The organism is Sphingomonas sp. BK069, from assembly GCF_014193405.1.
GTDB lineage: Bacteria > Pseudomonadota > Alphaproteobacteria > Sphingomonadales > Sphingomonadaceae > Sphingomonas.
Genome location: NZ_JACHZH010000003.1, coordinates 449,734 through 493,647 on the forward strand (window position 1 = coordinate 449,734; position 43,914 = coordinate 493,647).

General features: G+C 71.1%; 40 protein-coding genes (1 of these 40 only partly in view). 27 read left to right on the forward strand and 13 right to left on the reverse strand.

The genetic code is table 11. The features are described from left to right. Positions 1-69: the 5' portion of a hypothetical protein gene (locus FHY02_RS13405; protein ID WP_183922840.1), read on the reverse strand. 912 nt of this gene lie to the left of the window's left edge; the window shows 69 of its 981 coding nt (coding positions 1-69); it begins with the start codon at positions 67-69; its stop codon lies beyond the left edge, outside the window. Next, entirely contained in the window at positions 66-875 is an 810-nt protein-coding gene (locus FHY02_RS13410; RefSeq protein ID WP_183922842.1) for a glycosyltransferase family A protein, read from the reverse strand. The genes FHY02_RS13405 and FHY02_RS13410 overlap by 4 nt, the downstream gene beginning before the upstream one ends. A 56-nt stretch (positions 876-931) precedes the next feature. Here FHY02_RS13410 and FHY02_RS13415 point away from each other — a divergent pair, with 56 nt between their 5' ends. Both FHY02_RS13415 and FHY02_RS13420 read left to right on the forward strand, forming a co-directional pair. Continuing rightward, a complete protein-coding gene (locus FHY02_RS13415; RefSeq protein WP_183922844.1) occupies positions 932-1,990 on the forward strand; it encodes a glycosyltransferase family 4 protein in 1,059 nt (352 codons plus the stop codon). Then, a complete protein-coding gene (locus FHY02_RS13420; protein ID WP_183922847.1) occupies positions 1,990-2,766 on the forward strand; it encodes a glycosyltransferase family 2 protein in 777 nt (258 codons plus the stop codon). Before FHY02_RS13415 ends, FHY02_RS13420 begins: the two co-directional genes overlap by 1 nt. A gap of 172 nt (positions 2,767-2,938) precedes the next feature. On the opposite strand, the gene clpB is transcribed toward FHY02_RS13420, so the two are convergent. Next, positions 2,939-5,518 (reverse strand): ATP-dependent chaperone ClpB, encoded by a 2,580-nt coding sequence (gene clpB, locus FHY02_RS13425; protein ID WP_183922849.1) that lies wholly within the window; start codon positions 5,516-5,518, stop codon positions 2,939-2,941. A gap of 155 nt (positions 5,519-5,673) precedes the next feature. On the opposite strand from clpB, the gene FHY02_RS13430 reads away from it, so the two are divergent. Next, positions 5,674-6,747: an NAD-dependent epimerase/dehydratase family protein gene (locus FHY02_RS13430; protein WP_221198619.1), complete on the forward strand. Its 1,074-nt coding sequence runs from the start codon at positions 5,674-5,676 to the stop codon at positions 6,745-6,747. A gap of 255 nt (positions 6,748-7,002) precedes the next feature. On the opposite strand, the gene FHY02_RS13435 is transcribed toward FHY02_RS13430, so the two are convergent. Then, positions 7,003-8,517: a DHA2 family efflux MFS transporter permease subunit gene (locus FHY02_RS13435; RefSeq protein ID WP_183922851.1), complete on the reverse strand. Its 1,515-nt coding sequence runs from the start codon at positions 8,515-8,517 to the stop codon at positions 7,003-7,005. 130 nt (positions 8,518-8,647) lie between these two features. Here FHY02_RS13435 and FHY02_RS13440 point away from each other — a divergent pair, with 130 nt between their 5' ends. From FHY02_RS13440 to FHY02_RS13485, 10 genes are all read left to right on the forward strand, one after another. Beyond that, positions 8,648-9,379, forward strand: a complete 732-nt coding sequence (locus FHY02_RS13440) for a phasin family protein (RefSeq protein WP_183922853.1) — start codon at positions 8,648-8,650, stop codon at positions 9,377-9,379. Positions 9,380-9,549: 170 nt separating this feature from the next. Beyond that, the gene (gene clpS, locus FHY02_RS13445; protein WP_183922855.1) at positions 9,550-9,897 is read left to right on the forward strand and encodes an ATP-dependent Clp protease adapter ClpS; all 348 of its coding nucleotides are present in this window, start codon (positions 9,550-9,552) and stop codon (positions 9,895-9,897) included. A 152-nt stretch (positions 9,898-10,049) separates the two neighbouring features. Continuing rightward, positions 10,050-10,913: a flagellar motor stator protein MotA gene (motA, locus tag FHY02_RS13450; RefSeq protein WP_183922857.1), complete on the forward strand. Its 864-nt coding sequence runs from the start codon at positions 10,050-10,052 to the stop codon at positions 10,911-10,913. Positions 10,914-10,932: 19 nt separating this feature from the next. Next, entirely contained in the window at positions 10,933-11,838 is a 906-nt protein-coding gene (locus FHY02_RS13455; protein WP_183922859.1) for a flagellar motor protein MotB, read from the forward strand. 123 nt (positions 11,839-11,961) lie between these two features. Continuing rightward, entirely contained in the window at positions 11,962-12,972 is a 1,011-nt protein-coding gene (gene dgcN, locus FHY02_RS13460) for an N-acetyltransferase DgcN (protein WP_183922861.1), read from the forward strand. After that, a complete protein-coding gene (dgcA, locus tag FHY02_RS13465) occupies positions 12,957-13,946 on the forward strand; it encodes an N-acetyl-D-Glu racemase DgcA (protein ID WP_183922863.1) in 990 nt (329 codons plus the stop codon). Before dgcN ends, dgcA begins: the two co-directional genes overlap by 16 nt. A 69-nt stretch (positions 13,947-14,015) precedes the next feature. Further along, on the forward strand, positions 14,016-15,251 hold the full coding sequence (locus FHY02_RS13470; RefSeq protein WP_183922865.1) for a dicarboxylate/amino acid:cation symporter: 1,236 nt from the start codon (positions 14,016-14,018) through the stop codon (positions 15,249-15,251). 11 nt (positions 15,252-15,262) lie between these two features. Further along, entirely contained in the window at positions 15,263-16,147 is an 885-nt protein-coding gene (locus tag FHY02_RS13475; RefSeq protein WP_132908869.1) for a LysR family transcriptional regulator, read from the forward strand. Continuing rightward, the gene (dacB, locus tag FHY02_RS13480; protein ID WP_183922867.1) at positions 16,144-17,523 is read left to right on the forward strand and encodes a D-alanyl-D-alanine carboxypeptidase/D-alanyl-D-alanine-endopeptidase; all 1,380 of its coding nucleotides are present in this window, start codon (positions 16,144-16,146) and stop codon (positions 17,521-17,523) included. The genes FHY02_RS13475 and dacB overlap by 4 nt, the downstream gene beginning before the upstream one ends. A gap of 129 nt (positions 17,524-17,652) precedes the next feature. Then, positions 17,653-17,976, forward strand: coding sequence for a hypothetical protein (locus FHY02_RS13485; RefSeq protein ID WP_183922869.1), 324 nt, complete (start codon positions 17,653-17,655; stop codon positions 17,974-17,976). Positions 17,977-18,212: 236 nt separating this feature from the next. Here the strand turns inward: FHY02_RS13485 and FHY02_RS13490 are convergent, their stop codons facing one another. From FHY02_RS13490 to FHY02_RS13500, 3 genes are all read right to left on the reverse strand, one after another. Beyond that, the gene (locus FHY02_RS13490; RefSeq protein WP_183922871.1) at positions 18,213-18,818 is read right to left on the reverse strand and encodes a glutathione S-transferase family protein; all 606 of its coding nucleotides are present in this window, start codon (positions 18,816-18,818) and stop codon (positions 18,213-18,215) included. Between the two features lie 3 nt (positions 18,819-18,821). Further along, entirely contained in the window at positions 18,822-19,712 is an 891-nt protein-coding gene (locus FHY02_RS13495; RefSeq protein ID WP_183922873.1) for a dienelactone hydrolase family protein, read from the reverse strand. A gap of 87 nt (positions 19,713-19,799) precedes the next feature. Continuing rightward, positions 19,800-22,769: a TonB-dependent siderophore receptor gene (locus tag FHY02_RS13500; protein WP_183922875.1), complete on the reverse strand. Its 2,970-nt coding sequence runs from the start codon at positions 22,767-22,769 to the stop codon at positions 19,800-19,802. A 498-nt stretch (positions 22,770-23,267) separates the two neighbouring features. On the opposite strand from FHY02_RS13500, the gene FHY02_RS13505 reads away from it, so the two are divergent. Continuing rightward, complete coding sequence (locus tag FHY02_RS13505) at positions 23,268-25,622, forward strand: penicillin acylase family protein (protein WP_183922877.1); 2,355 nt, start codon at positions 23,268-23,270, stop codon at positions 25,620-25,622. Further along, positions 25,619-27,199 (forward strand): amidohydrolase family protein, encoded by a 1,581-nt coding sequence (locus tag FHY02_RS13510; RefSeq protein ID WP_183922879.1) that lies wholly within the window; start codon positions 25,619-25,621, stop codon positions 27,197-27,199. The genes FHY02_RS13505 and FHY02_RS13510 overlap by 4 nt, the downstream gene beginning before the upstream one ends. Positions 27,200-27,205: 6 nt before the next feature. Here FHY02_RS13510 and FHY02_RS13515 read toward each other — a convergent pair whose 3' ends face one another. Beyond that, the gene (locus FHY02_RS13515; protein ID WP_183922881.1) at positions 27,206-28,372 is read right to left on the reverse strand and encodes an acyltransferase; all 1,167 of its coding nucleotides are present in this window, start codon (positions 28,370-28,372) and stop codon (positions 27,206-27,208) included. A gap of 134 nt (positions 28,373-28,506) precedes the next feature. Between FHY02_RS13515 and ispG the strand changes: the two genes are divergently transcribed. Genes ispG through FHY02_RS13550 form a run of 7 tightly spaced genes read left to right on the forward strand, consistent with a single transcriptional unit; the run spans position 28,507 to position 32,309 of the window. Then, a complete protein-coding gene (gene ispG, locus FHY02_RS13520; protein WP_183922883.1) occupies positions 28,507-29,631 on the forward strand; it encodes a flavodoxin-dependent (E)-4-hydroxy-3-methylbut-2-enyl-diphosphate synthase in 1,125 nt (374 codons plus the stop codon). 36 nt (positions 29,632-29,667) lie between these two features. Beyond that, complete coding sequence (locus tag FHY02_RS13525; protein WP_183922885.1) at positions 29,668-29,898, forward strand: AbrB/MazE/SpoVT family DNA-binding domain-containing protein; 231 nt, start codon at positions 29,668-29,670, stop codon at positions 29,896-29,898. Continuing rightward, positions 29,870-30,274 (forward strand): type II toxin-antitoxin system VapC family toxin, encoded by a 405-nt coding sequence (locus FHY02_RS13530; RefSeq protein ID WP_183922887.1) that lies wholly within the window; start codon positions 29,870-29,872, stop codon positions 30,272-30,274. Before FHY02_RS13525 ends, FHY02_RS13530 begins: the two co-directional genes overlap by 29 nt. Beyond that, on the forward strand, positions 30,271-31,173 hold the full coding sequence (locus tag FHY02_RS13535; protein WP_183922889.1) for a DMT family transporter: 903 nt from the start codon (positions 30,271-30,273) through the stop codon (positions 31,171-31,173). Before FHY02_RS13530 ends, FHY02_RS13535 begins: the two co-directional genes overlap by 4 nt. Further along, the gene (locus tag FHY02_RS13540) at positions 31,170-31,652 is read left to right on the forward strand and encodes a GNAT family N-acetyltransferase (RefSeq protein ID WP_183922891.1); all 483 of its coding nucleotides are present in this window, start codon (positions 31,170-31,172) and stop codon (positions 31,650-31,652) included. The genes FHY02_RS13535 and FHY02_RS13540 overlap by 4 nt, the downstream gene beginning before the upstream one ends. A gap of 1 nt (position 31,653) precedes the next feature. Beyond that, complete coding sequence (locus FHY02_RS13545) at positions 31,654-31,977, forward strand: multidrug efflux SMR transporter (RefSeq protein ID WP_183922893.1); 324 nt, start codon at positions 31,654-31,656, stop codon at positions 31,975-31,977. Beyond that, a complete protein-coding gene (locus FHY02_RS13550) occupies positions 31,974-32,309 on the forward strand; it encodes a TfoX/Sxy family protein (RefSeq protein ID WP_183922895.1) in 336 nt (111 codons plus the stop codon). Before FHY02_RS13545 ends, FHY02_RS13550 begins: the two co-directional genes overlap by 4 nt. 260 nt (positions 32,310-32,569) lie before the next feature. Here FHY02_RS13550 and ppa read toward each other — a convergent pair whose 3' ends face one another. The 5 genes from ppa to FHY02_RS13575 all read right to left on the reverse strand — a co-directional run bounded on the left by ppa (position 32,570) and on the right by FHY02_RS13575 (position 38,369). Further along, a complete protein-coding gene (ppa, locus tag FHY02_RS13555; RefSeq protein ID WP_132908226.1) occupies positions 32,570-33,148 on the reverse strand; it encodes an inorganic diphosphatase in 579 nt (192 codons plus the stop codon). A 34-nt stretch (positions 33,149-33,182) separates the two neighbouring features. Further along, positions 33,183-35,111 carry a M61 family metallopeptidase gene (locus FHY02_RS13560; protein WP_183922896.1) on the reverse strand — a complete coding sequence of 643 codons (1,929 nt, stop codon included), beginning with the start codon at positions 35,109-35,111 and terminating at the stop codon, positions 33,183-33,185. A 136-nt stretch (positions 35,112-35,247) separates the two neighbouring features. Continuing rightward, positions 35,248-36,924 carry a GMC oxidoreductase gene (locus FHY02_RS13565; RefSeq protein ID WP_183922898.1) on the reverse strand — a complete coding sequence of 559 codons (1,677 nt, stop codon included), beginning with the start codon at positions 36,922-36,924 and terminating at the stop codon, positions 35,248-35,250. 62 nt (positions 36,925-36,986) lie between these two features. Continuing rightward, positions 36,987-37,544 (reverse strand): gluconate 2-dehydrogenase subunit 3 family protein, encoded by a 558-nt coding sequence (locus FHY02_RS13570; protein WP_183922900.1) that lies wholly within the window; start codon positions 37,542-37,544, stop codon positions 36,987-36,989. Between the two features lie 141 nt (positions 37,545-37,685). After that, a complete protein-coding gene (locus FHY02_RS13575; RefSeq protein ID WP_183922902.1) occupies positions 37,686-38,369 on the reverse strand; it encodes a DUF1345 domain-containing protein in 684 nt (227 codons plus the stop codon). 53 nt (positions 38,370-38,422) lie between these two features. On the opposite strand from FHY02_RS13575, the gene hisS reads away from it, so the two are divergent. The 5 genes from hisS (at position 38,423) to FHY02_RS13600 (ending at position 43,536) form a co-directional block, all read left to right on the forward strand. After that, positions 38,423-39,646: a histidine--tRNA ligase gene (gene hisS, locus FHY02_RS13580; RefSeq protein ID WP_183922904.1), complete on the forward strand. Its 1,224-nt coding sequence runs from the start codon at positions 38,423-38,425 to the stop codon at positions 39,644-39,646. Between the two features lie 226 nt (positions 39,647-39,872). Beyond that, a complete protein-coding gene (prfA, locus tag FHY02_RS13585; protein WP_183922906.1) occupies positions 39,873-40,952 on the forward strand; it encodes a peptide chain release factor 1 in 1,080 nt (359 codons plus the stop codon). Between the two features lie 39 nt (positions 40,953-40,991). Continuing rightward, positions 40,992-41,807 carry a peptide chain release factor N(5)-glutamine methyltransferase gene (gene prmC, locus FHY02_RS13590; protein ID WP_183922908.1) on the forward strand — a complete coding sequence of 272 codons (816 nt, stop codon included), beginning with the start codon at positions 40,992-40,994 and terminating at the stop codon, positions 41,805-41,807. Positions 41,808-42,056: 249 nt separating this feature from the next. After that, a complete protein-coding gene (locus FHY02_RS13595; RefSeq protein WP_183922910.1) occupies positions 42,057-42,899 on the forward strand; it encodes a DUF4167 domain-containing protein in 843 nt (280 codons plus the stop codon). Between the two features lie 208 nt (positions 42,900-43,107). After that, positions 43,108-43,536 (forward strand): CBS domain-containing protein, encoded by a 429-nt coding sequence (locus FHY02_RS13600; RefSeq protein WP_183922912.1) that lies wholly within the window; start codon positions 43,108-43,110, stop codon positions 43,534-43,536. Positions 43,537-43,914: the final 378 nt, after the last annotated feature.

The following is a 43,914-nucleotide window of genomic DNA, read 5'->3' on the forward strand; positions in this document are numbered from 1 at the left end:
GCGGCGCACCCACGGTCGCTCGCCCCACACCCGCCACCCGCTGGCGGGCGGCGCGTCCGTCTCGCTCAAAACAGCCCCAACGCGCGCGACTGCGCGACATAGGTGTCGAACGCGGCGCGCTGCTCGGCCGTCAGCCGGAAGGCGGAATAGCCCGCGGTGGTGCCGGTCCACTGGCGCAGCTTCCACTCGACGATCTGCGCCGGGCGCAGCGCCAGCCGCCGCTCGAAGTGGCCGCGGTCCCAGGTGTTGCTGCCGTGGAAGCAGCGGATCAGCAGATGCGCCTCGGCGCGCGGGATCAGCGCGGTGCCGAGCCGAAGCCAGGCGTCGCGGAAGGTGCTGTCCTCGCCCTTGCGCTCCTTGGGGTAGCGGATGTCGTCGCGGCGGCGGTGGACGATCGTGCTCGGCGCGCCGCCCTTGAACCAGCTGAGATAGGGTCGATCGAGCCAGGCGGGATCGTCGAGATGCATCAGCGTCGCCTCGGCCCATACCGCGGCCTTGTCGCCGAGCGTCTCGACCGAGCGCGCCAGCCGCTGCGGCGCGAACCAATCGTCGTCGTCCCAATGCGCCATCAGCGCGCCGCGCGCGAGATCGAGCGAGAGGTTGCGCAGCTCGCCCAGCGTCGTCGCCGGGTTCTTGGGGAGGCGGTGGTGGATCAGCCGGTCGGCCGGCACGCGCGCGAGGATCGGGGCATAGTCCTCGCTGCCATCGTCGACGATCACCAGCTCGCGGTTGGGATAGGTCTGCGCCAGGAAACAGTCGACCGAGCGTTCGGTGAGGCGGCGACGGTCGGCGGTGACCATCAGGCAGGAGACGCGCGGGCCAGTGTCGTCGAAGGGCCGGTCGGCGGGGCGGGCGGCAAAAGGAAAATCGTTCACGGGCCTCAACCTAGGCAGCGCGCGTCGGCGCTGGTACGGGCGTGCGACCCGGGCCCATGACACGCATCATCTTCGTCCTCACCTATCCGACCTACCACGGCGTCGCCGATCCGGCGGAGTGGCTGCGATGGGACAATCGCGACCGTCGGATGCCCGCGCTGTTAGCCGCGATGGGGGTGGATGTCGAGTTGTGGGGCGTGGCCGAGGCGACCGCCGAGCATCGCCCGGCCGCGCCGATCGGGCTGCCCTATACGATCCGGCTCTTCGCGCGCAGCGGCGGCGGGGCGAAGTCGCGCGATCATTACAGCGACGCGATGGTGGCGGCGGCGCGCGCGGATCCGGCGGATCTGTTCGTTCTGATCGGCACCAACGGCGGCGCGGGCTATCGCCTCTACGATCGCGCGCTTCGCCCCGACCGGCGGCGCTTCGCGTTGATCGTCGGCGGCGATTATTGGAGCCGGCTGGTGCCGCACGCCAGCCTGCTGCTGACCGAGAGCGCGGTGCAGGAGGAGGCGCTGGCCGCGGGCGGCTGGCTGCGCCGCGCGATCCCGCGCGAGCGGATGGAGCGGCTGCCCAAGACGATCGACACCGAGCTGTTCCGGCCCCAGGCGGCCGAGCGCGCCTGGGACCTGTTCTCGGTCAGCCGGGTGACGCGGTGGAAGAGCTTCGCCGAGGTGGGGGCGCTGTCGCGCCAGCATCGCGTCGCGGTCGCGGGCGGGGGGCCGCAGGAGACGGTGATGAAGCGGCGCTACCCTGCGATCGACTGGCTCGGCCACGTGCCGCACGCGCGCATCCCCGACCTGCTGGCGCAGACCGGATTGTTCTTCCACGCCGGGCGGCGCGACTATTTCCCGCGCGCCATCCCGGAGGCGATGGCGTGCGCGCGGCCGGTGGTGGCCTTCGCCGACCGGATCGGCGCCGACGTGCTGCCCGACGACTGCGGGCTGCGGGTGACCGAGCGCGACTATCGCCCGCTGGTGGCGGCGCTGCTGCGCGACGAACGGCGCATGGCGGAGATGGGGAGGGCGGCGCGCGCGCACGTGCTGGCGATGCACGGGCCGCGCTCGAGCGCCCCGGTGTGCCGCACGCTGCTGCGGCTGGCGGAGGCGCGCTGATGCGCTGGACCTTCGTGATCGCCTATTACAACGAGGAAGCGTATCTCGCCGACACGCTCGCCAGTCTGGCGGCGCAGACGCTCCGGCCGTTCCGGCTGGTGCTGGTGGACAACGGCTCGACCGACGCCTCGGCGGCGATCGCGCGCGCCTTCGCGAGTGACGGCATCGAGCTCGTCCATCTCAGCGAGCCGCGGCCGGGCAAGATCGTGGCGCTGGAGCGCGCGATGACGGCGATCACCACCGAGTTCGTCGCGTTCGGCGACGCCGACACCTTCTACCCGCCGCACTATCTCGCGACGGCGGAGGCCGCGCTGCACGCCGATCCGCGCGTGGTCGCCGCGATGGCGACCGACGTGCCGCTCGAGCCGGCGAAGGCGCGCCGCAAGCGGCGGCACAACCAGATCGTGAGCCGGCTGTGGCCCAAGCAGACCCACACCGGCGGCTTCGGCCAGACCTTCCGCACCGCCGCGTTGCTCACGGCCGGCGGCTATGCCGAGCGCCACTGGCCCTATGTGCTGATGGACCACGAGATCATGCAGCGCGTGGTGCAGCAGGGACGCGTGGTCTATCCGTACGACCTGTGGTGCATACCCTCGGATCGCCGCGGCGACCGCCGCCGCGTGCGCTGGACGCTGGCGGAGCGGCTGCTCTACCATCTCACCCCGGCGGCGGCGAAGGACTGGTATTTCTACCGCTTCTTAGGTCCGCGCCTGGCGCGACGGAAGCTGAGCCACCTCAACCTGCGCGAGAAGACGTGGGAGGATGGCACACCCTGATCCTCCCCGCTCGCGGGGAGGTGGCAGCGCGTAGCGCTGACGGAGGGGGCTCCTCGCGAACGAGCCGGTTCGTGAGCGGAGAGCCCTCTCCACCACCGCGCTGACGCGCGGCGGTCCCCCTCCCCGCGAGCGGGGAGGATCTGCGCCTTCTCTCAAGGACCGGCTCAGCCTCTCACGCCACCTCGAGCACCAGCCTGCCGTCGCCTTCGTCGACCCCCACCGTCGCGCCGTCCTTGACCTCGCCGCGCAGGATCAGCTCGGCGAGCGGATCCTGGAGGTGGCGCTGCACCGCGCGCTTGAGCGGGCGCGCGCCGTACACCGGGTCGTAGCCGACCCGCCCGAGCCACGCCCGCGCCGCGTCGGTGAGCTCGAGCGCCACCTTGCGCTCCGCCAGCAGCTTGCCGACGCGGGCCACCTGGATGTCGACGATCGGCCCCATGTGCGCCTGGCCCAGCCGGTGGAACAGGATCACCTCGTCGAGCCGGTTGAGGAACTCGGGCCGGAAGTGCGCGCGCACCACCTCCATCACCTGCGGCTCGACCGCCTCGACCGCCTGGCCCTCGTCGAGGTTCGCCAGATACTGGCTGCCGAGGTTCGAGGTGAGGATGATCAGCGTGTTCGAGAAGTCGACCGTGCGGCCCTGCCCGTCGGTCAGCCGCCCGTCGTCGAGCACCTGGAGCAGCACGTTGAACACGTCGCCGTGCGCCTTCTCCACCTCGTCGAACAGCACGACCTGATAGGGCCGGCGCCGCACCGCCTCGGTGAGCACGCCACCCTCCTCATAGCCGACATAGCCCGGCGGCGCGCCGATCAGCCGCGCCACCGCGTGCTTCTCCATGAACTCGCTCATGTCGATCCGCACCATCGCGCTGGGATCGTCGAACAGGAACTCGGCGAGCGCCTTGGTCAGCTCGGTCTTGCCGACGCCGGTCGGCCCGAGGAACAGGAACGAGCCGAGCGGCCGGTTCGGGTCCTGCAGGCCGGCGCGCGCGCGCCGGACCGCGGTCGAGACCGCGCGAACCGCCTCGGCCTGGCCGATCACGCGCTTCCCGAGCACCTCCTCCATGCGCAGCAGCTTCTCGCGCTCGCCCTCGAGCATGCGATCGACCGGCACGCCGGTCCAGCGGCTGACCACGCCGGCGATGTCGTCGGCGGTGACCTCCTCGCGCAGCATCGCGCCCTGCGTGGCCCCGGCCGCCTCGGCGAGCTGCTTCTCGAGCGCGGGGATGCGCCCGTAGGAGAGCTCGCCCGCCTTGGCGAGATCGCCCTGGCGCTGCGCCTGCTCCAGCTCGAGCCGCGCGGCGTCGAGCTGTTCCTTGAGCTTGGCCTCGCCCGCGATCTTGTCCTTCTCGGCCTGCCAGCGCGCGGTCAGCTCGGCCGACTGCTGCTCGAGGTTGGCGAGCTCGTCCTCCAGCGTCTCGAGCCGGTCGAGGCTGGCGGCGTCGGTCTCGCGCTTGAGCCCCTCGCGCTCGATCTTGAGCCGCAGGATGCGGCGATCGAGCGACTCGATCTCCTCGGGCTTGCTCTCCACCTCCATGCGGATGCGGCTGGCGGCCTCGTCCATCAGGTCGATCGCCTTGTCGGGCAGGAAGCGATCGGTGATGTAGCGGTTCGACAGGGTCGCCGCCGAGACCAGCGCGCCGTCGGTGATGCGGACGCCGTGGTGCAGCTCGTATTTCTCCTTGAGCCCGCGCAGGATCGAGATCGTGTCCTCGACCGTGGGCTCGCCGACGAAGACGGGCTGGAAGCGTCGCTGGAGCGCCGGGTCCTTCTCGACGTGCTTGCGATATTCGTCGAGCGTGGTGGCACCGACGCAGTGGAGCTCGCCGCGCGCGAGCGCGGGCTTGAGCAGGTTGCCCGCGTCCATCGCGCCCTCGGACTTGCCCGCGCCGATCAGCGTGTGCATCTCGTCGATGAAGAGGATGATCGCGCCCTCGGCCGCCTTGACCTCGTCGATCACGCCCTTGAGACGCTCCTCGAACTCGCCGCGATATTTCGCGCCCGCGATCAGCGACCCCATGTCGAGCGCCATCAGCGTCTTGTCCTTGAGCCCGTCGGGCACGTCGCCGTTGGCGATGCGCAGTGCGAGCCCCTCCACGATCGCGGTCTTGCCGACACCGGGCTCGCCGATCAGCACCGGGTTGTTCTTGGTGCGGCGCGCGAGCACCTGGATGGTGCGGCGGATCTCCTCGTCGCGCCCGATCACGGGGTCGAGCTTGCCCGCGCGCGCCGCGTCGGTGAGGTCGCGCGCGAACTTCTTGAGCGCGTCGTAGCGGTCCTCGGCGCCGGCGGTGTCGGCGGTGCGGCCGCCGCGCAAGCCGTTGATCGCCTGGTTGAGCGCTTCGGGCTTCGCGCCCGCGGCCTGGAGCGCCTTGCCCGCGGCGGTGTTGAGGCTCAGCGCCAGCGCGACGAGCAGCCGCTCGACGGTGACATAGCTGTCGCCCGCCTTCTGCGCGATCTGCTCGGCCTGGTCGAGCACGCGCACCGCGTCGTTGGAGAGGCCGGGCGAGGACTGCGCCCCCGGGCCGGAGACCGACGGCAGCTTGGACAGCGCGAGGTCGGTCTCGGCAACCGCGCGGCGCGCGTCGCCGCCGGCAGCCTTGATCAGGCCGGCGGCCATGCCCTGCTCGTCCTCGAGCAAGGCCTTGAGGAGATGTTCGGGCGCGATCTGCTGGTGGCTCATGCGGATCGCGACGGTCTGCGCCGACTGGAGGAAGCCCTTGGCGCGGTCAGTGAATTTCTCGAGGTTCATCGTGACGCCCTGTTGTTCTTTCCCGAGAGATGGTGTGGCTTTCAGGCAACACAAGGGGGTGGGTTGCGGGAGCTGGGCCGGGGTGGCACGTCCGCGCCACATCGCTGCCATCCCGGTAACGGCCGGGGTGGTGAACGGCAGCTCGGGAGACCATCGTGGCGCGTATCCTCATCACCGGCGGCTGCGGCTTCGTCGGCCGGCACCTGGTCGCGCGGCTCGCGCGCGAGGGCGGGCATGAGCTGTGGATCATCGACGATCTCTCCACCGGCAAGCCGCCGGCCGAGTGGGAGGTGCCGCGGCTGCGCGCGCTCGGCGAGGAGGGCGGGGTGCAGCGCCACGAGCTGGTCGGGCTCGACCAGCAGGTGCGGCTGATCCGCGCCGATTTCGTCGCGGTGGCGCAGGCCGAGCTGGGGATGACGCCGTCGCTCGGGCTCGCGCCGCTGCCGCGCTTCGACGAGATCTACCATCTCGCCTCGGTGGTCGGCGGGCGCAACGTGATCGACAACGACCCGCTCGCGGTCGGCATCGACCTGGCGGTCGACAGCAGCTTCTTCCTCTGGGCGGCCAAGGAAGCGCGCCCCGAGCGGATCCTCTACGCCTCGTCGAGCGCGGCCTATCCGATCGACCTGCAAGAGGCCGGCGAGAGCCGCGCGCTGCGCGAGGACGACATCTCCTTCGACAAGCGGCTCGGCCTGCCCGATTACACCTATGGCTGGAGCAAGCTGACCGGCGAATATCTCGGCCGCATCGCGCACGAGAAATACGGGCTGAGCGTCGGCGTGGTCCGTCCGTTCTCGGGCTATGGCGAGGACCAGGACGTGGTCTATCCCTTCCCCGCGATCGCGCTGCGGGTGGCGGCGCGGCGCGACCCAGTCCGCGTCTGGGGCTCGGGCGAGCAGACGCGCGACTTCGTCCATATCGACGACGCCTGCGACGCCTGCGTGCTGGTGTGCCGCGGCGTGAGCGACGCGCGCGCGTTCAACATCGGCACCGGCACGCCGACGCGCTTCCTCGACCTCGCCGCGCGGATGGTGGCGATCGAAGGCTATGACGCGCCGGTGATCGGCACGACCGGCAAGCCGGTCGGCGTGGCGGAGCGCTACAGCGACTCGTCGCGCATCCGCGACGAGCTGGGCTGGCGGCCGACGATCGCGCTCGACGACGGCATCAGGCGGGGCTTGGGTTACGCGCGCGGGCGGCTGGAGCGGGGCATCGAGCCGGACATGTGAGGAGGTCGCCGCTTCTCTTCTGTTCCCCGGCGAAGGCCGGGGCCCAGGTGGAATAAGGGCGGTGGGACTGACGGGCATGCCTTGAGGCTGGTGAGCCGTCGCCGGAAGCGAGGCGAGGTGCTGATGCTTACCCAGGCACCGCCCCAGCGGGCGCCGTGGTCCCGGTGGGGGAGGTTGGTGGATCTCACGACCGCTATCCCAGCTAGACCCCGGCGTTCGCCGGGGTGGTTCGGGATGGTCGTCGCACCGCTCCCATCACCCCCGCCCGCTGATCTCCGCCCCCGCTTTCGGATCGAAGCGCAGGTTCACGAACAGCGCGCCGAACGAGATCGCGGTCACCGTCCAGAAGGCCGCGGTGAAATCGGGGAAGTCGGGCCGCGTCCGCCCGGCCGCCGCCATCGAGACGTGCAGCGCGGTCGCTCCCGCGCAGATGCCGAGCGACAGCATCAGCTGCTGAAAGGTCGAGTAGAAGCTGGTCGCCGCGCTCATCCGCTCCTTCGCGATCTCGTCATAGGCGATCGTGTTGTAGGCGGTGAACTGGAACGACATCAGGAAGCCCGATACCAGCATCACCGCGAAGAGCGCGGGCAGGGGCCAGTCCGGGCGGAACAGCCCGCACAGGGCGTAGCTGGCGGTGGCGAGCAGCCCCAGGCAGACGAGGCTGGTGCGAAAGCCGAAGCGGCGCAGCAGCCGCGGCGCCACGCCCTTCATCCCGAACGAGCCGATCGCGGTGGCGAGCGTCATCGAGCCGCTCTGTGCCGCGCTGAGCCCGAAGGCGAGCTGCAGCAGCAGCGGCAGCAGGAACGGCTGCGCGCCCTGGGTGATCCGTGTCAGCGAGCCGCCCAGTACCGACAGGCGGAAGGTCGGCACGCGCATCAGCGAGAGGTCGAGGATCGGATGGTCCGTCCGCCGCGCGTGGCGCCAGTAGAGCCACGCCGCGCCCGCGCCGACCGCGATCAGCGTCGCGGCGAGCGAACCCTCGCCCTGACGGCTGGCCAGCTCGAAGCCGAACAACAGGCAGCCGAGCGCCACCGCGGAGAGCACGAACCCCGGCCAGTCGAAACGATGCACCGCGGGCTCGCGCACGTCGACGATGAAGCGCCCGACCAGCAGGATGCCGATGACGCCGATCGGCAGGTTGAGCCAGAAGATCCAGCGCCAGTCGAGATAATCGACGATGAAGCCGCCCACCGGCGGGCCGATGATGGGGCCGATCAGCGCGGGCATGATCAGCCACGACATCGCCGACACCATGTCGCGCTTCGCCACCGAGCGTAGCAGCACCAACCGCCCGACCGGCATCATCATCGCGCCGCCGATCCCCTGCGCGAAGCGCGCCAGCGCCATCGTCGTCAGCGTCGGCGCGAGCCCGCAGGCGAGCGAGCCGAGCACGAACACGGCGATCGCGGCGCGGAACACGTTCTTGGCGCCGAACCGGTCCGCCACCATGCCCGAGGCGGGGATGAACATCGCCAGCGCGACGAGGTAGGAGGTGAGCGCGACGCTCATCTCGGGCGCGCGCACCGCGAAGTCGCGCGCCATCGTCGGCAGCGCGGTGGCGAGCACGGTGGCGTCGAGATTCTCCATGAACATCGCGCAGGCGATGATCAGCGCGACGGTGCGGTAGCGCGGGTTGTGCGGCTCGCCGCCGTCATGGTCGGCGGTGGTCGCCACCGAGTTGCCGGCCGGGACGATGCCGTCGCGCACCTCCGAGTTGACCGAGGCGATGCCGCGGCGGCGTGGGCGGAGCAGCGGTGGCAGGAGGTTCATCGCGGACGCTAGTGCGCCTCGCTGCCGCCGCGATCAACCGCATCGACGCCGACACTGCCGCATCGCACAAAATCCTTGATTGTCGTGACGATCGACACTATTGTGCAGCGCAACAAGAGGAGCGATCCTGATGGTGGATGAGACCCCATCCGCGACGGAGACTGCCGTGGCGGAGACATCGTCGGCCCGGCGCGTGCGCGCGCCCAAGCGCTCCCAGCCTGCCGCCGCGGCGGCTTCCTCGACGGCTGCACCGGCGCTCGCCGGGGCGGCGTCTTCCGCGCCGGCGCTGGTCGACGCGGCCACCCTGCCGGCGGACGACACCGCCGGTCAGCCCCAGCCGCCGGTGGAGCAGATCGCCGGCCCGATGCCGCCGGCAGAAGCCGCGGCCCCGATCGCAGCGAAGGAACGCGAGATGACCGACACGATGACGTCGTTCGCCGACAAGGCACAGGAAGAGACCCGCTCGGCGTTCGCCAAGACGGGCGAGCAGGCCCGCTCGACCTTTGAGAAGGGCCGCAAGGTAGCCGAGGACATGGCCGATTTCGGCAAGGGCAACGTCGAGGCGATGCTTGAGTCGGGCCGGATCGTGGCGCAGGGCCTCGAGGCGATGGGTCATGAGGCCGCGGCGTTCGTGCGCGAGCGCTTCGACAGCACCGCCACCACGGTCCAGTCCTTCGCCTCGGTGAAGTCGCCGACCGAGCTGATGCAGCTCCAGGCCGATTACTGGCGCGGCGCGTTCGACGCGATGGTCAAGGAGGCCTCGCGCTCGACCGAGGCGACGCTGAAGCTGGCGGGCGACGTCGCCAAGCCGCTGCAGAACCGCTTCGCGCTCGCGGCCGAGAAGATCAAATCGGTCGCCTGACACGGCACGATCCCGCGTTCAGCGGTACGGACGGGCGGTCGCGGCGACGCGGCCGCCCGGTCGCGTTCGGCTCTCACCTCCGCGGCGGCGATTCCCTGCGCCGCGGGCTTGCCCTCGCCCGAGTCGATGCCATATCCCGCCGCGTGGCGATGCAGCAGCATGATTCTTCGATGACGGTCGACCCGCGCATGGTGGGTGAGGACAATGACCCGGAGAACGGCGGGACCGGTCTCGGCGTCGCGACTCGCACGCGCGCGCGCACCAAGAAGCCCACGCCTTATCGCGTGCTGATGCTCAACGACGATTACACGCCGATGGAGTTCGTCGTTCTCTGCCTGCAACGCTTCTTCCGCATGTCGACCGAGCAGGCCACCCAGGTGATGCTCCACGTCCACCAGAAGGGCGTCGGCGTCTGCGGCGTGTTCAGCTACGAGGTCGCCGAGACCAAGGTCAGCCAGGTGATCGATTTCGCCCGGCAGAACCAGCACCCGCTGCAGTGCACGCTCGAGAAGGCCTGAGCGATTAGCCTCGCTTCTCCGGTCGCATCATCCCGTGTCTCCGCGGCCACGCTGACCCTCGCTCTGCCGCGAAGCGCTGGCATGGTAACCACTTCTCCACCGCTGCACGGTTAACCAGCGACCTCAGACATTAGCTGTCTTCGGGGAATCGCATGTTCGCGGGTATCGGCCTGGTTATCCTTCTCGGCATGGTGTTCGGCGGTTTCGCCATCACCGGCGGTGCGCTCGGCCCCGTGTTCGAGGCGATCCCGCACGAGATGCTGATCATCGGCGGTGCCGCCGCCGGCGCGCTGATCATCGGCAACTCGGGCAAGGAGCTCAAGGCCATGGGCGGCGGGATCGCCAAGGTCTTCAAGGGTCCCAAGTACAAGAAGCAGGACTATCTCGACGTCATCTTCCTCGTCTCCAAGCTGATGAAGATGCTGCGCATGGAAGGCCCGATCGCGCTCGAGCCGCACGTCGAGGACCCGAAGTCGTCGGCGGTGTTCGCGGAATATCCCAAGCTGCTCAAGGACCACACGCTGGTCAATCTGATCGCCGACACGCTGCGCCTGGTCGTGGTGTCGTCGGGCACGCTCGACGTCCACGCGGTCGAGGACGTGATGGACAACGCCATCAAGACCCATCACCACGAGGTCGAGGGCCCGCACCATACGCTGCAGAGCCTCGCCGACGCGCTGCCGGCGCTCGGCATCGTCGCCGCGGTGCTCGGCATTGTGAAGACGATGGGCTCGATCGACAAGCCGCCGTCGGTGCTCGGCGGGATGATCGGCTCGGCGCTGGTCGGCACCTTCATGGGCGTGCTGCTGGCCTATGGCATCGTCAACCCGCTCGCCAGCCGGCTCCAGCAGGTGATCGCGGCGGACGGCGCGATCTACCATGTCGTCAAGCAGATCATCATCGCCTCGCTGCACGGCCACCCGCAGCCGCTGGTGATCGAGGCGGCGCGCTCGGGGATCGACCACAAGAACCAGCCCGGCTTCGCCGAGGTGTTCGACGGCCTGCGCGGCAAGTAAGGCGGGGAGCGACTGAGCCATGGCTAAGGCCCCGCACGGCGCGAACGTCCCGCCGAAGATCATCTACAAGAAGATCTACATCGAGGGCGGCGGTGGCCACCACGGCGGCGCGTGGAAGGTCGCCTACGCCGATTTCGTCACCGCGATGATGGCCTTCTTCCTGCTGCTGTGGCTGCTCGGCGCCACCACCGAGAAGCAGCGCAAGGGCATCGCCGACTATTTCGCGCCGACGCTGATCGACAAGAAGCGCGTCGGCATCGGCGGCAACGGGCTGTTCGGCGGCGAGTCGCTCACCTCCAAGATGAAGATGGGCCCCAAGGCGGGCATGTCGGACATCCGCGCGGTGGCGATCGTCACCTCGACGCCGCAGAACGCCGAGGTGAAGGGCTTCGGCCCGAAGGGTTCGCTGCGCAGCGCCGCACAGGCGACCAAGGAGGATGCCAAGAACTTCGCCAAGCTGCGCGACGAGGTGATGAAGCGCATCGCGGAGACCAAGGAGCTGGCGCGGCTGGCCAAGCACATCCGCTTCACGATGACGCCGCAGGGGCTGCGCATCGATCTGGTCGACGACGCCGATTACTCGATGTTCGCGCTCGGCACGACCACGCTCGAGCCCGAGGCGGCCGAGCTGATCGGGCTGGTGGCGCGCGGCATCAAGGACATGCCCAACCCGATCATGATCCGCGGTCATACCGACAGCCTCGCCTGGGGCGATCCGCGCGCGATGAACAACTGGATGCTGTCATCGGGTCGCGCCGAGGCGACGCGTCGCCGGCTCGCGCTGGCGGGGCTGCCTGAGGCACGTTTCAACCGGATCGAGGGCGTGGCCGATCGCGAGCCGATGGTGGCGGACAACCCGCAGGACCCGCGCAACCGGCGTGTCGCGATCACCTTGCTGTATCGGGCCGGCACCTTCGGCGACTGAGGCGCGCGAGGGCGTATCCGATTCGCCGCATAGCCGCGCGTTATGGGCCGCGCCGCGCACGACACTGGCGGCGCGGCACGGCGCCGCTAGGCTCGCTGCTCCCTTCCCGCGAGCAGGTGCGCGATGATCCCCGCCCCCTATCTGCTGTACCTCGGCCATTCCGACGACGCCGTCGGGATCAAGACCTCGCGCGGGCTCGCCGCCTTTCGCCGCGACGATTGCGTCGGCGAGTGGCGCCACGACGACTGCCCGCTGACGCTCGGCCTGCCGCGGCTCGACCCGGCAGCGGCCCGTGCGGCGGGCGCGCGCACGCTGGTGCTGGGCATCGCAAATGCCGGCGGCACGCTCGCGCCCGAGCTGATCGAGGACGCGCTCGCCGCGATCGCGGCGGGGCTGCACGTCGCCGCGGGGCTCCACCAGCGGCTGCGGGATCACCCGCGGCTGGTCGCGGCGGCGGCGGCGGCGGGGGTCGAGCTGCACGACGTGCGCGATCCGCCGCGCGACCTGCGCGTCGGCGACGGCAAGCGCCGCGCCGGCAAGCGGCTGCTCACCGTCGGCACCGACTGCTCGGTCGGCAAGATGTACGCCACGCTCTGCCTGCGCGACGAGCTGCGCGCGCGCGGTATCACGGCCGACTTCCGCGCCACCGGCCAGACCGGCATCCTGATCGCGGGTGAGGGCGTGCCGGTCGACGCGGTGGTGGCGGACTTCATCAGCGGCGCGATCGAGGCGCTGGCGCCCGCGCGCACGGACGACGGCTGGGACCTGATCGAGGGGCAGGGCTCGCTGTTCCACCCGTCGTTCGCCGGCGTGTCGACCGGGCTGCTCCACGGCGCGCAGCCCGCCGCGCTGCTGCTGTGTCACGATCCGTCGCGCGCGCACATGCGCGGCCTGCCGCATTATGCGCTGCCGGCGCTCGAGGAGTGTCTCGCCGCCAATCTCGCGGTGGCGCGGCTGACCAGCCCTGACGTGCGCGCGGTCGGGGTCGCACTCAACACTGCGGCGCTCGACGAGGCGGCGGCGCAGCGGCTCTGCGAAGACATTGCCGCGCGGCTGGCCTTGCCGTGCACCGACCCCTATCGTCTCGGCGCTTCGCCGATCGCCGACGAGATGCTCGCATGTTTCGCACCCTGACCGCCCGCCACGACTCCTACCGGCTGCGCGCGCCGTTCCGCATCGCGCGCGGCAGCAAGAACGCGGCCGAGGTGGTGACGGTGACGGTGACGCAGGGCGCGCACGTGGGCCGCGGTGAGGGCGTTCCCTACGCGCGCTACGGCGAGACGATCGCGGACTCGCTCGCCGCGCTGGCCCGGGCGGCGCCGCTGGTAGAAGGCGGTGCGGGCCGCGACGAACTGACTCGTACGCTGCCGCCCGGCGCGGCGCGCAACGCGCTCGACGCCGCTCTGTGGGACCTGGAGGCGCGCGTCGCGGGCAGCAGCGTGGCGGCACTCGCCGGGGTCGCGACGGCGGCGCCGGTCGCCTCGGCGATCACGATCGCGATCGACGAACCCGCGGCGATGGCGGCGGTGGCGGCGCGGCACGCGCGCGCGCCGCTGCTCAAGGTCAAGGTCGACCGCGCCGCGCCCGAGGCGCAGATCGCCGCGGTGCGCGCCGCCGCGCCCGACGCGCGGCTGATCGTCGACCCCAACGAGAGCTGGGGCGCCGCCGACCTCGCCGGGCTCGACGCCTTCCTGGTGGCCCAGCGCGTCGACCTGCTCGAGCAGCCGCTCCCCGCGGGGGAGGACGAGGCATTGTCCGCGCGGCGGCCGAGCGTGCCGGTGTGCGCCGACGAGTCGCTGCACACGATCGACGATCTCGATCGGCTCGCCGGCCGCTACACCCACGTCAACGTCAAGCTCGACAAGGCGGGGGGGCTCACCGCCGCGCTGGCGCTGGCGCGTGCGGCCGAGGCGCGCGGCTTCGGGCTGATGGTGGGCTGCATGGTATGCTCGTCGCTTGGGATCGCGCCCGCGCTGCTGCTCGCCGGCGACGCGGCCTTCGTCGACCTGGACGGACCCTTGTGGCTGGCGAAGGACTATCCCGACGGGGTGAGCGACTCCGACGGCCTCCTGTCGCCGCCAGCGGCGGGGTTCTGGGGTGGCGCGTGAGGAGCGGCGGCCGGGATCGAGAGCGCCCGCGCGCGTGAGCGTCGCACGCGCTTCCGACCAGCCTCGCCCATGACCGCGCGCTGGTTCGCCGTCCCGCTGTGGCAGCGCGTCCTAGGCGGCCTGGCGCTCGGCGTGCTGCTCGGCGCGCTCTGGCCCGAGGGCGCCGCCGCGATCCGGCTGGTCGGCGAGCTGTTCGTGCGGCTCATCCGCATGCTCGTGGTGCCCGTCGTGCTCGTCACCATCGCCGCGGGGATCGCCGCGCTCGGCGACCCGCGTCGGCTCGGGCCGATCGGCGGTCGTGCCGTCGGCTGGTTCGCCGTCACGACGCTGGTGGCGGTCGCGCTCGGCATGGCCTGCGGGCTGCTGCTGCGGCCCGGCGCGGGTGTGCGTTTCGCCGGTGTGGCGCCGCACGCGCTCGGCATGCCGCCGACGCCGGCCGAGCAGCTGCTCGCGATCGTGCCGACCAACATCGTCGAGGCGCTGGCGCGCGGCGACATGCTCGCGATCATCCTCGTCGCGGTGCTGCTCGGCACCGGCAGCGTCGTCGCGGGCGACGCGGGGCGGCCGGTGACCGCCTTGCTCCAGGGGCTCGCCGCGGTGCTGCTCCAGGTCGTGCGCGGGGTGATGGAGCTGACCCCCTTCGGTGTCGCCGCGCTGGTCGCCAATGCGGTGGCGAGCGGCGGGGCGGCGGTGTTCGTCCATGTCGGCTGGCTCGCGCTCGCGGTGGTGCTCGGCTCGCTGGTGCAGATCGCCGTCCACGCCGCGCTGCTCCGCCTCGTCGCCCGGCGCGGCGTGGCGCGCTTCTTCCGCGGCAGCGCCGACGCGCTGGTCGTCGCTTTCTCCACCGCCTCCTCCTCCGCCACACTGCCGGTGGCGCTGCGTGTGGCCACCGACCGGCTCGGGATCGAGCGCGCGATCGCGGGCACGGTGCTGCCGCTCGGCGCGAGCGTCGGCAAGGACGGCACCGCGCTCTACGTCGGGCTGCTCGGCCAGTTCGCGCTCCAGTCGCTCGGCGTGGTGCCCGACACGACGATGCTGGTGGTGATGTGGCTGACCGGCGCGCTCGCCGCCTTCGGCACCGCGCCGGTGCCGTCGGCGTCATTGTTCATGCTCGCCGCGATGCTCTCCGCGGTAGGGGTGAGCGCGGAGCAGACCGCGCTGGTGGTCGGGCTGGTGCTGCCGTTCGACCGGCTGCTCGACATGACGCGCACGGTGCCCTCCGCCTCGGCCAATCTCACCGTCACCGCCTTGGTCGCGCGCGCCGAGGAACGCGCCGCGCTGGCCGCGCCGCCCCCCGCGGGCTAGACGGCATGTCGATGAATCTGCGGCATATCGAGATCTTCCACGCGGTCTATGTCAACGGCTCGGTCAGTGCGGCGGCGCGCGCGCTGGCGGTGTCGCAGCCGTCGGTGTCGAAGACGCTGCGCCACGCCGAGTCGCTGCTCGGCTTTGAGCTGTTCCAGCGGGTCAGCGGCCGGCTGGTGCCGACCGAGGACGCGCACGCGTTGTTCGGTGACGTGGCGGAGATCCAGGACCGCGTCCGCGCGTTGCGCGAGGCGGGGCGCAACCTGCGCGCCGGCGCGGGGACGACGCTGCGGATCTCGGCGCTGCCGAGCCTGGCGCTGGGCGTGCTGCCGATCGCGGTGGCGCGCTTCCTGCGCCGCCACCCGCGCGCGCGCTTCGACCTCCAGACCGTCCACCACGACGACCTGCTGCGCAAGCTCTACGAGCGCGAGTGCGATATCGCGATCGCCAACGAGGTGCCGCGCGGCGCGCCGCTGGGTCAGAGCTGGCTCGGCGAGGGCGAACTGGTGGTGCTGTACCGCGAGCACGACCTGCCCGCCGCGCCGCCGCGGATCGAGCTGGCGCGGATCGCGGGCCATCCCTTCATCACGCTGGCGGCGAGCGGGCCGATCGGTCGGCTGTTCACCGACGAGCTCGAGCGGCTCGGGCTTGAGCTCGACGACATCGCCTCCGCGCGCACCTTCTACATCGCCGCCGCGCTGGTGCGCGCGGGCGTGGGGCTGACCGTGGTGGACAATTTCACCGCCGACGCCGCCATGCAACCGGGGCTGGCGACGCGCTCGCTCAAGCCGCCGCTGACCTTCGACGTCCATGCCATCCACCTGCTCGACCGACCGCCCAGCGCACTGGCGGGCGAGTTCCTCGCGCTGTTGTCCGACGTGATCGAGGGGCGATGAGGCGCGCTTTGCTCGCGCTGGCGCTGCTCGCCGCCGCACCCGGCGAGCTGCCGCCGGGGACGCGGCTGGGGCTGCTGGTGGTCGACGCCGACGGGCGCGAGTTGGTCGCCGAGCGCGCCGACGAGCGCTTCGTCCCCGCCTCCAACGCCAAGCTCTTCACCGCCGCCGCGGCCTTCACCACGCTCGACACCGCTGCGCCCGACGTGGCGGGCGGCGCGACGGTCCGGCTCGAGGGGCACGACGTCGTGCTGGCGGGGCACGGCGACGCGCGGCTGTCGAGCGCACCCGACTGCCGCGTCGACTGCCTCGCCGACTTGGCGCGGGCGGTCGCGGCGCGCACCCGCGTCGTGCATGACGTGATCGGCGACGACACTGCCTTCCCGGACGAGCGCTGGCCCGCGGGAATGAGCTGGAACAACATGGCGGGGCGCTACGGCACCGCGATCTCGGCGCTGACGGTGGACGACGATGTCGTCGCGGTGACGGTGACGCCGGGCGCGCGCGACGGCGCCGCCGCGACGGTGAGCGGCGACGGTTACTATCGAGTCGAGTCGCGCGTCGTCACGGGCGGTGCGCGGGCGTCGTTCGGCGCGACCCGCCTGCCGGGCAGCGACCTGCTCCGCGTCGTCGGCACCGTTCCCGCGGGTGCGCCGACGACGCTGTCGGTCGCGGTCGACGATCCCGCGCACCGCGCGGCGTGGCGGCTCGCGGCGCTCCTGCGTGCGGCAGGGGTGCGCGTCACCGGGCGCGTGGTGGTGCGGCATCGTCCGCTCTCCGACGCCGACGATCCGGCACGACGCGGCGGCGCGCCCGTCGCGCGAGTGTCCGAACCCACCGTGCTCGCGCGGCTGACACCGCCGCCGCTCGCCGAGGACCTGCGCGCGACGATGAAGGCGAGCCAGAACCTCCACGCCGAGCTGCTGCTGCGCCGCGTCGGCGCGGTGCGCGGCAGCGGCTCGGTGGCGGACGGGCATGCCGCGGTGCGCGCCTTGCTCGACCGCGCCGGCGTGGCGCGCGCCGCGGCCGAGTTCGCCGACGGCTCGGGCATGTCCAATTACGACCGGATCACCCCGCGCGCGGCGGTGGCGCTGCTGCGCTGGACGCAGGCGCAGCCCTGGGGCGCGGCGTTCCGCGACACGCTGCCGGTCGGCGCGGTCGACGGCACGCTGGCGCGGCGTTTCGCGGGCACGCCGCTGGCAGGTAAGGTGTTCGCCAAGACGGGATCGCTCAACGCGGCCAATGCGCTCTCCGGCTTCATCGTCGCGGCGAGCGGGCGGACGCTGATCTTCTCCGCGCTCGCCAACGACATGGCCGACGACGCCTCGGCGACGCGCGCGATCGATCGCGCGCTGGTGGAGATCGCGGCGCGAAACTGAACGGAGCGCGTGCCGGCGCGACAGTCGGTTACACTTTCACGCGGGCGCTGGCACACTTTCGCGAAGGAGACGGCCTATCTCTCTCATCACCTGGCCGCGACGCCGCGGCCGAGTGAAAAGGAGCGTGACATGAACCGTCTCAAGACCGTGATCGCCGGGCTCGGGCTCGCCGCCGTGGTGGTGCCGGGGATCGCCAGCGCGGTGCCGTGGCAGTCGATCAACCAGCGCCAGGCGCGGCTCGACCAGCGCATCGACCAGGGCATCCGCTCGGGCGCGCTCAACCGCAACGAGGCGCGCCGGCTGCGGCAGGAGTCGCGCCAGCTCGCCGCGCTCGAGGGCCGCTATCGCCGCGACGGGTTGTCGGCGTCGGAGCGCCGCGACCTCGACCGCCGCTTTGACGCGCTGAGCGCGCGGGTGCGCTACGACAAGCACGACCGGCGCCACTATCGCTGAGCATGAGAGGCCCGCTTCCCGATGACGGGGAGGGCCTCTCACACTCTCCGCCACTCCTCGTCATCCCGGCCTTGAGCCGGAATCCATCTCTCCGCGTTCGCCCCAGCCGGTGGGTATGCGGCGGCATGGATCCCGGCGCGAGGCCGGGGGTTGGGGGCTGCTGTCGACTCCTACGAGCGTCTTCCCACCTGCACCCCGGTCTTCGCTGGGGATCACCCAGGAAGCAACGCGCCGCTCTACTTTCCCTTCAGCAGCGCGTCGTCGATGTCGTTGGCGCGCTGCCACGCCGGGCGCGCGCGGACGCGGTCGAGATAGGCCATGAAGGTCTCGCGCGGCTCGAGCAGGCCGAAGCCGGTGAAGAACCCTACCGCGCTCCCCACGAACACGTCCGCCGCGGTGAAGCGGTCGCCCGCGACATAGTCGCGCCCTTCCAGCGCGCGCTCGAACGCGTCGACCGCGCGCGCGAAGCTGGCATAGCCCACCATCCCCTCACGATCGGGCGGCACCTGCACGCCCAGCGCCTTGTCGACCATCGCCGCCTCGAACGGCCCCGAGGTGAAGAACAGCCAGCGATAATAGGCCGCGCGCTCGTCGCCGCGCGGCGCCAGTTCGGCCTCGGGGAAAGCCTCCGCGAGATAGGCGCAGATCGCCGCGGCCTCGCTCACCACCTGATCGTCATGGACGATCACCGGCACCTTGCCGAGCGGGTTGGCCTCGAGCAGCGCCGCGGGCTTCTTGTCGAAATTGATCACCACTGAGTCGTAGGGAGCGCCGATCTCCTCGAGCATCCAGCGCGCGCTGCGGCTGCGCGACCGCGGGTGGGTGAAGAAGGTGAGCGTCATCGGTCAGGTGTCCAGATGCTGGTGGAGGAAGGCGGTGGTGCGCTGCCAGGCGAGATCGGCTGCGGCCTTGTCGTAGCGCTCCGCCGAGGTGTCGTTGTTGAAGGCATGGTCGACCCCAGGGTAGGTGAAGGCCTCGAACGGCTTGCCGGCGGCGCGCAGCGCGGCGACCCAGGGCTCGGCGGTCTGCGCCACGCGTGTGTCCTTGCCGGCGTAATGGAGCAGCAGCGGCACCTGGAGCTTGGCCGCCTCGGCGGGGTCCGGGGCAGGACCGTAGTAGCTCACCCCCGCCGCCAGCGCCGGCCCGGCGGCGAGCGCGACCCGGTCGACCAGCGCGCCGCCCCAGCAGAAGCCGACGGTGCCGACCTTGCCGTTGCCGCTGGCGCGCTGGCCGAGCCGCTTCACCACCGCCACCGCGGTGGTGATCGTCGCGTCATAGTCGAGCCGGCCGATCAGCTCGCGCGCCTTGTCCTCGTCCGCCGGCGTGCCGCCCGCGCTGGACAGGAAATCGGGCGCGAGCGCGAAGAAGCCGGCGAGCGCGATGCGGCGCGCGACGTCCTCGATGTGCGGCTGGAGCCCGCGGTTCTCGTGGATCACCATCACCGCGCCAAGCTTGCCCGCGGCCTTGCGCGGCGCGGCGAAGTAACCGGTGACGCTGCTGCCGTCGGCGAGCTTGAAACCGCCCTTGCGCGTGATCAGCCGCTTGTCCGCGGGATCGACCTGCGCGGCCGCGGCCGGGCTGGCGGCGATGCCAAGGATCAGCGCCTCCGCCGCCGCGGCCGAGCCGGCCAGCGCGGTCATCTGGCGCAGCAAGGTGCGGCGATCGCGATGCTCGTGGGTGAAGTCGTCGTACAGCCGCACCGCGGCGTCGCGCAACCCAGGGTCGTTCCGGTCCATCGCCCACTCCCGTGATTCGTCGCTTCTCGGGCGCGAGCCTAGCGGGGCGGGGGCAGCGGGGCCATGCGCGAGTGGCCCCGTATCGTCTCAGCGCGTCTGCATTCGGATGCCGATCCGGAAGGCGCGGCCGAGCAGGTCGCTGTAGGTGCTGTTCGCTGCCAGGCCCGTCTCGGGCAGCAGCAGCGGCCAGCGATCGAAAACGTTGGTCACGTTGATGAACAGCTGCGCCTCGGCGCCCGCCATCGGCACCTTGGCGGTGAGGTTGAGGTCGGCGTAGAACAGCCCGGAGACGTGGTTGTCATCATAGGTCGGGAACTGCGTCGTCGAGAGCGGGCAGGTCGTCTGGCACTCGATCCCGTTGGCGGCGTAGCGGCCCGCACTCACCCCGCGTCCGATCCCGGTGACCGAGAAGCCCGGCCCGTCATAGCCGGCGCTGACACGGTAGAGCCAGGTCGGCGTGCTCGCCTGGCCGCCGTTCACGCCGACCGAGTTGAGCACCACCTGACCCGGCACGCCGGTATCGAGCAGATTGTCGATGTAGCGTGTCGCCACGCCGCGCAGCGTTACCGCGCCGGGTGCGGAGACGCCGAGCGAGTCGAGCGCGACGCGATAGGAGGCGTCGATGTCGACCCCGCGGACGAGCTGACGGGCGGCGTTGAACGGTTGCGTGCGGAACAGCAGGTACGGCTGCGTCGGCGTCGAGCGCACCGGGTCCTGCGCGAAGGCGCCGCAGAACTGCTGCTGCCCCTGCTGGCACAGGTCGATGATGTTCTGCGCGCTGAAGCTGCTGATCGCGTCGTCGACGTCGATGCGGAAATAGTCGACCGACAGGTTGAGGCCCGGTACCCAGCGCGGCGTCAGCACCACCCCGGCGTTCCACGAATCGGCCTTCTCCGGGCGCAGGTTGAGGTTGCCGGTGGCGGTGGCGGAATAGCCGAAGCTGGCCGGGCCGTTGGCGCCGTCGCTGGTGTAGGCCGGGTTGCGCACCGAGTCGCTGTTGGCCGCGCCGGCCTGGAACAGTTCGTTGAGGTTGGGCGCGCGGATATCGCGCGAGCGCGTGACGCGGAAGCGGATGTCCTCGATCGGCCGCCACGTCGCGCCCGCCTTCCACGTCGTGACGTACCCGGCGGTGGAATAGCGCGTCGCGCGCGCGGCGCCGTTGAGCTCCAGGCCGAGCCCGAGCGGCACCACCGTCTCGAGATAAGCCTCCTTCACGTCGTAGCTGCCGTTGGTGGGCAGGTAGTTGCCGACCGACCAGGCATTGGCGGTGCTGGTCTGCGTGACCACGGGCTGGAACTCGGCCGGGACGAAGCCGGTGATCTTCTCGCGGCGATATTCAGCGCCGAGCGCGAGGCTGACGTCGCCCGCCCAGGTGGCAAACGGATTGAACGCGACGTTGGCGCCGGTGACCCATTGCTCCACCGTCTCGTCGCGATAGGGATCGCCGAGGACGAAGCGCACCGCCGCGGGATCGGCGACGCCGACGCCGAGCCGGTTGAGCGGCACGCAGCCCGGCGCGTCGTTGGCGGGGTTGGCGTCGGTGTTGACGCGGCAGGCGATCGTGCCGCCGGCGAAGACCGCGTCGGTCGCGGCGTTCATGCGCGCCAGGTTCATGACGTTGCGCAACTGCTCGCGCAGGTCGGCGCGGCCGTACTGCCCGTAGACGTTCCAGGTCGCCGGGCGGCCGAACGCCTCGGTCTTGCCCTCCGCCCCGATGACGTAGCGCTGCACCTCGCGGCGATTGTCGACCGCGCGGAACGGCAGGTCGGCCGAGGAGGTCGCGACCGTGACGGTGTTGATCCCGCTCAGCAGCGCTGGGCCGAGCGTATTCTGGAGGAAGGCGTTGTCGCGCTGGTAGGTGATGCCGGTCGAGAGGTTCGGGCCGGCGTTGAAGAACACGCGCTGGCGATTGTACGAGCCCTCGGCGAACAGCTCGATGCCGTCCGCCACCTCGAAGCCGGCGCGCGCGAACACGCCGTGACGGTCGTCTTCCGGGTCGAGTCCGATGCGGCGGCCGGTGTCGTTGACCTGCCAGTCGCCGCCCTGCGTCAGCGTCGGCGCCGCGCTGCCGCCGGGCGCGGGGAAGGTGAGCGCGCCGTAATTATACCGCTGCACCGCGCCGCCGGCCCCGAAATAATAGCCGCGCAGGCTGTTGGCGGTGCCCCCTGACGAAGCGGTGACGATTCCGCCCGGGGTCGAGTTGACCGCCCCCACCTGGCGGCGGATCAGGAATTGCGGGGTGGTGCTGGTCGCGGTCCAGCTCGGGTCCTGGATGCGGACATAGCCGGTCGCGTTCCAGTCGCGGTCGACCTGGAAGATGCCGTCGCGGTGCGCCAGCTCGGCGTTCACGACGAGGTGCCCGCGCCCGCCCGCGAAGCTGAGCCCGCCGGTGACCGCGAGCGAGTAATTATAGCCGTCGCCCTTGTCGGTCACGCCGCTGTCGGCGCTGACCTTGATCCCCTCGTACTCCTTGTCGAGCACGAAGTTGACGACACCCGCCACCGCGTCCGAGCCATAGGCCGCCGAGGCGCCGCCGGTGACGACCTCGACGCTCTTCACGAGCGCCTGCGGGATGGTGTTGACATCGACCAGCCCGGTGATGGTCGAGGCGACCGAGCGGCGACCGTCGAGCAGCACCAGCGTGCGCGTCTCGCCGAGGTTGCGCAGGTTGAGCGCGTTGATCCCGGCCTGGCCGCTGCTGAGGTTGAGTCGCGAGTTGGCCGGGCGGGTCGAGCCGGCGAGCGCGGGCAGCTGGTTGACGAAATCGGCGATGTTGTTGCTCGGCGAGCCGTTCTGGATCTCCTCCTGGCTCAGCACGGTTAGCGGGGTGGGCGCCTCGAAGCCGCTCCGCAGCACGCGCGAGCCGGTGACGACCACGTCGGCGCCGCCCTCCGGCGCGGCGGCCTCGGTCTGCGCCGTGGCGAGCTCGCCCGCGGGGGGCGTCTGCTCCGCGGGCGCGGTCTGCCCGGCCGCGGGGAGCGCGAGCGCCGCCAGCAGCGCGCCGCCGGCCCATCCCGCCAGGAGCGCGCCGCGTCCGATGTGCCGCCGTACTGTCATCTCTGCCCCCTATGACCCGTAAGGGCCGCTGCGTTCGGCCGGACCGCGCGGCCCGCCGTCGCCTCCTGCGCGACCCCCGCGGCCGCGGTCGTTCGAGCGCCGGGCATGTCGGGTATCGCTGCCGAAGGTGAAGCGGCGCGGCGGGAAGCGTCAAGCGCCTCGTCCTTTCGCAGCGTTGTGAGTGGCATAGACGTGGGGCATGGGCCTGCTGTGGCATGCTCGGGCGCGCGTGGGACATCGGGCGGCGTTCCGCGTCGACCGTGTTCCCGCGAACGCGGGAACCCAGCGCCAAGCAGAACAATGGCGCATGACGCGAGACGCTCCTGGGCTCCCGCATGCGCGGGAGCACGGACAGCTCCTTGCGCGGGCCAGACGCGCTACCGCGCCGCGAAACGCCATAGCCGCGACCTATGCCCCCCGCCATCGATCGCGTGTCGCGCTGCCTACCCAGCGCGTGTAGCGTCAGCCCGCTCGCCGCTGGCACGACAGGGAGACCCAATGCTCGACCGTCGCTCCTTCCTGCTTGGCAGCGCCGCGACGCTCGCGCTCGCTCCGGCGTGGCGTGCCCGCGCGCAGGCCGCGCCATCGTCGACCCACACCCCCGCGGCGGGTCTCACCGCTCCGGTCGAGATCGTCGACGACGTCTACGGCGTGCCGCATATCCGCGCTGAGACCATCCCCGACGCCTTCTTCGGCCAGGGCTATGTCGTCGCGCGCGACCGTCTCTTCCAGATCGACCTCGCGCACCGCCGCGAGCTCGGCCGGCTCGCCGAGGCGTTCGGCGCCGACTTCGCGCCACACGACGCCACCGCGCGGCTGTTCCACTATCGCGGCGACCTCGCCGCCGAGCTCGCCCGGATCCCCGCCGCGGTGCTGGCCTGCGCGCGCGCCTATGTCGCCGGCATCAACGCGCGCGTCGTCGAGGTCACCGCGGATGGGGCGCTGCTGCCGCCCGAATACGCGATCCTCGGCGTCACGCCGCTGCGCTGGGACGTGCGCGACTTCGTGCTCGCGCGCGGCGCGTCGGCGGGCAACACCGACGACGAGCTGCGCCGCGCGCAGCTCGCCGCGCTCGGTCGGCTCGATCTCGACGCGATCATGGCGCCGCTTCGCCCCGCCGCGGTGCTGCGCGTGCCCGAGGGGCTCGACGTCGCCGCGGTGAGCGACGACGATCTCAGCGCGCTCAATCTCGGCGGCCTGCCCTTCGGCCCTGACACGCCGACGCGCGGCGAGCGGCTCGACGCCGCCAACGCGGGCAGCAACGCCTGGACGATCGCGCCCTCGCGCAGCGCCACCGGACGCGCGATCCTCGCCAACGACCCGCACCTCGGACTCGGCGGCTTCGGCCCGCGCCACGTCGCGCATCTCAGCGCGCCCGGGCTCGACGTGATCGGTGGTGGCGCGCCCGGCCTGCCCGGGATCATGCAGGGTCATACCGACCGGTTCGCCTTCGGCCGCACCAACTTTCACATTGATCAGGAGGACCTGTTCGTCCTCGAGCTCCACCCGAGCGACCCCGAGCGCTACCGCCACGCCGGCGCGTGGAAGGCGTTCGACACGCGCGCAGTGACGATCCCGGTCAAGGGCGCCCCGCCGCACCGCGCGACGCTGCGCCACTCGGTCCACGGCCCGGTAGTGAGCCACGATCCGGCGAAGCGCCGCGCCACCGCGCTCGCCTCGATCGCGATGCAGCCGGGCGCGAGCGGCGCCTTCGCGATGATCGCGATCAATCTCGCGCGCGACTGGCAGGGGCTCAAGGAGGCGTTCACGCTGCATCCCTCGCCGACCAACTTCCACTACGCCGACGTGGCAGGGAACCACGGCTGGCAGGTGATCGGCTTCGTGCCGCAGCGCCGGCGGGGCGACGGGCTGCTGCCGGTGCCGGGCGACGGCCGCTACGACTGGACCGGCTATCGCGATTATCGCGTCCTGCCGAGCGTCTACAACCCGCCCGCCGGCTGGTTCGCCTCCGCCAACCAAAACAATCTCCCCGCCGGCTGGCCGCGTGACCGCGTGCCCGCGCACTCCTTCCGCGATCCCTATCGCTACGAGCGCATCGCCGCGGTGCTTGCCGCGCAACCGCGCCACACGCTCGCCGACAGCGTGGCGCTCCAGCACGACACGCTCTCCGCGCCGGCACGGCAGCTGCTCGCGCTGCTGCCCACAGGAGGGTCGCCGGCCGCGACGCTGCTGCGCGGCTGGGACGCGCGCGTCGACGGCGACAGCGCCGCCGCGGCGTTGTTCGAGATCCTGTGGCGTGAGCTCGGCCAGCGCCTGCTCGCCGCGCTCGTGCCCGCGCGCGCGCGCCATCTCGTCACCGAGATCGCGCCCTCGGTGCTGCTCGACCTGCTCGCGCGGCCCGACCAGCGGCTCGGTGCCGCCCCGGTCGCGGCACGCGACGCACTGCTCGCCGCCGCGCTGGCGAGCGCCTGGGACCGGGCGGTCGTGCTGATGGGGCCCGACGCGCGGACGTGGCGCTGGGACCGGCTCCATCGCGTGACGATCCGCCACCCGCTATCGCGCATCCCCGCGATCGCCGCGGCCTTCCCGGTGATCGAGGGAGGCGGTTCGGGCGGGGACGGCTATACCGTGATGGCGCGCTGGCTCGGCGACGGGCCGGACTGGCGCACGCGTGGCGGGGCGAGCTATCTCCAGGTGATCGACGTCGGGGGATGGGACCGCTCGCTGATGCTGAACCTGCCCGGCCAGTCGAACGCGCCGGCCTCGCCGCACTACCGCGACCAGTACGCGCCCTGGATCGCGGCGCGCATGCTACCGATGCTGTTCGGGCGTGCCGCGGTCGACGCGCAGGTCGCCACGCGGCGGACGCTGCTGCCCGCGGGGGCGCGGTGAGGCGCGCGCTGCTCGCGCTGCTGCTGGTCGGCGCGGCACCCGCGGTGGCGCCGGCGCTGCCCGACGTCGCGATCCGCGGTGGCACGGTCTACACCGGCGCCGACGCGCCGCCCTTCCGCGGCGACGTCGAGGTGACCGGTGACCGGATCAGCTATGTCGGCCCGTCGCGGCGTGGCGCGGCGCGGCGCGTGATCGACGCGCGCGGCAAACTGGTGACGCCGGGGCTGATCGACGCGCACACGCATCCGGACACCTACCTGCGCTCGCCCGACGCCGCGGTCCGTACCAACGTCGCCTGGCTCGCGCAGGGCGTGACGACGATCGTCACCGGGGTTGACGGCTATGGCACGCCCGACGTCGTCGCCGACGCGCGCGCGCTCGCCGCCAAGGGGATCGGCACCAACACCGTGCCTTTCGTCGGCTTCGGCGCGGTGCGGCGCCGGGTGCTGGGCGCGTCGGCACGCGCGCCCGACGCCGACGAGCTCGCCAAGATGCGCGCGCTGGTGGCAGGCGCGATGTGCCAGGGCGCGGCCGGCTTTTCGACCGGGCTGTTCTACGCACCGCAGCGTTACGCCAGCACCGAGGAGGTGATCGCGGTGGCGCGCGAGGCGGGATCGCGCGGCGGCCTATACGACACGCACCAGCGCGACGAATCGGACTATTCGATCGGGCTGATGGCCTCGACCCGTGAGGCGCTGCGAATCGGGCGCGAGGCGGCGATGCCGGTGCATATCGCGCATCTCAAGGCGCTCGGCGTCGCGGTCCACGGCCAGGCGCCCGCGCTCGTCGCGCTGATCGAGGCGGCGCGGCGCGCGGGGCAGGACGTCACCGCGGACCAATATCCGTGGCTCGCCTCGGGCTCGGCGGTGGACGCCGCGCTGGTGCCGGGCTGGGCGCTCGACGGCGGCTACCGCGCCATGATCGCGCGCCTCGCCGATCCCGCGGCGATGGCGCGGATCCGGCCCGAGATGCAGGCCAACCTGCGCCGGCGCGGCGGCGCGGCCTCGCTGCTGCTGACCAGCGCGGGCCAGCCTTGGACCGGGCGGACGCTCGCGCAGGTGGCGGCGGCGTGGCGGGTCGACCCGATCGACGCCGCGCTCCGCATCCTGCGCGTGCCCAACGCCGCGCGCACCGATCCCGCGGGAGCGGCGGTGGCGAGCTTCAACATGGTCGACCGCGACGTCGACCTCATCATGCGCCAGCCCTGGGTGGTGACCAGCTCGGACGGGTCGGACGGCCACCCGCGCCAGTTCGCCACCTTCCCGCGGAAATATCAGGCCTATGTCCGCCAGCGCCGCGTGATCACCCTGGCCGACTTCGTGCGGCGCTCGACCGCGGCGACCGCCGACATCTACCGGCTGGCGGGACGCGGCTATCTGCGCGCTGGCTATGCCGCGGACGTCGCGGTGATCGATCCGGCGCGCTACGCGCCTCGCGCCGATTACCTCCATCCGCGCGTGCCCAGCGCAGGCGTCGCCGCGGTGCTGGTCAACGGGCGCGTGGCGCTGCTGAACGGCAGGGCGACCGGCGCGCTCGCCGGGCGCGTGCTGCTGCGCGCGCCGCCGCGCGGCTGCTGACCCGGCTCACACCAGCGCGGGGCGCGGGTCGACATGGGTGCGGCGCGAGGCGTGCCGGCGCAGCCCGATCAGCGGGCGCAGCGGCCCGATCGCGCGGCCGACCAGGTAGAAGGCCCAGCAGCCCGCCACCGTCGCCACCACCAGCAGCGCGAACTCGGCCCAACCCGGCAGCGCCAGCGGGCGCAGCGCGTCGGCGGCGAGCACGATGATCGACTGGTGGACGATGTAGAAAGGGAACACCGCCTCGGTCAGCATCGGGCGCCAGCGCTGGTCGCGGTTCCAGTGCGAGTCGGCATAGCCGATCAGCGCCGTCACCGCGCTCCAGCCTTCGACCGCGCGCGCGATCGAGAAGATATTGCCCCAGGGCGCGGGCATGGTGTTGCCGGGCCAGCGGATCTCGATGCCCGCGACGAGCGCGTAGGCGGCCAGTGCGAGCGCCGCCGCGGGCTTCCACTGGCGCACGAAGGCCGCCAGCGTGGCCGGCGCGCAGGCGAGCGCGTAGCCGAACAGGAAGGCCGGAAAGTAGCTCGCGTGCGCGACCCAGTCGTCGGCGAGCGCGTGGGTCTCGCGTGCGCCCGGGAAGAGGACGAAGTTGACCAGCACCATCCAGGCGATCGGCAGCGCCAGCAGGGCGGGCCCGCGCATCACCCAGGCGAAGCCGCGCTGCCCCGCCGCGGTGACGGCGGCGGGCAGTAGTCCGGCGGCAAGTGCCAGCACGAGCGTGTAAATCCAGAGATAGCCGACGAACCACAGATGGTTCCAGGTTGGCAGCAGGAGCGGCCCGACCATCCCGAAGCGCCAGTAATCGTGCCAGTAGAAGTACAGGAATCCGTGCGGATAGCCGAACTTCTCGCCGAGCTCGACCCAGGGCTGTACCGGCACGATCACGGCCACCCCGAAGGCGAGCGGCACCAGCAGCCGCAGCGAGCGCTGCCGCGCGAACCGCCACGGCTTCTTGTTGCGGATCATGAGCGCACGGCTGGCATAGCCCGAGACGAGGAACAGCAGCGCGAGCCGCCACGGATTGGACGCCATCATCGGCACCGCCACCCACCAGGCCCCCGGCAGCTTGGCGTGGAAGTCCCATGGCACGAACACCATCCCGACATGGTAGAGGATGAGGATCGCGAACGCCCCGATGCGGAGCCAGTCGAGGCCGTAATGCCGCTGCATCGCGGCGCGACTAGCATTAACGTGGCGGTTACGCGAGGCGGGGTGGTCCAGCCGTGCCGCGGCGATCCTCGAACACCGCGCCGTAACGAGCCGCCGCCTTTCAACCGTCACGTCGCGCATGTATATGAGGCGCCATGTCCATTCGTCCGTGGCGCGACATCATGCGCCGAGAGAGCCGCCAGATCATGGTCGGCAACGTTCCCGTCGGCGGCGGCGCGCCGGTCACCGTGCAGACGATGACCAACACCCCCACCGAGGACGTGCGCGCCACGGTCGACCAGATCCGCCGCTGCGAGGACGCCGGCGCCGACATCGTCCGCGTCAGCTGCCCCGACGTCGCCTCGACCAATGCGCTGCGCCAGATCGTGCGCGCCGCCACGGTGCCCATCGTCGCGGACATCCACTTCCACTACAAGCGCGCGCTCGAGGCGGCGGACGCGGGCGCGGCGTGCCTGCGGATCAACCCGGGCAATATCGGCTCGTCCGAGCGGGTCGCGGAGGTGGTGCGCGCCGCCAAGGCCAACGGCTGCGCGATCCGCATCGGCGTCAACGCGGGCAGCCTCGAGAAGGACCTGCTCGAGAAATACGGCGAGCCCTGCCCCGAGGCGCTCGTCGAGAGCGCGCTCGATCATATCAAGCTGCTCCAAGACCACGACTTTCACGAATATAAGGTGGCGGTGAAGGCGTCGGACGTGTTTCTCGCGGTGGCGGCCTATCAGCAGCTGGCGGACGCGGTCGACTGCCCGCTCCATCTCGGCATCACCGAGGCGGGCGGGCTGATCGGCGGCACGGTGAAGTCGTCGATCGGCATGGGCTCGCTGCTGTGGTTCGGGATCGGCGACACGATCCGCGTCTCGCTCTCGGCCGAGCCCGAGGAAGAGGTGCGCGTCGGTTTCGAGATCCTCAAGGCGCTCGGCATCCGCAACCGCGGCGTACGCGTGGTCAGCTGCCCGAGCTGCGCGCGTCAGGGCTTCGACGTGATCCGCACGGTGCAGACGCTGGAGGAGCGGCTCCAGCATATCCGCACGCCGATGTCGCTGAGCGTGCTCGGCTGCGTCGTCAACGGCCCGGGCGAGGCGCGCGAGACCGATATCGGGATCACCGGCGGCGGCAACGGGCGCCACATGGTGTATCTCTCCGGCGTGACCGACCATCACGTCCAGGATGCCGATATGGTCGAGCATATCGTTCGGCTGGTCGAGGCCAAAGCCGCCGAGATCGAGGCGGCGAACGCGGCGGCGGCGCTCGCGGCGGAATAGGTCCGATGCTATAGGTCAGGTCCTGGAGGGCCTGACATGACCTATCATGCGAAGGTGATCGCGGGCGGCACGATCGTTATCCCCGCGGATCTGCGTCGAGAGTTCGGCATCAAGGACGGCGACACCGTCGCGTTGGAGAGCGACGGCGAGCGGATCGCGCTGCGCCGTGATGATCCGGAGACAGCGCTCGCGCGGCTACGCGAGGCGATGGAGGGCTATAGCGTCGATCGATTTCTCAATGAGCGGCGGCAGGACTGGGGCGAGTGAGATTGGTCGTCGACGCGTCGGTGTCCTTGCTTACCTCCCCGACGAGCCGGGCGGCGAGCTTCTGGCGAACGACGACGGAGCGTTCCTCCTTTCCGCGGTTAATCTCACCGAGGTAATAACGAAGGTGACGGAGCACGATCTCGCGCCCGAGATGGTACTCGGCATTCTACGTCACCGGCCGATCGAGCTCGTCGAGCACGGATCGGACGATGCGATTCGAGCGGCGAGACTGCGACCGCTCAGCCGCCACCTCGGCCTGTCACTCGGCGACCGCGTCTGTCTGACGCTGGGACAAAGGCTGGCCTTGCCGGTGATGACGTCGGACCGACGATGGGCTGATCTTAGTTGCGACATCGACGTGCGTCTGATCCGTTGACCGCGGCGCGTGCGCTCTCGCCCGCGCTCGCCTTCGCGGTGGCCGCGGCGGGGATCGGGCTGTTCTCGATCATGGACGCCTTCATGAAGGCGCTGACGCTCGCGCTCGGCGTCTACAACGCGCTGCTGTGGCGCGCGTTGGTCGCCGCGCTGATGGGCGGCGCAGTGTGGCGGCTCGGCGGCGGGCGGCGGCCCACGATGCGCGCGCTGCGGCTGCACGTGCTGCGCGGCGCGATCACCACCGCGATGGCGCTGCTGTTCTTCTGGGGGCTGGCGCGGGTGCCGATGGCACAGGCGATCGCGCTCACCTACGTCGCCCCGCTGCTCGCGCTGCTGCTCGGCGCGCTGTTCCTGCACGAGCGCGTCGGCACGCGCGTGGTCGTGGCTTCGCTGGTGGCGCTCGCCGGCGTCGGCGTGATCCTGGCGGGACACGCACGGCTGGCGCTCGGCCCCGACGGACTGCACGGTGCCGGCGCGATACTGGCGTCGGCGGTCCTCTACGCCTGTAACCTCGTGGTCGCGAGGCTGCAGAGCCAGGCCGCCGACGCGCGCGAGATCGCCTTCGTCCAGTCGGCGGTGCTCGCGGCGCTGCTCGGGCTGGCCGCGCCCTGGCTGGCGACGGTGCCGCCGGTGACGCACTGGTGGCAGATCGCGGTCGCGGCGGCACTGGCGACGGGTTCGCTGTTCCTGCTCGGCTGGGCCTATGCGCACGGGGAGACCGGCTTCCTAGCGACGACCGAGTACACGTCCTTCGTCTACGCCGCGCTGCTCGGCTGGGCGGTGTTCGGCGAGCGAGTCGCGACCGCCACGCTGGCGGGCGCGGCGGTGATCGTCGGCGCCTGCCTCTACGCCGCGAGGCGTCGCGCGGTGCCGCGCGGCGCGCTAGAGGGAGCGACATGACTGTCTCGATCCGCCCCGCCACGCCCGCCGACGTACCGACCATGCTGCGCTTCGTGCGCGAACTCGCCACCTATGAGCGCGAGCCCGACGCGGTCGCGGCGACCGAGCCGATGATGGCGGAGGCGCTGTTCGGAGGCGATCCGGCGGCCGCAGCGTTGATCGCCGAGCGCGAGGGCGAGGCCATCGGCTTCGCTCTGTACTTCTTCACCTACTCGACGTGGACCGGCCGGCGCGGGCTGTGGCTCGAGGATCTCTACGTCACGCCCGAGGCGCGCGGCAGCGGGGCGGGCGCGGCGCTGCTGCGCGCGCTCGCGGGCGTGGCGCTCGATCGCGGCTGCGCGCGCTTCGAGTGGACCGTGCTCGACTGGAACACGCCGGCGATCGACTTCTACCGCGCCAAAGGAGCCGTGCCGCTCGACCAGTGGACGACGCAGCGGGTCGAGGGCGAGGCGCTGGTGAGGCTCGCGGGGCGCGGTTGAGATGGCCTGGATCTGGTTGATCGCGGGCGGTCTGTTCGAGGTCGGCTTCACCACGTGCTTGCGCAACGTCGACGGCTTCCGCCATCTCGGCTGGACGCTCGGCTTCCTTGTATCGGTGTCGCTGTCGATGCTGCTGCTCGAAGGCGCGGTGCGCACGATCCCGATGGGCACCGCCTATGCGGTGTGGACCGGTATCGGCGCGCTCGGCACGGTGCTGATCGGCATCCTCTGGTACGGTGAGCCAGCGACTCCGCTGCGGCTGCTGCTGATCCTCGGCGCGGTGTCGTGCATCGCCGGGTTGAAGCTGCTCGGATCGGGCGCGTGACGCTCGACCGCGGCCTCGTCGTTTGGGTCGCGGAGGCGATGGCGCCGCTCGGTAAGGTGACTCACCGGCGGATGATGGGTGGAGCGGCGCTCTACCTCGACGGCGTGATCTTCGCGCTGGTCACGGGAGACGGCGCGCTGTGGTTCAAGGCCGACGCCGCGAGCGACGCCGCGTGGGACGCGGCCGGGTGCGAGCGCTTCCGCTACGCGCGTGCGGGCAGGAGCGCGTCGATCAATTATCGCCGCGCGCCCGAGGACGTTCATGACGTCGCGGACGCGATGCGGCAGTGGGCGATGCTGGGTTTAGCGGCGGGGCGACGCGCCGCGGGATAGGTCACCTTCGGGCGAAGCGATCGTCTCGCGGGACGACGCCGTATGCTCGATACCTCCTCGCCTCGCACCCGAGCCGTCATCCCCGCGAAGGCGGGGATCCAGACGCGCGGGTCTTCGATGGAGTCGCAGCGTCAGCGGCTATGGATCCGCCTGCGCGGGGATGACGGGAGGAGCAGCGAGCGGAAGAAAGAGAACCGACGAGAGCGGCGCGGCCCCGAGCGACCGCTCAGCCCCCGCCCCCGCCTATTCCTCGCCGCCGCTCAGTCGCGCCCGGGCACGTCGTGGTCGTGCGGCTCCTCGCCCTCGGCCTTCGCCTCGTTGTAGCGCGCGATCGCCTCCAGCGTAATGCGACGCGCTTCCTCGCGGCCGCCCCAAGTGCCGATGCGCACCCACTTCTTCTTCTCCAGGTCCTTGTAGTGGGTGAAGAAGTGCTCGATCTGCTGGAAGACGATCTCGGGAAGGTCGTCCTTCTCGCCGACGTTGGCGTAATAAGGGAAGGTCGAGTCGACCGGCACGCAAACCAGCTTCTCGTCGCCGCCGGCCTCGTCCTCGAGGTTGAGCACCGCGATCGGGCGCGCGCGCACGACGCAGCCCGGGATGAACGGCGAGCGCGCCACGACCAGCGCGTCGAGAGGGTCGCCGTCGGGCGAGAGCGTGTGCGGCACGAAGCCGTAATTGGCCGGGTAGCGCATCGGCGTGTGCAGGATGCGGTCGACGAACAGCGCACCCGACGCCTTGTCGAACTCGTACTTCACCGGCTCGCCGCCGGTGGGCACCTCGATCACGACGTTGAGATCGTCGGGCGGATCCTTGCCGACGGGAATGAGATCGATACGCATGCGCTTCCCCTTACTTGCGGCAACGCCCCGCGGGTCAGCGGGGCGTCAGGAGACGATCGAGGCCACCGTCGCCGGTGCCGATCTTCTGCAACCGCGGGTAGCGCAGCCCGCCGTGATAGTCGAGCGCTGCACTGCGGAATCTATCCGAGGCCTTAACCATCAGCTGGATAGGCGTTTCATTGGTCTTGGCGGCGGTGATCGCGGCCTTGAGCTTGTCGGCCGAGTAAGCGTCGCCGTTCACCGCGACGACTTGATCGCCCACGGTGAGGCCCGCGTCGAAGGCGGCGCTGCCCCAAGTGACGCCGGTGAGATTGCCCGCAGCGTCGAGCGCCAGCCCGCCCGAGTAGGTCAGGTTGGTGCTGTGCGCGCTCGCCTCGGCGGCCTTGAACGAGGGCGTCGGTGTCTCGCTATAGGTCAGTTTGTAGCCGTTGCGCGTGAATCCCTCGATCGGCGCGCCCTTGGCATGCTCGGTCAGGCGGCGCCGGAGATAGCCCGCCCAGTCCCACGGCACGATGCCGTTGAGCGTCTTGGCGACGTCGTCGAACGTGTAGGTCAGCTCGCCCCAGTCACCGTCGCGCACGCCGAAGAAGGCGCGGGCGAAATCGTCGATCGACTTGGCGCCGCCCGACTTCTCGCGCAGCAGCGAGTCGACGTCCATCCAGACGAGCAGCCCCTCGTTGTAATAGTCCTCGCTGCGCTGCCAGCTGGTCCAGCCCTTGGGGCGGCGCGACGAGATGATCGGATCGTTGGTGGTGTCGACCAGGTCGCGCCACTGTCGCGCCGGCTGGCTGTCGTACAGCGCCATGATCGCGGCATATTGGTCGAGCGTGTCCTGCTTGCTCACCAGCCCCGAGCGGGCCTGGAGCACATAGCCCCAGAATTGCGTCTGGCCCTCGTACACCCACAGCAACGAGTCGCGCATCGGGGTGCGGAAGTCGGGCGTCCACAGGTCCGCGCCACGGCGGAACTTGCCGTCCCAGCTGTGGGTGAACTCGTGCGGCAGCAGGTTGCGGCGACCGGGGCCCTCGTCCCACTTGGTGAAATAGCCCGGTGTCACGCCGTTCTCGCTCGAGCGATGGTGCTCCAGCCCGATGCCGCCGAGCTGGTCGGTGATCGAGAGCAGGAACTCGTAGTGATCGTAATGCTGCGCGCCGAAGGTCTTGACTGCCTGGTCGACGAGCCGCTGGTGCCCCGCGATCTGTTCGGGCGTCGCGGCGAGCTCGGCGGGATCGTCCGCGAAGACGTTGAGGTTGACCTTGGGGGAGAGCGGCCAGCTCTTGCCGTAGCGTCCGGCGAGAATCGGGCTGTCGACCAGCACCTCGTAGTTGGTGGTCTCATAGGCGTAGGTCGAGCCGGTCGCCTTGGCCTTGAGCGCCCCCGCGGCGGTCCAGCCGTCCGGGTACTTTACTGTCATCTGGATCGGTATCTGCCGCGTGAACCAGCCCGCGGGATAGAGGCTGACCGAGTTGGGCTGGAGCGAGATCATCGTCGGCGTCACCGCGATGCGGCCCTGGTTGGCGGCAGTGGCGGAGATGAACTGGAACTTGGCCTCGACGCTGCGTGCGCCGGCGGGGACATCGAGGTGGAAGGCGAAGACGTCGACCGGGTCGCGCGTCCATTCGATCCGCTTCCCGTTCGCGGTGACGATCAGGCCGGCGAGCTTCTCGATCTCGCCGCGCGGGCTGTGCGCACCCGGCAGCCACTTGGGGAAGAGCAGGACAAGATGGCCCGGCTGCGCCACCGGGATCGTCTCGGTCACGCTGAGGATACCGCGCGTGGTGTCGGTGGCGTCGACGGCGAGGCGGATCGTGCCGGGATAGGGCGTGTCGCGCGGCGCGGGGATCGTGTCCTCGAAGGGCACGGGCTGCGGCGCGCTGTTGCCGGCGGGTACCTGCGCGGCGGCACCGAGCGGCGAGAGGACGGTGGAGGCCAGCAGCGCGGCTGCGGCATAGCGACGGATCATGGCGGCGTCCCGATGTGCTGTTGTCACATCGGGCGTAGCGAGCACGCGCGGCGCTCGTCCAGCCCTGGGGCAGAAAAAAGGTCAGCGAGGGTGACGGTTCGGGGCGGCGGAGCGGCGCGCGGCCGCCCCGCGCCGATCAGATCATCCCGGCCTTCATCTGCTTGACCGCATGGTCGGCGGCGCGCGCGGTCATCGCCATGAAGGTCAGCGACGGGTTGACGCACGACACCGACGCCATCTGCGATCCGTCGGTGACGAACAGGTTGGGCGCGTCATGCGCCTGGTTGAAGCCGTTGAGCACCGACGTGCCGGGATCGCGCCCCATGCGCGCGCCGCCCATCTCGTGGATCGCCTCGCCCGGGACGTGCTTGCCGCGGCCGCCGGTGACGTTGGTCAGCCCGGCCTTCTTGAGCATCAGCTGGCCCTGCTCGAGCGCGTCGTCCATCATCTTGATCTCATTGTCGCGGAACGTCACGTCGAAGCGCAGCAGCGGGGTGCCGAAGCGATCCTTCTTGCTGAAGTTAAGCATCACGCGATTGTCGTCGTACGGCAGGCACTCGCCGAACGCGCCCATCGAGAAGCGCCACGGGCCGTACTCGCGCATGCCGTGCTTCATCCCCGCGCCGAAGCCCTCGGGCGCGGCGGCCTGGCGGAACGCCTGGCCCTGATAGCCGTAGCCGCGCTTGAACGGCAGCTCTTCGGCGACGAGGTTGCGGAAGCGCGGGACATAGACGCCGCCGGGGCGCCGCCCGTACTCGATCAGGTCGGTCATGCCCGGGATCTCGCCCGAGACGCCGACGCGGAAGATATGGTCCATCACGCCGCTGCCGAGCGCGCCGTTGGAGTGGAACCAGCTGCGCTCGCTGTCCGCCGGGCGCGAGTTGAGCAGAACGTGCATCGAGCTCATCGCCGAGGCGCAGAGGAACACCATGCGCGCGTTGACCACCTCGGCACGTCCGGTGTTGGCGTCGACCAGCCGCACGCCGGTCACCCGCTTGCGCTGCGGGTCATATTCGAGGTTGGTCGCCCAGGTGTCCGAGCGCAGCGTCAGCCGCCCGGTCGCGCGCGCCGCGGGGAGCGTCACCGCCTGCGTCGAGAAATAGGCGCCGAAGCTGCAGCCGTGGCTGCACTGCGCGCGCTTCTGGCAGCGCGAGCGGTTCTGCTCGGGCTTGTCCTGGGTGATGTTGCTGAGCCGCGCGTTGATCAGCTTGCGCCCCGGGAACTCGCGCTCGAGCCGCTCCTTGAGCCACACCTCCGCGACGTTCATCGGGAACGGCGGCATGAACTCGCTGTCGGGGAGATAGGGCAGGTTCTCCTTCCCGCCCGACACGCCGATGTACTTCTCGACATATTCGTACCAGGGCGCGACGTCGTCGTAGCGGATCGGCCAGTCGGTGCCGACGCCCTCGCGCTTGTTGGCGGTGAAGTCGGCGTCGCTCCAGCGGAAGCTCCAGCGGCCCCAGGTCAGCGACTTGCCGCCCACCACCGAGGGGCGCACCCAGTTGAACTTGTTGGGCGCGTCATAGTCGTAGGGGTTGAGGCGATCGTTGATGAAGAAGGGCTGGGTGGCGGGCGAGACCCAGCCGTTGAGCGCGAAATAGTCGCGCTTGGCGAGCGCGGCGGGCATCTTGTCGCGCGCCGGCACCTCATAGGCGGGCTTGCCGTCGAAGGGGTAATCCTCGCCATGCTCGACCATGCGGCCGCGATCGACCATCAGGACGCGCAGTCCCTTCTCGGTGAGCTCCTTGGCGGCCCAGCCGCCGCTCACGCCGGAGCCGATGACGATGGCGTCGAAGCGATCAGTTGCTGCCATGATGTTCTAGTCCGCGGTATCGAGGGTCGGATAGGCCGGGGCGGCGCTGGCCGCCGAGCGGCTCAGGACGAGAAGATGCGCTTGACCTTGGCGTAGGGGTACGCGCCGTCATAGTCGCCGGGGACCGGGAGATAGTGCCGCTCCTGCGTGATCCCGACCTCGGAAGTATAATAGCCCGAGATGACGAGCTGGCGAAACGCGGTGAAGAAGGGAAGTCCGCCGGTCAGCTGGTCGTTCATCGCCAGCGTCAGCAGCGCGTCCTGCTGTGCCGCGGTCGCCTTGGCGGCGGGCACCTTATAGTCGGCCATGCTGCGCGCGTCGATCGCGGCGAGGCCGCCGAGGATCGTGGCGCGATCGTCGTCGACCGCCCAGTCCCCCATCATATGCTCGATATACTCCGGCACGCCCGCCGCGATCGCGCCCGGCGTATCGGTGGTGGGCAGCACGCGCTCGCTGAGCGCCGCGACGGTCGCGCGCTGCGCGGCGGTGAACACCGGCGCGGGCGGACCGGTGTTGATCACCGGGTTGGGCTGGTAGGCGGCGGCGCGGGCGAGCGGGGCGAACAGGTTCGCACCGAAGACCGCGACCACGCCGGCGAGTGCCTGACGACGATCGATCATGCGCGCGCTCCGGGCGCGCGGCGTCCGTGAGTGACGCGCATATCCTCTCCCACCCCATCAGGTTGTTGAGGCGGATGTTTCCACGTCAGCGGGCCGACGTCAATGCGATAACGGTAGCGGTACCACAAACCGCCGGGCGACTCAGCTGGAGCCCAAGACGTTGATGCTGAAAGCGATCACCCCGAGGTTGAAGACGAAGCCGGCGAGGCACTGTCCCAGCACCACGCGACGAACGGGCGCCGAGGCGATCGTCACGTCCGAGGTCTGGAAGGTCATGCCCAGCGTGTAGCTGAAGTAGAGAAAGTCCCAGTAATCGGGCGCGCTCGTCCCGGGAAAGTCGATCCCTTTCGAGTCGCCGCCCGCCTTTGCCGGCATGTAGAACAGATGCGCATAATGCAGCGCGTAGATCATGTTCGAGAACAGCCACGCCAGCACGAGCGTGCCGATCACCAGCAGCTTGCCCGCGCCGCTCTCATTGCCCTTCAGCTCCGAGTCGACCGCGACGAGGATCGCCAGCGACACCGCGCCGGTCACCGCGAGCAGCAGCGCGCGATTGGCGTCGTTGGCGCGCGAGGCGCGACGCATCTGCGCGGGCGTGTCGTGGCGGAACAGCGGCACCAGCGAGACCAGGAAGGTGAAGGCGGCGATGTCGAACGCCGCCATCACCCCGCGTCCCTTGCCCAGGTGCGGGATCGCCGCGGCGAGCGCGCCCGCGAAGACCAGCACGAACAGCACGAACCGCGGCGGCGCCAGCTTGCGGCCGATCCCCCACCAGCGCGGCGGGAGCGGGTGGGCGGCGGAGTCGCGCGACGGGTCGGTGCTCATGCGACGATTGGCTAGCGCTCGCGCGGCCGCTCGCCTAGATACGCCGACCCATCATGAGCCGTATCCAGCCACCCGCCCGTGTCCGCGGCACCCAGGACATCTTCCGCGGCGAGCAGCGCCGCTTCGCGCGCGTGCTTGACGCCTTCGACCGCGTCCGCCGCCTCTACTGTTTCGAGCGCGTCGAGGTGCCCGTGTTCGAGGACACGCAGGTGTTCGCGCGCTCGATCGGCGAGACCACCGACGTGGTGTCGAAGGAAATGTACTCCTTCCCCGACAAGGGCGGCGACATGCTGACGCTGCGCCCCGAGTTCACCGCCGGGATCGCGCGCGCCTATATCAGCAACGGCTGGCAGCAATATGCGCCGCTCAAGCTGGTCACCTCGGGCGCGGTGTTCCGCTACGAGCGGCCGCAGAAAGGCCGCTACCGCCAGTTCCACCAGATCGACGCCGAGATCCTCGGCGCGCCCGAGCCCGCCGCCGACGTCGAGCTGCTGACGCTCGCCGACCAGCTGCTCCACGAGCTCGGCATCGCCGAGGGCGTGACGCTCAAGCTCAACACGCTCGGCGATGCCGAGACGCGCGAGGCGTGGCGCGCCGCGCTGGTGGCGCACTTCGACGCGCACCGCGGCGAGCTCAGCGAGGACAGCCTGACGCGGTTGGAGAAGAACCCGCTGCGGATCCTCGACTCGAAGGACCCGCGCGATCGCCCGATCGCCGACAGCGCGCCCGACATCGACGCGTATCTGACCGCGGAGGCGCGCGCCTTCTTCGACGCGGTGACCGCCGGGCTCGACGCCGCCGGGGTCAAGTGGGAGCGCGACGCGCGGCTGGTGCGCGGGCTCGATTACTATCGCCACACCGCGTTCGAGTTCGTCACCGACCGGCTCGGCGCGCAGGGCACGGTGCTGGCGGGCGGGCGCTACGACGGGCTGGTCGAGAGCCTCGGCGGGCCGGCGACCGCGGGCGTGGGCTGGGCCGCGGGGGTGGAGCGGCTGGCGATGCTGCTGGCGGAGCCCGAGGCGGAGCGGCCCGACGTGGTGTTGGTGGTCGAGGACGAGCGCGCCGCCGGGGCGGCGAGCGCGGCGCTGGCGCGGCTGCGACGCGCCGGGCTGGCGGCCGAGCTGGTCGCGACGGGCTCGCCGAAGAAGCGCTACGACAAGGCGCTCAAGCTGGAGCCGGCGGAGACATTGGTGTTCGCCCATGACGGGACGGCGGTGACGACACGCGCGCGGCTGCTGCGCGGCGAGGTGGCGCGCGCGGTAGAGGTGCTGGCGTGAGCGCATTCTCGATCCTCCCCGGGACGGGGAGGGGGACCAGCCGTGGGCTGGTGGAGGGGGGCTTCCACAAGCGCTGCGCTGCGGGGAGAACCCCCTCCACCACGCCGCTTCGCGTCGCGGTCCCCCTCCCCGTGCCGGGGAGGATTGCTTTTTGCTTGGTGGGAGCTCGCCCCTCGTCCCCATCGCGCCGCGTTGCTCCTAGCATCCTCGTCGCACAGGCCGTCGCATGACCGCGATCTCGCTCGACCGCATCCGGCAGATCGAGGCGCGGCGCGACGAGCTCGCCGCGATGATGGCGAGCGGCGCGCTCGACGGCGACCGCTTCGTCCAGGTCTCGAAGGAATATGCCGAGCTCGAGCCGGTCGCGCTCGCGGCGGGCGAGGTGCGCCGCCTGCGCCAGGAGGCCGAGAGCCTGTCCTATATGACCGAGGATGCCGACGCCGAGCTGCGCGCGATGGCGGAGGAGGAATTGCGCGACAATCGCGCCGCGCTGGCGGACGCCGACCGCCGGCTCGCACTCGCGCTGCTGCCGCGCGACGCCGCCGACCAGCGCTCGGCGATGCTCGAGGTGCGCGCCGGAACCGGCGGCGACGAGGCGGCGCTGTTCGCGGGCGACCTGTTCCGCATGTACCAGCGCTACGCCGAGCGGCAGGGCTGGCGTGTCGAGCTGATCTCCGCCTCCGACAGCGACGCGGGCGGCTACAAGGAGGTGGTCGCCAGCGTCACCGGCGCGGGTGTGTTCGCGCGGCTCAAGTTCGAGAGCGGGGTGCACCGCGTCCAGCGCGTCCCCGTCACCGAGAGCGGCGGACGGATTCATACCTCGGCGGCGACGGTGGCGGTGCTGCCCGAGGCGGAGGAGGTCGACGTCCAGATCGACGAGGCCAGGGACCTGCGCATCGACGTCTATCGCTCGTCCGGGCCGGGCGGCCAGTCGGTCAATACCACCGACAGCGCGGTGCGGATCACGCACCTGCCGACCGGGCTGGTGGTGATCCAGCAGGACGAAAAGTCGCAGCACAAGAACAAGGCCAAGGCGCTCAAGGTGCTGCGCACGCGGCTGTACGAGGCGGAGCGCGAGCGGCTGGCGAGCGAGCGCTCGGGCACGCGCAAGGCGATGGTCGGCTCGGGCGACCGCTCCGAGCGAATCCGCACGTACAATTTCCCGCAGGGACGCGTCACCGATCACCGTATCAACCTGACGCTCCACCGCCTGCCCGAGATCCTGCAGGGCGACATGGACGAGCTGATCGGCGCGCTGGTGGCGGAGGACGAGGCCGAGCGGCTGGCGACGCTTGATGCGGCGTAGCAGGCAGGGTCGCGGCGGAGCGAAGCGGCCGCGCGGCATATGACCGCCCGCCACGCCCTGCGCGACGCTGCCGCGCGGTTCGCGTTCTCGGACACGGCGCGGCTCGACGCCGAGCTGCTGCTGGCGCACGCCCTAGGGATCACGCGCGAGCGGCTGCTGCTCACGCTCGACGACTGGACCGCCCCGCCGGGCTTCGCCGCACTGGTCGAGCGACGTGCGCGGCACGAGCCGGTCGCTTACATCACCGGCACGCGCGCCTTCTGGACGATCGAGCTCGCGGTCGCCCCCGGCGCGCTGATCCCGCGGGCCGACAGCGAGACGCTGATCGAGGCCGCGCTGGCGCATTTCGCCGACCGGGCACCCGCGCGCGTGCTCGACCTCGGCACCGGCCCCGGCACGCTGTTGCTCGCCGCGCTCGCCGAGTGGCCGGGTGCGACCGGGCTCGGCATCGACCGTTCCGCTGCCGCGCTCGACCAGGCCCGTGCCAACGCCGCCGCGCTCGGGCTCGGGGATCGCGCGGCGTTCGGACAGGGTGACTGGGCCGCCGGAATCGCCGAGCGCTTCGACCTCGTCCTCGCCAACCCGCCCTATGTCGCCGCCGGGGCGGATCTTCCCGACGAAGTGCGCGACCATGAGCCGGCGGCCGCGCTGTTCGCGGGGGCCGACGGGCTCGACGACTATCGTGCGATCGCACCGCAGCTGCCGCCGCTGCTCGCGCCCGGCGGTGTCGCCTGCGTCGAGATCGGGGCCGATCAGGGCGAGAGCGCCGCCGCGCTGTTCCGCGCCGTCGGGCTGAGTGTCGCACTGCGGCCTGACCTCGCCGGCCGTGATCGCTGCCTCGTCGTCACGGCTTGATTCGGGGCCTCGCGCCCCCATATTTCGCTTTGAGAACGCCGGCCGAGCCGTTACAGACTGCGTCGGGGCACGCGAACTCAACGACATTTGTTGTGTTGGATGGGCGCACGGCCCTCCCTTCGTCATCAGCCGCTGCAGTCCGGCGGCATGGCAGGCCTGCGGTGCCCGGCACGCGCGGCGCCGGGGAACGACTGCAACCCGTGTATCGGGAGCAAGTGCCGGTTTTGGTTCCAGGACGAGGACAGTGATTTGATCAACAACCGTCAGAACGGTCGCCGTCGCGGCCGTGGTGGTGGCCAGCAGCGTCAGGGTGGCGGCGGCCAGGGGCAGCGTGACAGCGGTAATCGGATCGACAGCCGAGCCCGCGGCAACGCGGCTCAGTTGCTGGAGAAGTACCGCAACATGGCGCGCGACGCGCAGATGGCCGGCGACCGCGTCAACACTGAATACTACCTCCAGTTCGCGGACCATTATTTCCGGGTGCTGGCCGATCAGCGCGGCCGTTCCGACGACCAGCCGTATCAGCGGCGCCAGCGCGACGATTTCGACAGCTTCGACGACGGTGACGATTTCGGCGACGAGGGCGAGCCAGTCCGCGCCGACGAGCAGCAGCGCGTCAGCGAGGCGGAGCCGCGGCGCGAGCGCGATGGCAACCGCCGCGACGAAGGGCGCCGCGAGGAAGGGCGTCGCGACGAAAGTCGGCGCGACGAGGGGCGTCGCGAGGCACGCGATCAGGGGGAGCCGCGCCGGGAGGGCAGGCGCGACGAGCGTCGCCCGCAGCGCGAGGTCGCTGAGAACGCCGACGCCGCGCCGCGTGAGACCGGCGTATCGGTGAACGACGTGGCTGCGAGCGAGAGCGATGAGGGCGCACCGCGCCGTCGCCGCGGGCGCAAGCCGCGCGAGGAAGCCATGGCCGAGGGCACCGCTGTGAACGGCGCCGCGGCAGAAGCGGAGCGTGAGCCCGAGCTCGGCATCGACCGGCTGCCGCCCGCGCTCGGTGCCGCAGTCGAGCCGGTCGCCAGTGACGAGCCGGTCGCCAAGCCGCGCCGTCGGCGTGTTCGCGCCGCGGCGGAGGCCTCGCCGGCCGAGTGATGGCCGCCTGCGCCAGGTGATGGGAAGGGGTCGGTATCCAAAGGGATGCCGGCCCCTTCTTCGTTTCTGCGCCGCGGCGTCGCGGTCCGGCTCGCCGCGCGGCCGGGTTCGCCACACCCGACCCAGCCGCTTGCATTGCCCTCGGAAGAGAGGATGATGCGGTGAGGAGCGGTCACCCGCGTCGGGGCCGCCCGACGAAGGAGAGGTCATGACGATCGCAGCCATCCTGCGCGACAAGGGCGCCACGCTCGTCGCGGTCAGCCCGGAGACGACGGTCGCGGGCGCGATCGCGCTGCTCGCGGAGCACCGGATCGGCGCGCTGCCGGTGATCGCGGACGATCTGGTGCGCGGCATGTTCTCCGAGCGCGATGTCGTGCGGCTGCTCGCCGGTGGCGACAGCGGTGTATTGCAGGCGCGCGTGGGGGAGGTGATGACGGCGCCCGCGGTCACCGCGGCGCCGGGAGACGCGGTGCTTGCGGCTCTCTCGCTGATGACGCAGCGGCGTATCCGCCATCTTCCCGTGGTAGACGGCGCCGAACTGCGCGGCATCGTCTCGATCGGCGACCTGGTTAAATATCGGATCGAGCGGATTGAGGCCGAGGCGGCCGCGATGCGCGACTACATTCAACAGGCCTGAATGGCGCGGCAGGACGGTCGGGCGGCGTCGCCACCCACGGTGATTCGCCGCGGCTTCATTCCTGCACCGTATCTGAGAAGGCGAGGTTTTCTGCCGTTTTCGGTGGCTGGCGACACAAAATTGCAAAAAGTGTTTGACCGGTGGGAACGCCCTCCATATATGCCGCTTCACCGGACGGGGGGTGCTGCTGAGGCGGCGCTTCTGGGTCGGTCGCCAGTTAGGAAGGACAGCGGTCTCCCCGATCGAAGGGTGGGGGAGGTTCGGTTGTCCGGTTTCTTCGTCGGCGGCTCTTTGACATTGTAGGTTGAGATGAAGGGACATGTGGACGGTGGTCTGCGGGTCTTGTGCATGCAAGGTGCACGAGGGTCGTTAGCAGAC

What these genes read in the sequence shown, in the direction of transcription:
- FHY02_RS13415 (WP_183922844.1), top strand. Translation starts at nt 932, where the DNA reads ATGACACGCATCATCTTCGTCCTCACCTATCCGACCTACCACGGCGTC.
- FHY02_RS13420 (WP_183922847.1), top strand. Translation starts at nt 1,990, where the DNA reads ATGCGCTGGACCTTCGTGATCGCCTATTACAACGAGGAAGCGTATCTC.
- clpB (WP_183922849.1), bottom strand. Translation starts at nt 5,518, where the DNA reads ATGAACCTCGAGAAATTCACTGACCGCGCCAAGGGCTTCCTCCAGTCG.
- FHY02_RS13435 (WP_183922851.1), bottom strand. Translation starts at nt 8,517, where the DNA reads ATGAACCTCCTGCCACCGCTGCTCCGCCCACGCCGCCGCGGCATCGCC.
- FHY02_RS13440 (WP_183922853.1), top strand. Translation starts at nt 8,648, where the DNA reads ATGGTGGATGAGACCCCATCCGCGACGGAGACTGCCGTGGCGGAGACA.
- clpS (WP_183922855.1), top strand. Translation starts at nt 9,550, where the DNA reads ATGACGGTCGACCCGCGCATGGTGGGTGAGGACAATGACCCGGAGAAC.
- motA (WP_183922857.1), top strand. Translation starts at nt 10,050, where the DNA reads ATGTTCGCGGGTATCGGCCTGGTTATCCTTCTCGGCATGGTGTTCGGC.
- FHY02_RS13455 (WP_183922859.1), top strand. Translation starts at nt 10,933, where the DNA reads ATGGCTAAGGCCCCGCACGGCGCGAACGTCCCGCCGAAGATCATCTAC.
- dgcN (WP_183922861.1), top strand. Translation starts at nt 11,962, where the DNA reads ATGATCCCCGCCCCCTATCTGCTGTACCTCGGCCATTCCGACGACGCC.
- dgcA (WP_183922863.1), top strand. Translation starts at nt 12,957, where the DNA reads ATGTTTCGCACCCTGACCGCCCGCCACGACTCCTACCGGCTGCGCGCG.
- FHY02_RS13470 (WP_183922865.1), top strand. Translation starts at nt 14,016, where the DNA reads ATGACCGCGCGCTGGTTCGCCGTCCCGCTGTGGCAGCGCGTCCTAGGC.
- FHY02_RS13475 (WP_132908869.1), top strand. Translation starts at nt 15,263, where the DNA reads ATGAATCTGCGGCATATCGAGATCTTCCACGCGGTCTATGTCAACGGC.
- dacB (WP_183922867.1), top strand. Translation starts at nt 16,144, where the DNA reads ATGAGGCGCGCTTTGCTCGCGCTGGCGCTGCTCGCCGCCGCACCCGGC.
- FHY02_RS13485 (WP_183922869.1), top strand. Translation starts at nt 17,653, where the DNA reads ATGAACCGTCTCAAGACCGTGATCGCCGGGCTCGGGCTCGCCGCCGTG.
- FHY02_RS13490 (WP_183922871.1), bottom strand. Translation starts at nt 18,818, where the DNA reads ATGACGCTCACCTTCTTCACCCACCCGCGGTCGCGCAGCCGCAGCGCG.
- FHY02_RS13495 (WP_183922873.1), bottom strand. Translation starts at nt 19,712, where the DNA reads ATGGACCGGAACGACCCTGGGTTGCGCGACGCCGCGGTGCGGCTGTAC.
- FHY02_RS13500 (WP_183922875.1), bottom strand. Translation starts at nt 22,769, where the DNA reads ATGACAGTACGGCGGCACATCGGACGCGGCGCGCTCCTGGCGGGATGG.
- FHY02_RS13505 (WP_183922877.1), top strand. Translation starts at nt 23,268, where the DNA reads ATGCTCGACCGTCGCTCCTTCCTGCTTGGCAGCGCCGCGACGCTCGCG.
- FHY02_RS13515 (WP_183922881.1), bottom strand. Translation starts at nt 28,372, where the DNA reads ATGCAGCGGCATTACGGCCTCGACTGGCTCCGCATCGGGGCGTTCGCG.
- ispG (WP_183922883.1), top strand. Translation starts at nt 28,507, where the DNA reads ATGTCCATTCGTCCGTGGCGCGACATCATGCGCCGAGAGAGCCGCCAG.
- FHY02_RS13525 (WP_183922885.1), top strand. Translation starts at nt 29,668, where the DNA reads ATGACCTATCATGCGAAGGTGATCGCGGGCGGCACGATCGTTATCCCC.
- FHY02_RS13530 (WP_183922887.1), top strand. Translation starts at nt 29,870, where the DNA reads ATGAGCGGCGGCAGGACTGGGGCGAGTGAGATTGGTCGTCGACGCGTC.
- FHY02_RS13540 (WP_183922891.1), top strand. Translation starts at nt 31,170, where the DNA reads ATGACTGTCTCGATCCGCCCCGCCACGCCCGCCGACGTACCGACCATG.
- FHY02_RS13545 (WP_183922893.1), top strand. Translation starts at nt 31,654, where the DNA reads ATGGCCTGGATCTGGTTGATCGCGGGCGGTCTGTTCGAGGTCGGCTTC.
- ppa (WP_132908226.1), bottom strand. Translation starts at nt 33,148, where the DNA reads ATGCGTATCGATCTCATTCCCGTCGGCAAGGATCCGCCCGACGATCTC.
- FHY02_RS13560 (WP_183922896.1), bottom strand. Translation starts at nt 35,111, where the DNA reads ATGATCCGTCGCTATGCCGCAGCCGCGCTGCTGGCCTCCACCGTCCTC.
- FHY02_RS13565 (WP_183922898.1), bottom strand. Translation starts at nt 36,924, where the DNA reads ATGGCAGCAACTGATCGCTTCGACGCCATCGTCATCGGCTCCGGCGTG.
- FHY02_RS13570 (WP_183922900.1), bottom strand. Translation starts at nt 37,544, where the DNA reads ATGATCGATCGTCGTCAGGCACTCGCCGGCGTGGTCGCGGTCTTCGGT.
- FHY02_RS13575 (WP_183922902.1), bottom strand. Translation starts at nt 38,369, where the DNA reads ATGAGCACCGACCCGTCGCGCGACTCCGCCGCCCACCCGCTCCCGCCG.
- hisS (WP_183922904.1), top strand. Translation starts at nt 38,423, where the DNA reads ATGAGCCGTATCCAGCCACCCGCCCGTGTCCGCGGCACCCAGGACATC.
- prfA (WP_183922906.1), top strand. Translation starts at nt 39,873, where the DNA reads ATGACCGCGATCTCGCTCGACCGCATCCGGCAGATCGAGGCGCGGCGC.
- prmC (WP_183922908.1), top strand. Translation starts at nt 40,992, where the DNA reads ATGACCGCCCGCCACGCCCTGCGCGACGCTGCCGCGCGGTTCGCGTTC.
- FHY02_RS13600 (WP_183922912.1), top strand. Translation starts at nt 43,108, where the DNA reads ATGACGATCGCAGCCATCCTGCGCGACAAGGGCGCCACGCTCGTCGCG.